Source organism: Agrococcus pavilionensis RW1 (genome assembly GCF_000400485.1).
Taxonomy (GTDB): Bacteria; Actinomycetota; Actinomycetes; order Actinomycetales; family Microbacteriaceae; genus Agrococcus; species Agrococcus pavilionensis.
This window is the reverse complement of the sequence record NZ_ASHR01000046.1, coordinates 1-48,197: the sequence shown is the minus strand read 5'-3', so window position 1 is coordinate 48,197 and position 48,197 is coordinate 1. Positions and strand designations below refer to the sequence as shown.

Sequence of the window (48,197 nt, the reverse complement as noted above, 5' to 3'; positions counted from 1 at the left end):
CCCCGCGCTCAAAGAAGCTGAGGCACGTCGGAGCGCATCCGCCCGGGTGCCCGGCGCGTAGCATCGACAGCAGCATGCAGCTGACGCCCGCGCGACGGTCCCTCGCGCTCTTCACCCTCGCGCTCGGCGGATTCGGGATCGGCACGACCGAGTTCGCGACGATGGGCATCCTCCCCCTCGCCGCGAGCGACCTCGTGCCCGCGTTCGACGCCGACCCCGAGGGCGGCATCGCGCACGCCGGGTGGCTCATCACCGCCTACGCGCTCGGCGTCGTCGTCGGCGCGCCGCTCGTGTCGGTCTGGGCGGCTCGGATGTCGCAGAAGACCCTCGTGCTGCTGCTCGCGGCCGCGTTCGCGGTCGCGAACCTCGCGAGCGGCCTCATGCCGACGTTCGAGCTCACGGTCGCCGCGCGCTTCGTCGCCGGTCTCCCCCACGGCGCGTACTTCGGCGTCGCGGCGCTGCTCGCCGCGCGCATCATGGGGCCGGGGCGGCAGGGCGCCGGCGTCGCGCTCGCCCTGTCGGGGCTCACGATCGCGAACATCATCGGCGTGCCGCTCGGCACGTGGCTCGGTCAGGCGGCCGGCTGGCGCTGGACGTACGCGGCCGTCGCCGTCATCTTCCTCGTCACGCTCGTGCTCGCCGCGATCGCGCTCCCGAGGCAGCCCGGCGACGCGACGCGGAGCGCTCGGCGCGAGATCGCGGCGTTCCAGAACCCCCGGCTGTGGCTCATGATCGCCGTCGGCTGCATCGGCTTCGGCGGATTCTTCGCCGTCTACTCGTACGCGGCCGAGATCGTCACCCGCGTCGCGGGCCTGCCGGAACCGGCGATCGCGTGGCTGCTCGCGACGGTCGGCGTGGGCATGACGATCGGCAACGCGATCGGCGGCTGGGCGAGCGACCGCAGCATCCGCCGATCGATCCTGATCGGCTTCCCGGTGCTCATCGCGTCGCTCGCGCTCTTCGGGCTGCTCGGGTGGCAGCCGGTCGCGCTCTTCGCGCTCGCGTTCATGGTCGGCGGCGCCGGCTCGGTGCTCAACCCGGCGATCCAGGCGCGCATCATGAGCATCGCGGGCGACGCCGAGCTGCTCGGGGCGGCGACGAACCACGCGGCCTTCAACGTCGGCAATGCGATCGGGGCGGCCCTCGGCGGCGCGGTCATCGCGGCCGGGCTCGGCTACCTCGCGCCCGCCTGGATCGGCGTCGCGCTCGCCGGCGCCGGCTTCCTCATCGCGATCTGGAGCCTCGCGATCGACCGCCAGCCCGACACCGCGACGCACCACGTCGTCGCGACCGTGCTCGGGCCCACCACTGCCGGCATCGAGGTCGTCGACCGCTGACGCACGGCACGCCCGGCGGGCAGTGCGAGAATCGACGGATGAGGTTCCTGTCGATCCAGTCGCACGTCGCCTACGGGCACGTCGGCAACTCCGCGGCCGTCTTCCCCCTGCAGCGCGCGGGGCACGAGGTGTGGCCGGTGCTCACCGTCAACTTCTCGAACCACACCGGCTACGGCGCGTGGGGCGGGCCGCTCATCCCCGCCGACGACGTGCGCGCCGTGGTGGCGGGCATCGAGGACCGCGGGGTGCTCGGCACGGTCGACGGCGTGCTCTCGGGCTACCTCGGCGGGGAGGCGATCGTCGAGGTCGTGCTCGACGCGGTGGCGCGCGTGAAGGCCGCGAACCCGCAGGCGACCTACACGTGCGATCCCGTGATGGGCAACGCGAAGTCGGGCTGCTTCGTCGCGCCCACGATCCCGCCGCTCATCCGGGAGCGAGCGCTGCCGGTCGCCGACATCATCACGCCCAACCAGTTCGAGCTCGGCTTCATGACCGGCACCGACCCGGACACGATCGATTCGACGCTCGAGTCGGTCGACCGCGCGCGCGACCTCGGCCCCGACACGGTGCTCGTCACGAGCGTGCTGCGCCCCGACCGCGAGCCCGACACGATCGAGATGCTCGCGGTCGACGGCGAGGGCGCGTGGATCCTCCAGACTCCGCACCTGCCGTTCAAGGCCAACGGCTCGGGCGACGTCACGAGCGCGCTCTTCACCGCGCACTACCGCGAGAGCGGCTCGGCGAAGGTCGCGCTCGAGCGCACGGCCTCGAGCGTCTTCGACCTGCTGCAGGTGACGCTCGACTCGGGCGAGCGCGAGCTGCGGATCGTGCAGGCGCAGGATGCGTTCGCGCACCCGCGCATGCAGTTCGAGGCACGCCAGGTGCGCTGAGCGCCACCCGCTCGGCAGATCACCCCGCTCGTCGAGGAGGCACGTGCCACCCCGCTCGTCGAGGAGGCCCGCAGGGCCGTGTCGAGACGACCGAGACGCGTCTCGATACGCGGCCTGCGGCCGCTACTCGACGAACGGGGGTGCGGGCGCCTATCGGCGCTCTCTCTTCTCCCGCCCTCGGCCCAGAGGGCTTCGGCGCGTCCGGCTCGGAGGCCCGAAAGGGCCTCCGAGGAGAGCGCCTATCGGCGCTCTCTCTTCTCCCGGACGCGCATGTTCACCACGATGGGGGTGCCCTCGAAGCCGTAGTCCTCGCGCAGGCGGCGCTCGATGAAGCGCCGGTACTGCGGGTCGAGGAAGCCGGTCGTGAACAGCACGAAGGTCGGCGGCCGCGTGCCAGCCTGCGTTGCGAACAGGATGCGCGGCTGCTTGCCGCCCCGCAGCGGGTGCGGATGCGCGGCGACGAGATCGGCGATGAAGGCGTTGAGCTTGCCGGTGGGGATGCGCTTGTCCCACGACTCGAGCGCCGTCTCGAGCGCCGGCACGAGCTTCTCGAGGTGGCGGCCCGTGCGGGCCGAGATGTTGACGCGCGGCGCCCACGCGACGTGCGCGAGGTCCTGCTCGATCTCGCGCTCGAGGTAGCGGCGGCGCTCGTCGTCGAGCTGGTCCCACTTGTTGAACGCGAGCACGAGCGCGCGCCCCGACTCGAGCACGAGGTCGATGATGCGCACGTCCTGCTCCGAGAGCGCCTCGGTGACGTCGAGCAGCACGACCGCGACCTCCGCCTTCTCGAGCGCGGCCTGTGTGCGCAGCGTCGCGTAGAAGTCGGCGCCCTGCTGCAGGTGCACACGGCGGCGGATGCCGGCCGTGTCGACGAAGCGCCACACGCGGCCGCCGAGCTCGATCTGCTCGTCCACCGGGTCGCGCGTCGTGCCCGCCATGTCGTTGACGACGACGCGCTCCTCGCCGGCGGCCTTGTTGAGCAGGCTCGACTTGCCGACGTTCGGGCGGCCGAGCAGCGCGACGCGACGCGGCCCGCCGAACTCCTCCTTCGCGACCGCCGAGACCTCCGGCAGCGCCTTGATCGCGAGGTCGAGCAGGTCGGCGACGCCGCGGCCGTGCAGCGCCGAGACGGGGTAGGGCTCGCCGAGCCCGAGGCTCCACAGCGACGCGGCCTCGAGGTCGCGTCGCGAGTCGTCCGACTTGTTGGCGACGAGCAGCACGGGCCGCTGCGACTGCCGCAGCATCCGCACGACGTGCTCGTCGGTCGAGGTGGGGCCGACGTTGACGTCGACGACGAACAGCACGGCGTCGGCGAGCTCGACGGCGATCTCGGCCTGCTGCGCGACCGAGCGGTCGATGCCGCGCGCGTCAGGCTCCCAGCCGCCCGTGTCGACGAGCGTGAAGCGGCGCCCGTTCCACTCCGCCTTGTACGAGACCCGGTCGCGCGTGACGCCCGGCGTGTCCTCGACGACCGCCTCGCGACGGCCGAGGATGCGGTTCACGAGCGCCGACTTGCCCACGTTCGGGCGGCCGACGATCGCGAGCACAGGCAGCGCCGGCTCGAGCCGGTAGGCGTCCTCGTCGTCCTCGCCCGCCTCGAGCAGCGCGGCGTCCTCCTCGTCGAGCTCGTAGTCGGCGAGGCCCGCGCGCAGCGCGGAGACCCGCGCCTCGTCGGTCTCGACCTCGGCCTCGAAGTCGGGCTCGAGCTCCCGCTCGTCGCCCCGCGTCTCGTCAGTCATGGCTCTCCTCGGTCACGAGGCGCACGATGGCCTCCACGGTCTCGTCGAATGTCAGGTCGGTCGAGTCGACGACCGTCACGCCCTCGGCTGCGCTCAGGAAGTCGACGACCTTGGCGTCGGATGCGTCGCGCGCGGCCAGGCGGGCACCCACCTGCCGCTCGTCACCGCCCACGTCGCCGAAGCGGCGGCGGATGCGCACGGCCTCGTCGGCGGTCAGCAGCACGCGCACGTCGGCGTCGGGCGCGACGACGGTCGTGATGTCGCGCCCCTCGGCCACGATGCCGGGCCGAGCCTCGGCGATGATCGCCCGGAACCGCACGTTGACCGCCTCGCGCGCCGGCAGCGTGCGGGCGACGCCCGACACGGCGGCCGAGATGCGCTCGCTGCGGATCGCCTCGGTCACGTCGTGGCCGGCGATCGCGACGCGCTGACCGCTCGCGTCGACGGTGAGCTCGAGCGAGTCGAGCGAGTCGAGCGCGCCGATGACGGTCGCGGGGTCGTCGGTGTCGCCGCCCCGCTCGAGGATGAGCCACGCGAGCGCGCGGTAGGCGGCGCCGGTGTCGAGGAACTGGAAGCCGAGCTCGCGCGCGACCGCGCGCGCGACCGACGACTTGCCGCTGCCCGCGGGTCCGTCGATCGCGACGACGGTCGCCGCCTGTGCGCCGGCGGTCATGCGACCACCTGCCAGCCGAGCTGCTCGAGCGCCTCGTGCAGCGGCTGCAGCGCATCGGGCAGCACGGTGATCTCGACGACGCCGAACTGCGCGCCCTCGGCGTGCTCGATGCGCACGTCCTCGAGGTTGACGTCGGCGTCGCCGATGTCGGCGAGCAGCCGCGCGAGCTGCCCCGGGCGGTCGTCGATGCGCACCTGCACGCGCGTGAAGCGCGCGTGCGTGCCGTGCTTGCCCGGCAGGCGCGCAACGCCCTCGTTGCCCGCGCGCAGCGCATCCGCCACCGTCCTCCGGCTCCCGGATGCGTCGAGCGCGTCGAGCGCGTCGACGAGGCTCGCGAGGTCGGCCTGCATCGCGCGCAGCTGCTCGACGACGGCGGGGGCGTTCGCGCCCAGGATCTGGATCCACAGCGCGGGGTCGGACGCCGCGACGCGCGTGACGTCGCGCACGCCGCCGCCCGCGAGCCGCAGCGCCTCGTCGGGCGCGTCGGCGAGCCGGGCGGCCATGAGCGACGAGACGAGCTGCGGCACGTGGCTCACGATCGCGACGGCGCGGTCGTGCTCCTCGGGCGTCGACTCGATCGGCACGGCGCCCAGGTCGAGGATGAGGTCGTCGACGAGGCTGCCGCGCTCGTAGGAGATGTCGTCGTGGCCCGCGATGACCCACGGGCGGCCGACGAAGAGGTCGCCCGAGCCGGCGAGCGCGCCCGAGCGCTCCCGGCCGGCCATCGGGTGGGAGCCGAGGTAGCGACTGACGTCGGCGCCGAGCTCGCGGAGCTCGGCGAGCGGCACGGCCTTGACCGACGCGACGTCGGTGACCACCGCATCCGGGAACGCCTCGAGCTCGGCCGCGACGACGCGCGCCGTGACGTCCGGCGGCACGGCGACGACGATGAGCTCGGGCCGGTCGCCCGGCCGCGCGAGCCGCCCGGCGCCGAAGTCGGCGGCGAGCCGCTCGGCGGTGGGGCTCGCGTCGCGCAGCTGCACCTCGACGCCACGCGCCGAGAGGCCGAGGCCGATCGAGGTGCCGAGGAGCCCGGTGCCGACGATGCGCACGGGACCGCGCAGTCGGTGGGTCACGGACGCTCCTCCAGGGATGGTGTCGGGGGCCGCGCTGGGCGGCGGTTCAGCGCTCGGACCTCGCGAGGGTGAGGATGGCGCCTCGCTCCATGCTAGTGAGTTCGCGCACGCGGCCCGACCGGAGGGTGCCGAGGTGGAGCGGCCCGAAGGAGCGCCGCACGAGCTCGACGACCGGGTGGCCGACGTGGTCGAGCATGCGCCGCACGATGCGGTTGCGGCCCGAGTGGAGGGTGAGCTCGACCATCGAGTGGCCCTGCGAAGGGCGGCCGACGAGCCGCGCGGCGTCGGCGTGGATCTCGCCGTCGTCGAGCTCGAAGCCGTCGAGCAGCCGGCGGATGACGCGCTGGTCGACCGCGCCGCGCACCTTCGCGACGTACGTCTTCTCGACCCCGAAGGAGGGGTGCGCGAGCACGTGCGCGAGCTCGCCGTCGTTCGTGAGCAGCAGCAGACCCGACGTGTCGGCGTCGAGCCGGCCGACGTTGTAGACGCGCTCCCCCACCTCGTCGGTGAACTCGCGCAGGTCGCGCCGGCCCTGCTCGTCGCGCATCGTCGAGACGACGCCCGTGGGCTTGTTGAGCATGAGGTAGCGCTTCGTGACGTCGAGCTGCACGGCGGTGCCGTCGACCGTCACCCGGGCGTCGGGGCGGATGCGCGTGCCGAGCTCGGTGACGACGCTCCCGTCGACCTCGATGCGGCCGGCGACGATCATGTCCTCGACGACGCGGCGGCTCGCGACGCCCGCGGCGGCGAGCACCTTCTGCAGGCGCTCGCCCTCGGGCTGCGTGGTGGGATCGGTCATGCGAGCACGTCCTCCTCGCCGTCGGGCAGCAGCGGGCTGATCGGGGGCAGCTCGTCGAGCGAGTTGAGGCCGAGCTGCGTCAGCAGCAGCTCGGTCGTCTCGTAGTGGATCGCGCCGGTCTCGGAGTCGGCGAACGCCTCGCGGATGAGGCCGCGGCCGAGCAGCGTGCGCACGACCGAGTCGACGTTGACGGCGCGGATCGCGGCGACGGCGCCGCGCGTGATCGGCTGCTTGTAGGCGATGACCGCGAGCGTCTCGAGCGCCGCTTGCGAGAGCCGCGTGGGCGTCTGGGTGAGCACGAAGTCGGCCGCGTCGGCGTCGTACGCCTCGCGCACGTAGATGCGCCAGCCGCCGCCGACCTCGCGCAGCTCGAAGCCGCGCTCGGGGCCGGCCGGACGATCCCCGACAGGCTCGCCGTCGTAGTCCGCGCGGAGCGCCTCGATCGCCGCCTTGACCGCCTTCACGGGCGCCTGCAGCGCGGTCGCGAGGTGCACCGCGCCCTGCGGCTCGTCGGCGACCATGAGGATCGCCTCGATGCGGCGCTCGAGCGGGACGTGCGAGCGGTCGGCTGCGCGCGCGTCGTCCACCACCGCATCCGTCTCAGGCATGGTCATAGTCTGCCCCCAGTGCGACGAGGTCCTCGTCGCGGAAGTCGTGGCCGGTCCAGCTGATCGAGAGCTCGCCGAGCGGCTCCACCTGCTCGAAGGTGATCGCCGCGTGGCGGTAGAGCTCGAGCACCGCGAGGAAGCGCGCGACGATGACGCCGCGCGTCGCCTCCCCCGCGATGAGCTCGCGGAAGGTGGTCGTGCCCGCGGTGCGGAGCGTCGCGACGATGTGCGCGGCCTGCTCGCGGATCGACACGAGCGGCGCGTGCAGGTGCCCGAGCCCGACGGTCGGGATCTCCTTCGGCGTGAGCGCGAGGAGCGCGAGCGCCGCGAAGTCGTCGGGCGAGAGCGTCCACTTGAGCTCGGGCACGCGCTGCCGGAAGCGCTCCTCGAGCCGCACCGAGCGCGCGTGGCGGCCGCTCTCGGCGGCGATGCGCTCCGCCATCCACGCCGCGGCCTGCTTGAAGGCGCGGTACTGCAGCAGCCGGGCGAAGAGCAGGTCGCGCGCCTCGAGCAGCGCGACGTCCTCGCTGTCGACGACGTCGCCCGCCGGCAGCAGCGAGGCGATCTTGAGGTCGAGCAGCGTCGCGGCGACGACGATGAACTCGCTCGCCTGCTCGAGCTCCTCGTGCGTGTCGAGCGTGCGGACGTAGGCGATGAACTCATCCGTCACGCGCGAGAGCGCGATCTCGGTGACGTCCATCGAGCGGTTGCCGATGAGCGTCAGCAGCAGGTCGAAGGGGCCGTCGAAGTTGTCGAGCGCGAGGCGGAAGCCGCGGCGCTCCTCCTCGGCGGCCGACTCCCCCGCCTCGGGCGCGACGGGCTCAGGCGATGGCGCCACGGTGGATCAGCTCGCGGGCGAGCTGTCGGTAGACCTCCGCGGCGCTGTGGTCGGGCGCGAACTGCGTCACCGGCACCCCGGCGACGGATGCGTCGGGGAACTTCACCGTGCGGCGCACGACGGTCTCGAGCACGGTCTCGCCGAACGCATCCACGACCCGCTCCATGACCTCGCGCGCGTGCAGCGTGCGGGCGTCGTACATCGTGACGAGGATGCCGTCGAGCTGCAGGGCGGGGTTGAGGCGGTCCTGCACCTTGTCGATCGTCTCCTTGAGGAGCGCGACGCCGCGGAGCGCGAAGAACTCGCTCTCGAGCGGGATGAGCACGCCGTGCGCGGCGGTGAGCGCGTTGACGGTCAGCAGGCCGAGCGAGGGCTGGCAGTCGATGAGGATGAGGTCGTAGTCGTCGGCGACCTTGCGCAGCACGCGCGCGAGGATCTGCTCGCGGGCGACCTCGTTGACGAGGTGCACCTCGGCGGCCGAGAGGTCGATGTTCGCGGGGATGACGTCGAGCCCGGGCGTGCTCGTCTGCTGGATCGCCTCGCGCGGGTCGAGCCTGGAGTTCAGCAGCAGGTCGTAGATCGTCGTCGCGTCGTGGTTGTCGACGCCGAGGCCCGCCGAGAGCGCGCCCTGCGGGTCGAAGTCGACCGCGAGCACGCGGCGGCCGTACTCGGCGACCGCGGCACCGAGGTTGATCGACGTCGTCGTCTTGCCGACGCCGCCCTTCTGGTTGCACATCGTGATGATGCGCGCCGGGCCGTGGCTCGGCAGCGGCGCCGGCACCGCGAAGTCGCGCGCGGGACGCCCGGTCGGCCCGAGCGCGGGCGCCTCCAGGCCGGTCAGGGTCTCGCTGCTCGTGCTCATGGCTTCGAGTCTAGGAACGCGGCGCGCCTCCGCCCCGCAGGCGCGGACGGCGTGTATCTCAACCTCTGGTTGAGGCTCAGCGCGCCGGATCGAAGCGGCAGCCATGCACAGACGCCCCCTCGACAGGTGCGCTTCCGCCCGACAGGGGCGGGCGTGCCGGCCCCTGTCGGGCGGAGGCGCACCGGGCGACGGATGCCGAGGGCAGCACGCGCCGCGAGTGGGACGATGCAGGCATGGACGTGGTGGTGCGGCAGGCGGCGGATGCGGAGCTCGAGGCGGTCGCGGACCTGCGGTGGCGGTGGGTGCGGGAGTCGAGCGACGAGCCGCTGCCCGAGCGGAGCGCGTACGCCGCGGAGGCGGCCGCGTGGGCTCGCGCGCACGGCGACTCGCACGTGCCGCTCGTCGCCGTCGCGGACGGCGAGGTCGTCGGCATGGCGTGGCTCGCGATCCAGTCGCGCGTGCCCTCGCCGCGCGCGCTCGAGCGCCGCTCGGGCGACCTGCAGAGCTGCTACGTCGTGCCCGAGCACCGCGGCGCGGGCCTCGGCCGCCGGCTCGCCGAGGCCGTGCTCGACGAGGCTCGGCGGCGCGGCCTCGAGCACGTGACGGTGCACTCGAGCGTCGAGGCGATCCCCGTCTACGAGCGGGCCGGCTTCCGCGCCAACCCGCGGTCGCTCTACGCCGACGGCGCGATCCCCGAGCGGTAGCCGCTCAGCGGGCGCGCGGATGCGCGGTCGTGTACATGTCGCGGAGCGTGTCGGCGGTCACGTGCGTGTAGATCTGCGTCGTCGCGACCGAGGCGTGGCCGAGCAGCTCCTGCACGACGCGCACGTCGGCACCGCCTTCGAGCAAGTGGGTCGCGAACGAGTGGCGGAACGTGTGCGGCGAGACGTGCTCGACCCCCGCCTCCTCGGCGACGCGCTGGATGATCTCCCACGCCGCCTGGCGGCTGAGCCGCCCGCCGCGCGCGCCGAGCAGCAGGGCCGGTCCCCCGCGCCCCTTCGCCGCGAGCGCGGGCCTGCCGCGCACGAGCCACGCGTCGACCGCCGCGCGCGCGAACGAGCCGACCGGCACGAGCCGCTGCTTCGCGCCCTTGCCCGTCACGCGCACGAGCCCGTGCTCGCTCTCGAGGTCGTCGACGTCGAGCCCGAGCACCTCCGAGATGCGCGCGCCGGTCGCGTAGAGGAGCTCGAGCAGCGCCCGATCGCGGAGGCCCGCGGGGTCGTCGCCGCTCGGGGTCTCGAGCAGCCGCTGCATCTGCGAGACCGAGATGCCCTTCGGCAGCCGCTGCGGCAGCTTCGGCGGCCGCTCGTCGCGCGTGACGTCCTCGCTCGCGACCCGCTCGTCGACGAGCCAGCGGTGCAGCGCCTTGACCGCCGAGAGGTGGCGGGCGACGGAGGAGGCGGCGAGCCCGCGGTCCGCGAGCGCCGCGCGGAAGGCGGCGACGTCCTCGCGCGCGATCGCCGACGCATCCGTCACCCCGCGCGCCTCGAGCACCGCGACGTAGCCGGCGAGGTCGCGCCGGTAGGCGGCGATCGTGTGCGCCGAGAGCCCTCGCTCGACCGCGAGCTGGCGCAGCAGCCGCTCGACCGCGACCGCCGGCGACGTGGTCACGGCGTCACGGCCGGTGCGCGGGGTGCCAGTCGAACGGCGCGTCGGCCGGGTGGGCGGCGATGCCCCGCGCGCGCATCGCGTGCAGCGCGAGCACGGCCGACAGCAGCGTCGCGTTGTGCAGGCGCATCGCGAGCGCCGCCTCGACGACCTCGTCGAGCGGCACCCAGCGGCGCTCCATCGCGGCCTCCTCGTGGACGCGCGCGAACGCATCCGGGAGCTCGCGCACGTCGGTCGCGAGGTAGACGCGGATGATCTCGGTCGAGCCGCCGCCGGTCGGCGAGAGGTCGAGGAGCGTGCGCCACGAGCCGGCCTCGAGGTCGGTCTCCTCGGCGAGCTCGCGCTGCGCGGCGGCGAGCGGGTCCTCGCCGTCGACGTCGAGCAGGCCGGCGGGCAGCTCCCACAGCGTGCCGCCGGCGGGGTGGCGGTACTGGTGCACGAGCATGACCTCGTCCCGCTCGTTCATGGCGACCACCGCGACGGCACCGGGGTGCACGATGACCTCGCGCACGATCCGCTCGCCGTCGAGCTCGAGCTCGTGCCGCTCGACGTCCCAGATGCGTCCGGAGAACAGCCGCTCGCTCTCGAGCACCGGCTGCCGCCCGAGCGCATCGGCGAGCATCAGGCGGTCTCGATCGGCTCGTCGGTCTCGTCGAAGAGCTTCGAGGCGCGCTGCCGGTCGAGGGCGGCCGCGACGAGGCCGCGGAAGAGCGGATGCGCGCGGTTGGGCCGGCTGCGGAGCTCCGGGTGCGCCTGCGTGGCGATGTAGAACGGGTGGCCGGGCAGCTCGACGTACTCGACGAGGTGGCCGTCGGGCGAGGTGCCGCTGAACCACAGCCCCGCCTCGGCGATCTGCTCGCGGTAGGCGTTGTTGACCTCGTAGCGGTGGCGGTGGCGCTCCTCGGCGGAGTCGGCGCCGTAGAGCTGCGCGGCGAGCGAGCCCTCGGCGAGCTTCGCCTCGTAGATGCCGAGCCGCATCGTGCCGCCGAGGTCGCCGCCGTGGATGTGCTGCTCCTGCTCGGCCATCGTCGCGATGACGGGCGCCGGGGTGTCGACGTCGAACTCGGTCGAGGAGGCGCCCTCGATGCCCGCGAGGTTCCGCGCGGCCTCGATCACCATGCACTGCAGGCCGAGGCAGATGCCGAGCGTGGGGATCTCGTTCTCGCGCGTGAACCGCAGCGCGCCGAGCTTGCCCTCGATGCCGCGGATGCCGAAGCCGCCGGGCACGACGATGCCGTCGAGCTCGCCGAGCTGGGCGGCCGCGCCCTCGGGCGTCTCGCAGTCGTCGGAGCGGATCCAGCGGAGGTTGACCTTCGTCTGGTTCGCGAAGCCGCCGGCCTTGACCGCCTCGGTCACCGACAGGTACGCATCCGGGAGGTCGATGTACTTGCCGACGAGGCCGATCGTGACCTCGTGCTTGGGGTTGTGCACGCCGTCGAGCACGGGCTGCCAGCGCGACCAGTCGATCTCGCCCGCCGTGAGGCCGAGCTGCTCGATGATGTACGCGTCGAGGCCCTGCTCGGTGAGCATGCTCGGGATGTCGTAGATCGAGGGCTTGTCGATCGCGTTGACGACCGCGCGCTCCTCGACGTCGCACATGAGCGCGATCTTCTTGCGGTTCGACTCGCTCACCGGCCGGTCGCTGCGCAGCACGAGCGCGTCGGGCTGGATGCCGATCGAGCGGAGGGTCGCGACCGAGTGCTGCGTCGGCTTCGTCTTCTGCTCGCCGGAGGCGCCGAGGAACGGCACGAGCGAGACGTGCACGAAGAAGACGTTCTGGCGACCGAGCTCGTGGCGGATCTGGCGCGCCGACTCGATGAACGGCTGCGACTCGATGTCGCCGACGGTGCCGCCGATCTCGGTGATGATGACGTCGGGCTGCGGGTCCTGCTCGGACTGCAGGCGCATGCGGCGCTTGATCTCGTCGGAGATGTGCGGGATGACCTGCACCGTGTCGCCGAGGTACTCGCCGCGGCGCTCGCGCTCGATGACGCGCGAGTAGATCTGGCCGGTCGTGACGTTCGCCGCCTGCGAGAGGTCGACGTCGAGGAAGCGCTCGTAGTGGCCGATGTCGAGGTCGGTCTCGGCGCCGTCGTCGGTGACGAAGACCTCGCCGTGCTGGAACGGGTTCATCGTGCCAGGGTCGACGTTGAGGTAGGGGTCGAGCTTCTGCATCACGACGTGCAGGCCGCGCGCGGTCAGCAGGTTGCCGAGCGACGCGGCGGTGAGTCCCTTGCCGAGCGAGGAGACGACACCGCCCGTGACGAAGATCTGCTTGGTCACCTTGGCCGACGTGTCGGTCCCGTTCGCACTGAGGTCCACGGGCTTCGAGCCTAACCCACCGCGCCCGAGTCTTCGAGCAACTCGCGGGCGTGGGCGAGCGCGGTCTCGGATGCGGTGCCCGAGAGCATGCGGGCGAGCTCGGCCAGGCGCTCCTCCCCCTCGACCGCGGCGACCTGGGAGGCCGTGATGCGGCCGTCGGTGCCCTTCTCGACCCGCACGTGGTGCTCGGCGAACGCCGCGACCTGCGCGAGGTGGGTGACGACGATCACCTGGCAGTGCTGCGCGAGCCGCGCGAGCCGCCGCCCGATCTCGGTCGCGGCGGCGCCGCCGACGCCCGCGTCGACCTCGTCGAAGACCATCGTCGGCACGCTCTCGTCGGCGAGCGCGACCTCGATCGCGAGCATGATGCGACTGAGCTCGCCGCCCGACGCGCCCCGCTGGATGGGGCGCGGCTCGGCGCCCGGGTGCGGCGCGAGCAGCATCGTCACGCGGTCGCGGCCGGTCGCGCCGAGCGCCTCGGCCTGCGCGACCTCGACGACGAGCCGCGCGTTCGGCATCGCGAGCGCCCGGAGCTCCTCCCCGACCGCGGCCTCGAGCCGCGTCGCCGCCTCGCGCCGGAGCACGCTCAGCCGGTCGGCGAGCGCGGTCGCCGCCTCGAGGTGCCGCTCCTGCTCGGCCTCGAGCCGCTCGAGCTCCGCCTCGTCGCCCTCGAGCTCGGCGAGCCGCAGCGCCGCGGCCGGCGCCGCGTCGAGCGCCTCGTCGAGCGGCCGGCCGAGCCGCCGCTCGAGCGCGGAGAGCTCGGCGCGCCGCTGCTGCACCTCGTCGAGGCTGCGCTCGGGCCGCTCGAGGTCGTCGAGCGCCGTCACGATCGAGGCCGACGCCTCCTGCAGCAGCGCATCGGCCTGCACGAGCAGCTCGAGCGCCTCCGCGAGCGCCGCGTCGTCGCCCGCGGCGCGCTCGACGAGCCGGCGCGCCTGACCGGCGAGCGTCACCGCGTCGGGCGCGTCGTCGTCGTTCGAGAGCGCCTGGTGGGCCTCGCCGAGGTCGGCGCGCAGCGACTCCGAGTGCTCGAGCCGGTGCGCGAGCGCCGCGAGCTCGTCCTGCTCGCCCGGCTGCGGGTCGAGGGCCTCGAGCTCCTCGAGCTCCTCGCGGATGCGCGCGGCCTCGGCTGCGCGGGCGTCGTGCTCGGCGCGGATGCGCTCGGCCGTCTCGCGCGTGTCGGTCCAGGCCGCGTGCGCGGCGCGGTACTCGGCGAGCAGCTCCTGCAGCGCCGCGCCGGCCGCGCGGTCGAGCGCCGCGGCCTGCGCTTCCGCCGAGCGCAGCCGCTGCTGGTCGGACTGCCCGTGCACGGCGACGAGCCGGTCGGCGAGCTCGCGCAGCAGCCCGGCGGGCACGGCTGCGCCCCCGGCCTGGGCGCGCGAGCGGGCGGTCGCCTCGGGCGTGCGCGTGAGCGCCCGGCCGAGGATGAGCTCGCCGTCGTCGACCGTGCCGCCCGCGTCCTCGACGAGACCCACCGCATCCGCGTCGTCGACGATCCACACGCCCTGCACCGCGGCGCGCTCCTCGCCCGAGCGGATGACGCCCGCGTCGGCGCGCTCGCCGCGCAGGAGCGCGAGCGCCTGCACGACCATCGTCTTGCCCGCGCCCGTCTCTCCGGTGATCGCGGTGAAGCCCGGTCCGATCGGCACGCGCGCGTCGTCGATGACGCCGAGCGAGCGGATCGTCAGCTCGTCGAGGCGCGTCACAGCCGCTTCCGCCGGAATCCCTCCACCGGCAGGTGGAACTTCGCGACGAGCCGGTCGGCGAACGGCGCCTTCGACAGCCGAGCGAGGCGCAGCGGCTTCGCGTCGCGCGTCGCCTCGACGCGCGAGCCCTGCGGCAGGTCGAACGAGCGGCGGGAGTCGCACCACAGCACCGCGGGGTGCGTCGAGTCCTCGGCGATCGTGACCGCCATGGTCGAGGTCGGCGCGACGACGAGCGGGCGCGTGAAGAGCGCGTGCGCGCCGAGCGGCACGAGCAGCAGCACCTCGGCGGTCGGCCAGACGATCGGGCCGCCGGCGGAGAAGGAGTAGGCGGTCGAGCCGGTGGGCGTCGACAGCAGCACGGCGTCGGTGCCGAACGACGAGACCGCGCGGCTGTCGATCTCGAGCAGGGTCGTGATCATGCGGCCCGAGCCCGACTTCTCGATCGCGGCCTCGTTGACCGCCCACGTCTCGTGCACGAGCTCGTCGCCGCGGAACACCCGCACGCACAGCGTCAGCCGCTGCTCGACCTCGTAGTCGCGCAGGAGCGCGCGCTCGACGACCTCGGCCGACTCGGCGACCTCCGCCTCGGCGAGGAAGCCGACGTGGCCGAGGTTGATGCCGAGCAGCGGCGCGTCGAGCTCGCGCTGCAGCTCGGCCGCGCGCAGGATCGTGCCGTCGCCGCCGAGCGTCATGATGAGCTCGACCTCGATGGGCCCGGAGCGGTCCCAGCCCTCGACGGCGGTGAGGGCGGGCTCGGCCTCGAGCAGCACGGGCCGGTCGTCGGTGAGCACGACGGGCGTCACGCTCGCAGCGAGCAGCCGCCGCGCGATCGTGACCGCGCTCTCGACCGCCTCGGCGCGGCCGGGGTGGAACGCGAGCAGGAAGCGGCGCTCCGCGACGTCTCCCGCCTCGTTCACCGCGCCTCCTTCGACAGCCGCTCGCACTCGTCCAGCCATTCTGTCGGATTCGACCCTGCGGTCGCCGAGAGGTGGGCGAGGTACTCGAGGTTGCCGCGCGCGCCGACGATCGGGCTGCCGATGAGGCCGGCGGTGCCGAGCCCCGCGTCCCACGCCGCCCACAGCACGCGCTCGATCGCCTGCGCGCGGAGCGCCGGGTCGGTGACGATGCCCTCGCGCACCCCCGTGCGGCCCACCTCGAACTGCGGCTTGATGAGCACGACGAGATCGGCGCCGGGCGCGGCGACGCCGACGAGCGGCCCGATCGCGAGCGCGAGCGAGATGAACGAGAGGTCGGCCGTGACGAGCGTCGGCGCGGGCTCGATCGAGCCGGGCTCGAGGTCGCGCACGTTGCGCCCCTCGAGCAGGGTGATGGGATGCGTCGACACGTCGAGCTGGAACTGGCCGTGCCCGACGTCGAGCGCAGTCACATGCCGCGCGCCGCGCGCGAGCAGCACCTGGGTGAAGCCGCCAGTCGACGCGCCCGCGTCGAGCGCGTCGCGACCCGACGCATCCACCCGGAACGCGTCGAGCGCGGCGATGAGCTTGTGCGCCGCGCGCGAGACCCACGCGTCGGTGCCCGAGACCGCGATCTCGGCGCCGACCGGCACCTTGTGGCTCGCCTTCACGACGCCGCGCCCGTCGACCGAGACGAGGCCGGCGGCGATGCGCTGCTGCGCCTGGCTGCGGCTGCGCGCGAGGCCGCGCTCGACGAGCGCCTGATCGAGCCGGATGGCGTCAGCCACGCGGATCAACCACGGACTGCCCCGAGCTCGGCCTGCAGCCGGTCGTGGATGCGGGCCAGCTGGTCCGCGCGCTCCTCGAGCGGCTGCTGCTCGAGCAGCTCGAGCTCGTCGAGGAGGTGCTCTTCCGTCATGACGTCGAGGCTAGCGAATCGATGACGCGGAGCTCGTCGGCGCGCGAGAGCCTGTTGGCGCTCGGGCGGTCGAGGCCGCGCCCCTGCTCGTCGGCCAGTACGTCGACGAGCATGCCCTCGAGCGGGCGGTGCTCGCCGCCCGCGGCGCGGTAGCGCGCGCTCGAGCGCTGCGCGTGCGGCTCGAGTGCGGCGGGCAGCGTGAGCGGCAGCGCCCGCGGCCCTGCCCAGTGGCCGACGTCGGCCGCCTCGAGCTGCGCGTCGGTCGCGAGCACGAGCTCGCCCGTGTGGCCCGCGATGCCGCGGGCGGTCTCGATGAGCGCGTGCAGCCGCCGCTCGGCGCCGACGGCGTTCACGACGCCGTCGATCGCGGGTGCCCGGACGACGAGGAAGGTCGCGAGGTCGCGCACGTCGATCGTCTGGGTCGCCTGGTCTCGCGCGGGCACGAGCACGGGGCCGTCGGCCGCGAGCGCGAGCCGCGCGACCCAGTGGCCGAAGCGGTCGCTGGCGTCGCCCGGGCCGCCGATGAGCCCGGGGCGCACGACGAGGAGCCGCGCGCCGAGCCGCTCGCGCAGGGCGCGCTCGATCCACGCCTTCGCGCCGCCGTAGTCCCCCTCCGACTCGGACTCGGGCACGAGCTCGTCGTCCTCGTCGGCGCCGACGGGCGCCTCGAGCCGCTGCGCCGAGACCGACGAGACGAACGTCCAGTGCGCTGCGTGATCCGCGAGCGCGTCGAGCGCGCCGCGCGCGTGGCGCGGGATGCGGGTGACGTCGACGACCTCGTCCCACTCCCCGGAGAGCGCGTCGTACGCATCCGCCGCATCTCGGTCGGCCCGCTCGAGCCGAGCGTCATCGGGGGCAGCGCCCGCTTCGCCGCGCGCGAGGCACGTGACCTCGGCGCCGCGCTCGACGTGACCCTGCGCGACCGCGCGGCCGAGCCACTGCGTGCCGCCCAGCACGAGCACCCGCCGCGGGGTCGTCTCGCTCATGGCGCCACGCTAGCGTCACGGCGTGACCACCGGAGCCGCCGACGTGCCGCCGCCCAGCACGCGAGTGCCGGCCGCGATCGCCGCAGTCGCCGGCGACGCCCCGCTCGAGCTCGTCTGGCGCAACGAGCAGGGCGGCGTGACCGCGCGCATCGAGCGGCCCGGCGGCGCGGTCTTCGCGAAGTGGAACCCGGCCGGCAGCATCGAGTCGCTGCGCGCCGAGGCCGAGCGGATGCGCTGGCTCGCCCGGGTGGGGTCGGTGCCGGTGCCGCGCGTGCTCGCCGAGCGCTCGGTCGCTGCGGGCGAGCTGCTCGTGACCGCCGCGATCCCGGCTGTCTCGATCGTCTCGCCGGCCGGGCGCCGCTCCCCGGCGGCGGCCGCGGCCGCGCTCGGCGCGGGGCTGCGAGCGCTGCACGCGATCGACGTGGCGTCGTGCCCCTTCCCGGCGCCGGACTGGACGGCGCGCGAGCCGGTCGACGAGCCGGTCGTCTGCCACGGCGACCCGTGCGCGCCGAACACGCTCATCGCGAGCGGCGCGTTCGCCGGGCTCGTCGACCTCGGGCGCGTGGGTGTGTCGGATCGCTGGGCGGACCTGGCGATCGCGTCGTGGTCGCTCGAGTGGAACGGCCTCGCGACGGCCGAGTCCGCCTTCTGGCGCGCCTACGGGCGAGCTCGCGACGAGTCGCGCATGGCGCGGTGGCGCGCGCTGTGGGAGCCGCCGCCCGCGTGAGCGGCTCGGCTCAGTCGATGCCGGCGGCGCGCGCCGCCCGCGCGGCTGCGCGCACGCCCTCGCGCCACACCTCGCCGTGCCCCGGCAGCACGATCGTCGCGTCGGTCTCCTCGAGCGCGTCGAGCGAGCGGAGCGCGAGCTCGGGCTTGACGGTCGCGGCGCCCGCGACGACCCGCGGGCCGGTGCGGGTCGTGTAGGGGTCGAGCGTCACGAGGGCGTCGCCGCTGATGACCGCACCGCGGTCGGGCAGGTGCAGCGCCACGTGCCCGTCGGTGTGGCCCGGTGTCGCGACGACGCGCGGGCTGCCCGGCAGGTCGAGCACCGCGTCGGCCTCGATCGGCACCGTGCCGCGCACGCCGTCGACGCTGAGCGCGCCGACGGAGGTCATCGCGGCGAAGATCGGCAGCGAGCCGGGATAGCGGAAGGGGTACCAGAGCCGCGAGTTCGCGGTGCGGTAGCGGTAGGGGTGCCGCGCGATGCGCGCGTCGCCCTGGTGCAGCCACAGCGGCACGCCCTCGCGCTGCAGCCCCTCCGCCATGCCGAGGTGGTCGAAGTGCGCGTGCGTGAGCACGAGCGCCCGCACGTCGGCGATCGAGCGCCCGATCGTCGCCAGGGCCGTGTCGAGGTGCGGCCGGCTGCGCGGGAAGAGTGAGTCGACGAGGATGACCGCTCCCCCGTCCTCGATCAGGTAGGCGTTCGTCGACGCGTGCTGGAGGCGGTGGATGCCCGGGGCGACGTCGCGCTCGAGCACCGCCTGACGGCGTCGGCGGACGGCGCCCGTGCGGCACCCGCTGTCGGACTCGGTCGTGGAGGGAAGCATGCCCCCATTCCAGCGCGCCGACCTGGACGGCGCACCGGGCGAACGTCCAGCCTCAGAGGGCGAGCAGCTCGTCGGCGACGCGCAGGCCCAGCACCGGGCGATCGGCGCTCCACACCGCAGCGCACGCGGCGCGGATCGTGTCGACGGGTCGATCGCCGGCGCGCGCGAGCGTGATGTCGATCCCCGAGCGCCGCACCGCTGCGCGACCGACCTCGAAGTACATCGCGCGCGTCGACGTCTCCAGCGTCTCGCGCACCGGGAGGATCGGCTGCTGGAGGTCGCGCAGGTCCTCGATCACGTGGTCTGGCCGCATCGACGGATCGGCGCCGATGAGGCTCGCGCCCCGGTCGATGCCCGTGAGCACCGCGATCGAGCGGATGCCCGCCCGCCTCGCGCCGAGGATGTCGGTGTCGAGGCGGTCGCCGATCATGACGGGCGACCGAGCGCCGAAGCGCGCCGCCGCGACGTCGAACATCGGTGTCTCGGGCTTGCCCGCGAACTCCGCGAGCCTGCCGACGGCCGTGTGCACGGCGGAGACGAGGGTGCCGTTGCCCGGCGCGATGCCGCCGGCCACGGGGATCGTCCAGTCGCCGTTCGTCGCGATCCACGGGATGCCGCCGTGCTCGGGCTTGCGCGCGAGCGCGAACGACGCCTCGGCGAGGTCGTTCCAGCCGACGGTCGGGTGGAAGCCCTGCACGACCGCCTTCGGCTGCTCTGCCGCGGTGCGCACGACGCGCCACCCGCGGGCCTCGATCTCGACCACGATGCCGGCGCCGCCGACGACGAGCACGGGGTCTCCCGGCTGCAGGTGCCGCTCGAGCAGCAGCATCGCAGCCTGCGGGCTCGTCACGACGTCGCCGGGCTCGACCGGCAGGCCGAACGAGCGCAGGTGCTCCGCCACCTCGGCGTCGGTGCGGGATGCGTTGTTCGTGAGGAACGCGGTCGGCAGACCGGTCGCGACGATGCTCTCGACGGCGTGCGGGATCGCGTGCGGGCCCTTGTAGACGACGCCGTCGAGGTCGAGGTAGAGGAAGTCGGCTCCGTCGATCGGGGTCGGCTCCGGCGCCGGCTGCGCCTTCCGGAACAGGCCCATCAGCGCGTGCCCTCGGGGCGCTCCTCGCCCTCGATGAGGTCGTCGCCGAAGAGCGCGTCACCGAAGAGCGCGTCGTCGCCCGCGACCGACATGCCGGCCTCCGACTCCACTCCCTCCGATCCGACGGCCTCGCCCTGCGGCTCGCCCTCGTCGATCGGTTCCTGAACCACCGGCGCATCGGTCTCGACGTCCGCGGCGACCTCGCTCGACGCCTCCTCCGCTGCGGACTCCTCGGCCTCGCCATCGAGCGGGACGTCGACCGAGCCGGCGGCAGGCGCCTCGTCGACGCCGTGCACCTGGTCGGCGTCCTGCACCTCGTCGGCGTCCTCGGCGATCGGCGACTCGAGCCGCTCCGTGGTGATCACGATCTCCTCGAGCTCCCCCGGTCGCAGCGCGTCCTCGAGCGCGTCGATCGCGCGATCGGCGAGCTCGAACCACTCGGCCGCCTCCTCGTCGCGGCCGAGCTCCTCGAGCACGGCTCCGAAGCTCGCGAACAGCGCGGGGCTGTACTCGAACGCCTTGTCCTTCCGGAGCTCCGGGATGCGGAGCTCCTCGAGCGCTGCCTCCTTCTGCCCGAGGTCGAGGCGCGCTCCGGACTTCACGATCGCGAGCTCGACGCGCACGGGCGTCTCGAGCGTGGATGCGTCGACCGAGCGGGCGAGCTCGAGCGCCTTCTCGGGGCGTCCGAGTCCGCGCTCGCAATCGGCCATGAGCGGCAGCTGGTCATCGCGCCCGGTGATGCGGCGGTAGGTGCGCAGCTCGCGGAGCGCGAGGGTGAAGTCGCCGAGCTGGTAGGCGGTGATCGCGAGCGTCTCCCGGACGACGCCGATGCGGCCCGCGCGCCGCGACGCCGCGAGCGCGTGCTGGTGCGCGAGCTCAGGGTCCTCGTCGATGAGCCGCGACGCCATCGCCATGTGCTTCGCGACGAGCTCGGCGTTCTCCTTCGTCAGCGTCTTGAGCTGCGCGCGAGCGCCGATGTCGAGATCCTCCGGTGCGACATCATCGGGCAGGTGCGGCGGCACGAAGCCGTCGTCGCGCACCTGCTTGAAGCTCTCGCCCGTGCCGTCGCCGCGACGCTCGAAGTCGCGGCCCGGCCGCGCGGCATCCCGCTGCGGGCCGGAGTTCCTCGAGCGCTGATCGTCGCGCCGCTGCTGGTCCTTGCGACCGAAGCGGTCGCCATCGCGCTGCGGACGGCGGTCCCCATCGCGCTGCGGACGCGAGTCCCGGTCGAAGCGGCGCTCACCGCCGCGCTGCGGCCGACGGTCACCGTCACGCTGCGGACGCGAGTCCCGGTCGAAGCGGCGCTCACCATCGCGCTGCGGCCGACGGTCACCGTCACGCTGCGGACGCGAGTCCCGGTCGAAGCGGCGCTCACCATCGCGCTGGGGACGACGGTCGCCATCACGCTGCGGACGCGAGTCGCGATCGAACCGGCGCCCACCGTCGCGCTGGGGACGACGATCCCCGTCGCGCTGCGGACGGGCGTCGCCGAACCGGCGCTCGCCATCGCGCTGCGGACGACGGTCGTTCTCCCGCTGGGGACGCGAGTCGCCCCCGGCGCGGTAACCGGTGTCGCCGGGGCGCAGCGGCTTGCGGTCTGCGTCGCGCGACTGCCCGCGGTCGCTCGAACGCGATCCGTCCCGCGCGGGCCGGCCATCGCCGTAGCGACGGTCACCGTCACGCTGGGGTCGACGGTCTCCTGCGTCGCGCCGGCGGTCGCCGTCGCGCGAGCTGCGATCTGCCTTGTCGTTCACGGCACCATTCCATCCGGGTCCAGAAACGGAAAAAGGGGCCCCAGACGAATCTGGGGCCCCTTTCCAAAAGAAGTCCGGCGGTGTCCTACTCTCCCACAGGGTCCCCCCTGCAGTACCATCGGCGCTGAGAGCCTTAGCTTCCGGGTTCGGAATGTGACCGGGCGTTTCCCTCTCGCTATGGCCGCCGAAACACTATTGATGTTTCAGTTCGCACAGCTCTTCGCATGAAGCGAAGGGCTGCAGTCCTCGACCGTACATCGAGAACCACAAAGTGGACGCGAGCAGCAAGCTCATGTATATGTTATCAAGTCATCGGCTTATTAGTACCGGTCAGCTTCATGGGTCGTTAGTCCCCACTTCCACATCCGGCCTATCAACCCAGTAGTCTGGCTGGGAGCCTCTCGCCCGAAGGCACGGAAGTCTCATCTTGAGGCCGGCTTCCCGCTTAGATGCTTTCAGCGGTTATCCATCCCGAACGTAGCTAATCAGCGGTGCTCCTGGCGGAACAACTGACACACCAGAGGTTCGTCCAACCCGGTCCTCTCGTACTAGGGTCAGATCCTCTCAAACTTCCAACGCGCGCAGCGGATAGGGACCGAACTGTCTCACGACGTTCTAAACCCAGCTCGCGTGCCGCTTTAATGGGCGAACAGCCCAACCCTTGGGACCTACTCCAGCCCCAGGATGCGACGAGCCGACATCGAGGTGCCAAACCATGCCGTCGATATGGACTCTTGGGCAAGATCAGCCTGTTATCCCCGAGGTACCTTTTATCCGTTGAGCGACAGCGCTTCCACAAGCCACTGCCGGATCACTAGTCCCGACTTTCGTCCCTGCTCCAGTTGTCACTGTCACAGTCAAGCTCCCTTGTGCACTTACACTCGACACCTGATTGCCAACCAGGTTGAGGGAACCTTTGGGCGCCTCCGTTACTTTTTGGGAGGCAACCGCCCCAGTTAAACTACCCACCAGGCACTGTCCCTGAACCGGATTACGGTTCGAAGTTAGATATCCAGAGTGACCAGAGTGGTATTTCAACATTGACTCCACCCGAACTAGCGTCCGGGCTTCACAGTCTCCCACCTATCCTACACAAGCCACACCGAACACCAATACCAAGCTGTAGTAAAGGTCACGGGGTCTTTCCGTCCTGCTGCGCGTAACGAGCATCTTTACTCGTAGTGCAATTTCGCCGAGTTCGCGGTTGAGACAGCTGGGAAGTCGTTACGCCATTCGTGCAGGTCGGAACTTACCCGACAAGGAATTTCGCTACCTTAGGATGGTTATAGTTACCACCGCCGTTTACTGGGGCTTAAATTCTGAGCTTCGCTTGCGCTAACCCTTCCTCTTAACCTTCCAGCACCGGGCAGGCGTCAGTCCGTATACATCGACTTGCGTCTTCGCACGGACCTGTGTTTTTAGTAAACAGTCGCTTCCCACTGGTCTCTGCGGCCTTCAAACGCTTTCGGCAGCTAGTGCCGTCACGCCTCAGGCCCCCCTTCTCCCGAAGTTACGGGGGCATTTTGCCGAGTTCCTTAACCACGATTCTCTCGATCTCCTTGGTATTCTCTACCTGACCACCTGAGTCGGTTTGGGGTACGGGTGACTTGAACCTCGCGTCGATGCTTTTCTAGGCAGCATAGGATCACAGACTTCCCTCTAGGGTTCGGCAAAGCTCTCAGGCTATGTGTGCGACGGATTTGCCTATCGCACGCCCTACGGCTTACCCGGACTCAACCATCGGCCCGGTTCTGCTACCTTCCTGCGTCACACCTGTTAATACGCTAGCCGCACCAGCGAAGGGTCGAGTGCTAGCCCAAGGACATCCCCCCGAAGGGTTCAGTCCAAGGATTCGGACTCTTAGCATTACTGGATTGACTTGGGCGGTTCTTCGCCAGCTCAGGATTATCAACCTGATGTCCATCGACTACGCCTGTCGGCCTCGCCTTAGGTCCCGGCTTACCCAGGGAAGATTAGCTTGACCCTGGAACCCTTGGTCTTTCGGAGGACTGGTTTCTCGCCAGTCTTTCGCTACTCATGCCTGCATTCTCACTCGTGTGGCGTCCACGGCTGGATTCCTCCGCCGCTTCACTCGCCACACGACGCTCTCCTACCAATCCGCACGCCTGGACAGCCGAAGCTGCCGAGCTGTTGCGCGAATTCCACGACTTCGGTGGTGTGCTTGAGCCCCGTTACATTGTCGGCGCAGAATCACTTGACCAGTGAGCTATTACGCACTCTTTCAAGGGTGGCTGCTTCTAAGCCAACCTCCTGGTTGTCTAAGCAACTCCACATCCTTTTCCACTTAGCACACGCTTGGGGACCTTAGTCGGTGGTCTGGGTTGTTTCCCTCTCGACGATGAAGCTTATCCCCCACCGTCTCACTGCTGCGCTCTCACTTACCGGCATTCGGAGTTTGGCTGACGTCAGTAACCTTTTGGGGCCCATCGGCCATCCAGTAGCTCTACCTCCGGCAAGAAACACGCAACGCTGCACCTAAATGCATTTCGGAGAGAACCAGCTATCACGAAGTTTGATTGGCCTTTCACCCCTATCCACAGCTCATCCCCTCAGTTTTCAACCTAAGTGGGTTCGGTCCTCCACGAGGTCTTACCCTCGCTTCAACCTGGCCATGGATAGATCACTTCGCTTCGGGTCTAGGACATGCGACTGAATCGCCCTATTCAGACTCGCTTTCGCTACGGCTACCCCACACGGGTTAACCTCGCCACATATCGCTAACTCGCAGGCTCATTCTTCAAAAGGCACGCTGTCACAGCTGCTAGGGCTGCTCCAACGGTTTGTAAGCAAACGGTTTCAGGTACTATTTCACTCCCCTCCCGGGGTACTTTTCACCTTTCCCTCACGGTACTTGTCCGCTATCGGTCATCTGGAAGTATTTAGGCTTACCAGGTGGTCCTGGCAGATTCACACGGGATTTCTCGGGCCCCGTGCTACTTGGGATGGACCTCGCGCCATCGCGCGGTTTCGGCTACGGGATTGTCACCCTCTTCGATGAACCTTTCCAAGTTCTTCGCCTACCGCGGTCTGTAACGCTTGCTGCTCGGCAGAGCAGCTGAGATGTCCCACAACCCCGATCGTGCAACGCCTGCCGGCTATCACACACGATCGGTTTAGCCTCTTCCGCGTTCGCTCGCCACTACTGACGGAATCACTGTTGTTTTCTCTTCCTGTGGGTACTGAGATGTTTCACTTCCCCACGTTCCCTCTACCCGCCCTATATATTCAGGCGGGAGTCACTGGGTCGGCACGCCGCCCAGCGGGGTTTCCCCATTCGGAGATCCTCGGATCAAAGCTCGTTTATCAGCTCCCCGAGGCTTATCGCAGATTACTACGTCCTTCATCGGCTCCAGATGCCAAGGCATCCACCGTTTGCTCTTAGAAACTTGACCACATACATGAGTATTTTGGTTAGGACACCACCGCCGAGGCGATGGCGACCAATGATCTATATAGATCATCAAGACTCGAGCCGAAGCTCGAATCTAAGATGCTCGCGTCCACTGTGTAGTTCTCAACTTACGGTCGGTACCGTCGACCTCCGCGCGCTGCGCGTCAGCCGGCCGGTCCGAGGGAAGAGACGCCGAAAGGCGCCGTCTGGTCCCTCAGGACCCAACAGCGTGCATGCGCCCGACCTCACTCGCCCCGCGGTTCCGAGCTGCCTAGGCAGCTGTACTTCGCTGGGCTCGATCCTTCGAGCGCCAATGTCAATGTTCCACCCTTGAGCTTCCACCGGTCGACGTGTGCGACCGTAGTGGCTCTGCGCCGGCTGTGCCGGCGAGATGCTCCTTAGAAAGGAGGTGATCCAGCCGCACCTTCCGGTACGGCTACCTTGTTACGACTTAGTCCTAATCACCGATCCCACCTTCGACAGCTCCCTCCAAAAGGTTAGGCCACTGGCTTCGGGTGTTACCGACTTTCATGACTTGACGGGCGGTGTGTACAAGGCCCGGGAACGTATTCACCGTAGCGTTGCTGATCTACGATTACTAGCGACTCCGACTTCATGGGGTCGAGTTGCAGACCCCAATCCGAACTGAGACCGGCTTTTTGGGATTCGCTCCACCTTGCGGTATCGCAGCCCATTGTACCGGCCATTGTAGCATGCGTGAAGCCCAAGACATAAGGGGCATGATGATTTGACCTCATCCCCACCTTCCTCCGAGTTGACCCCGGCAGTATCCCATGAGTTCCCACCATAACGTGCTGGCAACATAGGACGAGGGTTGCGCTCGTTGCGGGACTTAACCCAACATCTCACGACACGAGCTGACGACAACCATGCACCACCTGTATACCGACCTTGCGGGGCGACCATCTCTGGCCGTTTCCGGTATATGTCAAGCCTTGGTAAGGTTCTTCGCGTTGCATCGAATTAATCCGCATGCTCCGCCGCTTGTGCGGGCCCCCGTCAATTCCTTTGAGTTTTAGCCTTGCGGCCGTACTCCCCAGGCGGGGAACTTAATGCGTTAGCTACGACACGGAGACCGTGGAATGGTCCCCACATCTAGTTCCCAACGTTTACGGCATGGACTACCAGGGTATCTAAGCCTGTTTGCTCCCCATGCTTTCGCTCCTCAGCGTCAGTTACGGCCCAGAGATCTGCCTTCGCCATCGGTGTTCCTCCTGATATCTGCGCATTCCACCGCTACACCAGGAATTCCAATCTCCCCTACCGCACTCTAGTCTGCCCGTACCCACTGCAAGCCCGAGGTTGAGCCTCGGGTTTTCACAGCAGACGTGACAGACCGCCTACGAGCTCTTTACGCCCAATAATTCCGGACAACGCTTGCACCCTACGTATTACCGCGGCTGCTGGCACGTAGTTAGCCGGTGCTTTTTCTGCAGGTACCGTCACTTTCGCTTCTTCCCTGCTAAAAGAGGTTTACAACCCGAAGGCCGTCGTCCCTCACGCGGCGTTGCTGCATCAGGCTTGCGCCCATTGTGCAATATTCCCCACTGCTGCCTCCCGTAGGAGTCTGGGCCGTGTCTCAGTCCCAGTGTGGCCGGTCACCCTCTCAGGCCGGCTACCCGTCGTCGCCTTGGTGAGCCGTTACCTCACCAACAAGCTGATAGGCCGTGAGCTGATCCTTGACCGAAGTTCTTTCCACCCTCAGGAGATGCCTCCGAGGGTCGTATCCGGTATTAGACGCCGTTTCCAGCGCTTATCCCAGAGTCAAGGGCACATTGCTCACGTATTACTCACCCGTTCGCCACTAATCCGGAGGAGCAAGCTCCTCCTTCATCGTTCGACTTGCATGTGTTAAGCACGCCGCCAGCGTTCGTCCTGAGCCAGGATCAAACTCTCCGTAAAGAAATGTTGCGTACCGCTCGGGGAAAGCCGGGCGGCAGCGAGTTTGATGCTGACAAAATGGACTGTCTACTGACAATCCGTCTCATCCAAAGGAATCGTGTGCCCGAAGGCACTACGAGTAATTTTTGGCATTTGACATTGTGCACGCTGTTGAGTTCTCAAGGATCAGACGCTCTCGTGCATTCCCCGTGGGGGTCTGCGCCGAGGCAACTTCTCTATGTTAGCCACTTCCCGGTCCGTGTCAAATCGACACGCCGTGCGGAGCTTCGCTGGCGCCGGACATCGACCGGCTCGTGGCAGCCCGTTCAGGCTACACGCTCCGGAGCGACTGTCAAGTCGGCGTCGGCTGGAGCCGGCTCGCTGTTCGGCCTGGCTCGTGGCAACCCGTTCAGGTTACACGCTCCAGAGCGACTGTCAAGTCGGCGTCTGCGAGAGCCGGCTCACACTCGGCCTGGCTCGTGGCAACCCGTTCAGGTTACACGCTCCAGAGCGACTGTCAAGTCGGCATCTGCGAGAGCCGGTCTCGATCGATCCGGCTCGTGGCAACCTGTTCAGGTTACACGCTCCGGAGCGACTGTCAAATCGGCTCCTGCTGCACCGGGCTCGCATTCGGCCCGGCTCGTGGCAACCTGTCTAGGTTACACGCTCCGGAGCGACTGTCAAGTCGGTGTCTCGCTCGGTCGGCAGCTGCCGACCGTGCTCTCCGCACATTCATCGTTGAAGTGGTCTGTCACCGCACCCGCGTCTCGGCAAGCACGCGAAAGCGTGGCCGTTCTGCTGGGGGTGGTCCCTCTTGATCCGCTGGCCTGTCCGGCTCGGCGTCTTTGGGGTGACGAGTGGATACGTTACACGGCTCGGGGACGCGGGCCGCAAACTGCGTGCATCCCGGGCGTGTCGCGCCGCTCCCCCGGCGGCGTCAGGCGCCGGCGTCGACGCCCGCGAGCGTCTTCTTGCCGCGGCGGAGCACCGCGAAGCGGCCGTGCAGCAAGCGGCCCTCGAGCGTCGCCGCCGGGTCGTCGATGCGCTGGTTGTTGACCGAGACGCCGCCTTGCGCGATCGCGCGCCGCCCCTCGGAGAGGGAGTCGACGAGTCCCGTCTCCTGCAGCAGCTGCAGGACCGGCGCGTCATCCGTCGCCGTCGCCTGGCGGTCGAGCGAGCCAACCGCGGCGGCGAGGGTGCCGGCGTCGAGCGCCGCGAGATCCCCGGCACCGAAGAGCGCCTCCGATGCGGCGATCGCCTGCTCCGTCGCGGCGCGACCGTGGATGAAGGCGGTCGCCTGCAGCGCGAGCTCGCGCTGCGCCTCGCGGCGGAACGGGGCCTCGGCCGTCGCGCGCTCGAGCTCGGCGATGCGAGCCGACGGCAGGAATGTGAACGACTTCAGCAGCTGCACGACGATCGCGTCGTCCTGGTTGAGCCAGAACTGGTACATCGCGTAGGGCGTCGTCAGGTTCGGGTCGAGCCAGACGGCGTTGCCCTCGCTCTTGCCGAACTTGCGGCCGTCGGCATCGGTGATGAGCGGCGACCCGAGGGCGTGGGCGTGGACGCCCTCGGCCTTGCGGATGAGCTCGGTCCCTGCGGTGAGGTTGCCCCACTGGTCGCTGCCGCCGAGCTGCATGATGCAGCCGTAGCGGAGGAAGAGCTCGCGGAAGTCGAGTCCCTGGAGCACCTGGTAGCTGAACTCCGCGTAGGAGATGCCCTCGTCCGACTCCATGCGGGATGCGACCACGTCCTTGCGGAGCATCGTCCCGACCCGGAAGTGCTTGCCGACCTCGCGCAGGAAGTCGACGGTCGAGAGCGGCTCGGTCCAGTCGAGGTTGTTCACGAGCCGCACGGCGTTGTCGCCCTCGTCGGAGAGGAAGCGCAGCATCTGCTCGCCGAGGTACGTGACCCACTCCGCCACGGTCTCCCGCTCGTTGAGCTGCCGCTCGGCCGTCGGCTTCGGGTCGCCGATGAGGCCGGTCGAGCCGCCGACGAGGGCGAGCGGCCGGTGGCCGGCCAGCTGCAGCCGGCGCATGATGATGAGCTGCGCGAGGTTGCCGAGGTGCAGGCTCGGGGCGGTCGGGTCGAATCCGCAGTAGTACGTGATCGGGTCGCCGCCGAGCAGCGCGCGCAGCGCCTCCGGGTCGGTCGAGACGTGCACGCTCCCGCGGTACTGCAGCTCGTCCCACACGTTGGCGAAGGCGGGGTCGAGCTGGATGGGGGCGAGGTCGATCACGGTTCGAATCTACCGAACGTCAGCCGCGCGAGAGCCGGGACAAGCGCTCGTCGAGCGAGGCGAGCTGCGCGTCGACCGCGGAGCGAGCGGTGCCGCCGAGCCCCGCGCGAGCGGCGATCGCACCGTCGACCGTCAGCACCTCGCGCACGTCGGGGGTCAGGTGCTCCGACACCGAGCGGTAGTCGTCGTCGCTCGCCTCGTCGAGCTCGATCCCCCGCTGCTCGCACAGCCGCACGAGCGCGCCGGCGATCTCGTGCGCCTCGCGGAACGGCACCCTGCGCTTGACGAGCCACTCCGCCACGTCGGTCGCGAGCGCGTACCCCGCCGCCGCGCCCGAGCGCATCCGCGCCTCGTCGAACTCGAGCGTCGCGATCATCCCGGCGAAGGCCGGCAGCAGCACCTGCAGCTGGTCGACCGCGTCGAACACCGGCTCCTTGTCCTCCTGCAGGTCGCGGTTGTACGCGAGCGGCAGCGCCTTGAGCGTCGCGAGCAGGCCCGTGTGATCGCCGATGAGGCGGCCGGCCTTGCCGCGCGCGAGCTCGGCGATGTCGGGGTTCTTCTTCTGCGGCATGATCGACGACCCGGTCGAGAAGCCGTCGTGGAGCCGCGCGAAGCCGAGGTCGCGCGTCGCCCAGAGGATGACCTCCTCGGCGAGCCGCGAGATGTCGATCGCGGTCATCGCGAGCACGAACGTGAGCTCCGCGACGACGTCGCGAGCGCTCGTCGCGTCGATCGAGTTCGGGCTCGGGGCGGCGAGCCCGAGCTCGCGGGCGACGAGGGCCGGGTCGAGCCCGAGCGTCGAGCCGGCGAGCGCGCCGGCGCCGTAGGGCGACTCGCTCGCGCGGACCCGCCAGTCGGCGAGCCGCTCGAGGTCGCGCACGAGCGGCCACGCGTGGGCGAGCAAGTGGTGGGCGAGCAGCACCGGCTGCGCGTGCTGCAGGTGGGTGCGCCCGGGCATCGCCGCGTCGGGGTGCGCATCGGCCTGCATCCGCAGCGCCTCGATCACCGCGCGGATGCCGCGCTCGACCTCCTCGGTCTCCTCGAGCATCCACACCCGCACGAGCGTCGCGATCTGGTCGTTGCGCGAGCGCCCGGCGCGCAGCCGGCCGCCGAGGTCGGCGCCGGCGATCTCGATGAGGCCGCGCTCGAGCGCGCCGTGCACATCCTCGTCCGAGTCGGCGGCGACGAACGCGCCGGAGCGCACGCGCTCGCTCAGCTCGTCGAGCGCCGCGCGCATGCCGGCGAGCTCGTCGTCGGAGAGCAGCCCCGCCGCGTGCAGCGCGCTCGCGTGCGCCTGCGAGCCGCGGATGTCGAGCTGCGCGAGCCGCCAGTCGAACTGCGTCGACTTCGAGAGCCGCGCGAGCTCGGGGCTCGGTCCCGAGGCGAAGCGGCCGCCCCACAGCGAGCCCTCGTTCGTGCCGTGCTGCTGCTCGCTCATGCGTCCGCCTTCTCCAGCAGCCACGCCAGCAGCGCCTTCTGCGCGTGCAGGCGGTTCTCCGCCTCGTCCCAGATGATCGACTGCGGCCCGTCGATGACGTCCGCCGCGACCTCGAAGCCGCGGTCGGCCGGCAGGCAGTGCATGAAGACCGCATCCGGCTTCGCGAGCGCCATGAGCGCGCGGTCGACCTTGAAGCCGCCGAAGGTCGCGACTCGCTCGGCCTTCTCGTCCTCCTTGCCCATCGACACCCACGTGTCGGTCACGACGACGTCGGCGCCTGCGACCGCGGCCGCGGCGTCGTCGCCGACCGTCGCGCTGCCGCCCGTCTCGGCGGCGATGCGCTCGGCGTCGGCGACCACCGCGGGCTCGGGCGCGTAGCCGGCCGGAGCGGCGACGCGCACGTGCATGCCCGCGGTCGCGCACGCGAGGAGGTAGGACTGCGCCATGTTCGATCGCCCGTCGCCGACGAACGCGACCTCGAGCCCGGCGAGCTCGCCCTTGTGCTCCTGCATCGTGAGCAGGTCGGCGAGCAGCTGGCACGGGTGGAAGTCGTCCGAGAGCGCGTTGACGACCGGCACCGTCGTGCCGGCGGCCATCTCCTCGAGCCCGGCTTGCGCGTAGGTGCGCCAGACGATCGCGGCGACCTGCCGCTCGAGCACGCGCGCGGTGTCGGCGGCGGTCTCCTTGCCGCCGAGCTGGCTCGAGGCCGTCGAGATGATGAGCGGCGAGCCGCCGAGGTCGGAGATGCCGACGTGGAACGAGACGCGCGTGCGGGTCGACGACTTGTCGAAGATGACGGCGACCGACTGCGGTCCCTCGAGCGGGCGCTCGGCGAAGCGGTCGCGCTTCATGCGCGCGGCGCGCTCGAGCACCTCGCGCTGCTCGGCGGGGCTCAGGTCGTCGTCGCGCAGGAAGTGCCGGGTCATGCTGCTCCTCGGTCGGGGCCCTCGGTGGGGGATGCGGTGGTGGCGGATGCGGGCACGACCTCCGTGCCGGATCCCGCGGTCGTGAAGATCTCGGTCAGGATCGAGTGGGGCGCGCGGCCGTCGATGATCGCGGCCTTCGGCACGCCCGCGCGGACGGCCGCGAGGCACGCCTGCATCTTCGGGATCATGCCCGACTCGAGCGACGGCAGGAGCGCCTCGAGCTCGGCGTCGGTGATCTCGCTCACGAGCGACGAGCGGTCGGGCCAGTCGCGGTAGAGGCCCTCGACGTCGGTGAGGATGACGAGCTTCTGCGCGCCGAGCGCCGCCGCGAGCGCCGCGGCGGCCGCGTCGGCGTTGACGTTGAGCGACTCCCCCGGCCGGTCGCCATCGGGCGCGATCGACGAGACGACCGGGATGAGCCCCGCGTCGAGCAGCCGCCGCACGGGCGTGGGGTCGACGTCGACGACGTCGCCGACCTGGCCGAGGTCGACCTCCTCGCCGTCGACGACCGTGCCGCGCCGACGGCCCGTGAAGAGCCCGGCGTCCTCCCCCGACATGCTCGCGGCGAGGGGGCCGTGCGCGTTGATGAGCGACACGAGGGTGCGCGCGACCTGGCCCGTGAGCACCATGCGCACGACGTCCATCGCCTCGCGGCTCGTGACGCGGTAGCCGCCGCGGAACTCGCTCTCGATGCCGTGGATGCGGAGCGCCTCGCTGATCTGCGGTCCGCCGCCGTGCACGACGACGGGCGCGATGCCGACGTGGCGGAGGTAGACCATGTCCTCGGCGAAGGCGCGCTGGAGCTCGGCCGACACCATGGCGTTGCCGCCGTACTTCACGACCATCGTCGCGCCGCGGTAGCGCTCGAGCCACGGGAGCGACTCGATGAGCGTCGCGGCCTTCTGCGCGAGCTGCGCCTCGTCCCTAGCTGGCATACGCGGAGTTCTCGTGGACGTACTCGTGGGTGAGGTCGTTCGTGCGGATCGTCGCCGCGTGCTCGCCCGCGTGCAGGTCGATGCGGATGCGCGTCTCGCGCGGGGTGAGGTCGACCTCCTCGCGCGGGCGGTCGGGCTCGCCGGCGTGGCACACCCGCACGCCGTTGAAGGCGACGTCGACCTCGAAGGGGTCGAACGACGCATCCGTCGTGCCGATCGCCGCGAGCACGCGGCCCCAGTTCGGGTCGTTGCCGAAGATCGCGGCCTTGAAGAGGTTGGAGCGCGCGACCGAGCGGCCGACGGAGACCGCGTCGTCCTCGCTCGCGGCGCCGAGCACCTCGATCGCGATGTCGTGGCTCGCGCCCTCGGCGTCGGCCTGCAGCTGCCGCGCGAGGTCGTCGCACACCGCGGTGACGGCCGCGGTGAGCTCGGCCTCGCTGGCGCGCTGCCCCGAGGCGCCGGACGCGAGCAGCAGCACGGTGTCGTTCGTCGACATGCAGCCGTCGGAGTCGAGCCGGTCGAAGGTCACGCGCGTCGCGGCGCGGAGCGCGCGGTCGAGCATGGCGGCGTCGGCGACCGCATCGGTCGTGAGCACGACGAGCATCGTGGCGAGCCCCGGCGCGAGCATGCCCGCGCCCTTCGCCATGCCGCCGACCGTGTAGCCGCCCCGGCTGTCGATCGCCTGCTTCGGCACCGAGTCGGTCGTCATGATCGCCCGCGCCGCCGCGAGCCCGGCCGCCTCGTCGTCGCCGAGCGCGTCGACCGCGAGGTCGACGCCGCGGAGCACCGCCTGGCGGAAGGCCTCGTCGCCGACGCCGATGAGCCCCGTCGAGCACACCTGCACCTCGACGGCGCCGATGCCGAGTCGCTCGGCGACCCGCTCGGCCGTCTGGTGCGTGGTCTGGAAGCCGAAGGCGCCCGTGAAGCAGTTCGCGCCGCCGGAGTTGAGGATCACCGCGCGAGCGGTGCCGTCGGCGAGCGCCTGCTGGCTCCACAGCACCGGGTTGGCCTTCGCGCGGTTGGCGGTGAAGACACCGGCTGCCGCATCGATCGGGCCGTCGTTGACGACGAGCGCGACGTCGGCGCCCCCGCTCGACTTCACGCCCGCGGCGACGCCCGCTGCCCGGAAGCCCGCGGCCGCGGTCACGCTCACGGCGCCACCCCGTCGATCGGCAGCCCGAGCTGCTCGTCGAGGCCGAGCGCGATGTTCGCCGACTGGATCGCGGCGCCCGCGGTGCCCTTGCCGAGGTTGTCGAGCGCGGCGATCATCACGACGCGACCGGCGTCCTGGTCGAGGCCGACGCCGATGTGCACCGAGTTCGAGCCGATGACGTCGGCGGTGCGCGGGTAGTGCCCTGCGGGGAGCACGTGCACGAAGCGCTCGTCGGCGTAGGCCGAGAGCCACGCGCCGCGCAGCTCGTCGGCGCTCGCGTCGCCCACGAGCGGCGCCGTCACGGTCGCGAGGATGCCGCGCGACATCGGCACGAGCACCGGCGTGAAGGAGTGCCGCACCTCGGTCGCGCCCACCATCCGGAGGTTCTGCGCGATCTCCGGCAGGTGGCGGTGCGTGCCGCCGACGCCGTAGGGCGTCGCGCTGCCCGTGAGCTCGCTCGCGAGCAGGTGGGTCTTCGCGCCACGGCCCGCGCCGGAGGAGCCGACGGCGAGCGCGGACGTGAGCCCCGTCGGGTCGATGAGCCCGGCCGCGATGCCGGGTGCGGCCGCGAGCGTCACGGCGGTCGCGTTGCAGCCCGGCACGGCGATGCGGCGGGCGGCGCGCAGCTCGCGCCGCTGGCGGCCGCCGTCGGCGAGCATGAGCTCGGGCATGCCGTACGGCCAGGTGCCGGCGTGCTCGGTGCCGTAGTAGCGCGTCCACTCGGCCGCGTCGAGCAGCCGGTGGTCGGCGCCGGCGTCGACGACGAGCGTCTCGTCGGGGAGCTCGGCGGCGATCCCGGCGGAGTGCCCGTGCGGCAGCGCGAGGAAGACGACGTCGTGGCCGGCGAGCACCTCGCGGGTGGTCTCCTGGGAGGTCAGCGTGGCGAGGGAGCGCAGGTTCGGGTGCACGGACACGAGGGGCTGCCCGGCGTTGGCGTGCGCGGTGACGGTGCGCACCTCCAGCTCGGGGTGCTGCGCGAGCAGCCGCAGCAGCTCGCCGCCCGCGTATCCGCTCGCGCCTGCGACGGCGACGGAGAGGCTCATGCTCTCAGGCTATCGGCCCCTCGGATGCCGCTACGCCCGGAAGGCGACCTCGACGGCGGCCTCGACCTCGATCTCGCCGGCCGAGAGCGCGACGGGCGCGCTGCCGTCGGCGCTCGCGAGCATCGCTGCCTCGGCGCCGCCGCGCGCCTTGCCGAAGGGTCGCGCCGGCGCGGGGTCCGGCTCCCGGATGGCCGTGATCGCGGGCTCGTCGAGCGCCGCGGCGCGCGCGTAGTCGGCGGCTCGAGCGCGGGCGTCCTCGACCGCGAGCTCGCGCGCGCGGCTCGAGAGCCGTCGCTCGGTCTCCTCGGCGAGCGACCACGTCACGCCGCCGACCTCGTGCTCGGGCGCGCTGCCCAGCTCGCCGATCCAGGCGCCGAGCGCGTCGACGTCGACGAACGTCGCGGTGAGGGCGGCGGATGCGGTGAAGACGAGGCGCTGCGGCAGCCCCTCGCCGACCCACTCGCGGTGGTGCGAGACCCACGCGCGGTCAGCGTGCCACGACTCGATCGCGCCCGCGGCGGCGAGCGCTCGCGCTCGCTCGACCGCGGCCGCGTGCGCCGTCGTCACCGCGGTCATCGCCGCGTCGGGCGCGTCGGCCTGCCAGCGGGAGTGCACCGTCACGGTCGCGCGCTCGGCGGCGGCGCGCAGCGCGGCCTCGCCGCGCACCAGGATCTCGACCACGACCGGATGCTACTCCCGCAGCCGCGCGCCGTGCCGCTCGGTCGCGACGCGGAGGCCCGCGAGCTTCGCCTCGCTCGCCTCGGCCGCCGTGAGCGTGCGATCGGGCGCACGGAAGCGGAGCGCGAACGTGAGCGACTTCTCGCAGTCGCCGAGGCCGGTGCCGCGGTAGTCGTCGACGAGCGCGATGTGCTCGAGCAGCGCTCCCGCGCCGTCGCGGACGGCGTGCTGCACGTCGCCTGCCGGCACCGCGACGGGCACGACGACCGAGAGGTCTTGCGTCGCGGCGGGCACCGGTGCGATCACCCGGGTGTCGAGCCGCACGCGCGCGCGCTCGATGAGCGCGTCGAGGTCGAGCTCGGCGACCGCGACGCCGCGCGGCAGGTCGGCGTCGGCCGCGACCTGCGGCAGCAGCTCGCCTGCGACGCCCACGACCGTCTCGCCGAGCAGCAGCTCGGCGGTGCGGCCGGGGTGCAGCCACGACCGCTCGGCCTGCCGAAGCTCGAGCTCGAGCCCGACGGTGCGAGCGATGCGCTCGGCCGCCTCGATCGCGTCGGCGAGGCCGAAGCGCTCGGCGGCGCGACCGGGCTGCTTGCGCACCCGCTCCCCCACGAGCAGCACCGCGGCGTGCAGCGGCTGCTCGGGCAGGCGGTCGAGATCGGCGAGCACGTCGTCGGCGGGCCGCGACTCGGCGCCCGGCAGCTCGTCGGTGCCCTGCCCGTCGACGGCGCGGAAGACACGGCCGAGCTCGAAGAGCGCGAGGTCGGTGAGCCCACGGCCGAGGTTGCGGTGCGCGGTGTCGACGAGGCCCGGCACGAGCGCGGTGCGCAGGCACGGGCGCTCGCCGTCGAGCGGGTTCTCGAGCCGCACGGGCGCGTGCCCGGTCAGCCGCGCCTGGCGCTCGGTGACGAACGGCGCGACGAGCACCTCGGTGTGGCCGCTCGCGGCGAGCGCGTCGGCGACCTTGCGGCGCAGCCGCTGCGCGCGCGAGTAGCCGCGCCCCGGCGGCGCGACCGGCAGCACCGAGGGGATGCGGTCGAAGCCGACGACGCGGGCGATCTCCTCGACGAGGCCCTCGCGATCGGTCAGGTCGCGACGCCACGTCGGCGGGGTGACCGTCCACGCGACCGGGCCCTCGTCGATCGTCGCGCCCACGCTCTCGAGCGCGGCGCGCGCCTCGTCGTCGGCGTAGTCGCCGCCGAGCAGCGCGCTCCAGTAGCCGACCGGGATCGAGATCGGCTGCATCGCGGCGACCTCGCCGACCTCGGTGCCGAGCTCGTCGAGCGTGCCGCCCGCGAGCTCGACGAGCAGCTGGGCGACGCGCGCCGCCGCGGCGTCGGCGACGGCTGGGTCGACGCCCCGCTCGTAGCGCTTCGACGCCTCCGAGAAGAGCTTGTGCCGGCGGGCGGTGCGGCTGATCGAGACGGGGTCGAACGTCGCGGCCTCGATGAGCACGTCGGTCGTCGACGCATCCATCTCGGTCTCCGCGCCGCCCATGACGCCCGCGAGGCCGATCGCGCCGCGGTCGTCGGTGATGAGGAGGTCCTCGGGGTCGAGCTTCCGCTCGACGTCGTCGAGGGTGACGAGCGTCTCCCCCGGCTCAGCGCGGCGCACGACGATGCCGCCGCGCAGCTTCGCGAGGTCGTAGCCATGGATCGGCTGGCCGAGCTCGAGCATGACGTAGTTCGTGATGTCGACGGGCAGCGAGATCGAGCGGATGCCCGCGAGCCGCAGCCGCGAGGCGAGCCACGCGGGGCTCGGGCGCGACGGGTCGATGCCGCGCACGACCCGCACGACGAAGCGCGAGCAGCCGGCGCGGCCGCGGATGGGCGCGTCGTCGTCGAGCGAGACGGAGAAGCCGGATGCCTTCGGCCCGGCGTCGCGGGCGCGCGCGGTCTCGGCGGGGTCGGTGAACGCCTGGCCGGTCGCGGCGGCGACCTCGCGCGCGATGCCGCGCAGCGAGAGCGCGTAGCCGCGGTCGGGCGTGACGTTGATCTCGACCGCCTGGTCGTCCAGGCCGAGGATCGCCAGCGCATCCGCCCCGACCTCGCCCTCGATGCCGAGCTGATCGAGGCGCATGATGCCGTCGTGGTCGTCGCCGAGCCCGAGCTCGCGCTCGGAGGCGATCATGCCGTCGGAGACGTGGCCGTAGGTCTTGCGCGCGGCGATCTCGAAGCCGCCCGGCAGCGCCGAGCCCGGCAGGGTCACGACGACCCGGTCGCCCTCGACGAAGTTGAGCGCGCCGCAGACGATGCCGCGCACGCCGCCGTTCGCCTCGCCGACGTCGACCTGGCACCAGCGGATGGTCTTGCCGTTCTTCTGCGGCTCCTCCTCGATCGAGAGCACGCGGCCGACGACGATCGGGCCGCGCAGCTCGCCGCCGTGCACCGCCTCCTCCTCGAAGCCGACGCGCACGAGCGTCGCGTGCAGCCACTCGGCAGCGCCCTCGGCGGGCAGCTCGACGTGCTCCGCGAGCCATGACAGCGGAATCCGCATCAGATCACCATCCCGAACTGCTCGGTGAAGCGCACGTCGCCCTCGATCATGTCGCGCATGTCGTCGAGCTGGTACCGGAACTGGAGGGTGCGCTCGACGCCCATGCCGAACGCGAAGCCCGAGTAGACCTCCGGGTCGACGCCCGTCGCGCGCAGCACGTTGGGGTTGACCATGCCGCAGCCGCCCCACTCGACCCAGCGCGGTCCGCCGCGCATGCCGGGGTGCCAGACGTCCATCTCGGCGCTCGGCTCGGTGAAGGGGAAGTAGTTGGGGCGCAGGCGGATCTTCGCCTCCTCGCCGAACATGATGCGGGCGAGGTGCTCGAGCGTGCCGCGGAGGTGGGCCATCGTGAGGCCCTTGTCGATCGCGAGCCCCTCCATCTGCGTGAAGACCGGCAGGTGGGTCGCGTCGATGTCGTCGGTGCGGTAGACCCGGCCCGGCGCGACGATGTAGATCGGCAGCTCGCGCGTCAGCATCGAGCGCGCCTGCACGGGGCTCGTCTGCGTGCGCAGCACGAGGTGCCGCTCGGCGGGCGCGACGTAGAAGGTGTCGGACTCGCTGCGCGCGGGGTGGTCGGGGTCGACGTTGAGGGCGTCGAAGTTGTACCACTCGTGCTCGAGCTCGGGGCCCTCCGCGACCTCCCAGCCCATGCCGACGAAGACATCCGTCATCTCGTCCGCGAGCATCGAGAGCGGGTGCCGGCCGCCCGGCGCGCGCAGGCGCGGGAGCGCGGTGACGTCGACGCGCTCGGCCTCGAGCTGCGCGGCCTCCTCGGCCGCGGCGAGCTCGCCCTGGCGCGCGGCGATCGCCTCGGCGACGCGCGCGCGGCCCGCGCCGATCGTCTGCCCCGCGGCCTTGCGCTCCTCGGGCGCGATGTCGCGGAGGGATGCGTTGAGGCCGGCGAGCTCGGAGCCCTGCCCGTTGTGGGCGGACTTCGCGGCCTGCAGCTCGGCGGTCGTCGAGGCGGCGTCGATCGCCGCGAGCGCGGCCTCCACGGCCGCGTCGACGCGCGCGCTCAGTTCAGGGGATGCGTCGGGTTGGGGCACCGGACGATCCTACCGGCGCGCTCGGGGCGCGCCGGGCCGCGCTCTAGCCCTGCCCGCCCATGCCCGCTCCGGGAAGCCGCGTGATCTCGGCCTGCGGATCCTTGACCTCGCGCATCGCCTGCGTCGAGAGCGGGATCGCCTCGGTCTTCGAGCCGTCGAGGTTGGGACCGCCGCGGCGCGGCTGCGCCATCCGTCGCGCGAGCACGCGGACGAGCCACGAGAGCGTGATGTTGATCGCGAGGAAGATCGCGAGCATGACGAAGAACATCGAGAGCGCGTACGGGCCGCCCTGGCGGTCGTAGAAGTCGACGAGCTGCCGGCCGATGCGGATGATCTCGGGCGAGCCGACGATGTAGCCGAGCGAGGTGTCCTTCAGCAGCACGATCAGCTGCGCGAGGATGATCGGCAGCATGATGCGGAAGGCCTGCGGCAGCTCGATCTCGAGCGTCGTGCGCAGCGGCGTGAGGCCGATCGCCAGGCCGCTCTCGCGCTGCCCCTTCGGGAGCGACTTCATGCCGGCGCGGAGCGCCTCGCCGATGATCGCCCCGTTGTAGACGACGAGCGCCCACACGACGGCCCAGTAGGCGCCGGTCGAGAAGACGATGAGGATGAAGAGCATCATCAGCAGCACGGGCATGCCGCGGAAGAACTCGAGCACGATCGTGACCGGCACCCGCACCCACTTCGAGGGCGCGCTGCGCAGGATCGAGAAGACGACACCCAGGATGAGCGCGCCGACCGCGGCGATCGCGGCGATCGTGAGGGTCGTGCGGAGGCCGACCATGAGGCCGCGCGCACCGAACCACAGGTCGGGCGACTGGAAGATGTCCCAGCGGTCCTGGTAGAAGGCGCCGCCGAGCCAGAGCTGGTAGGCGGCGAGCGCCAGTGCCGCGACCGCGACTACGGCGAAGACGATCGAGAGGATGCGCGAGCGCCGGATGGCGTTCGGCCCCGGGGCGTCGAAGAGGACGGAGCCGCTCATCGCTGCACGCTCCACTTGCGCTCGAGGTGGTCGACCAGCTGGCCGAGCGGCACCGTGAGGATCAGGTAGCTGAGGGCGATGCCGAGGAAGATCTGCAGCGCCTGGTCGCCGTACGTGTTCGAGAGGCGGTGCGCGACCGAGACGAGCACGAAGACGAAGAAGCCCATCGCGACGGACGAGTTCTTGATGAGGGCGATCACGACGTTGATGAGCGGCGGCAGCACGCTGCGGAACGCTTGCGGCAGCACGACGAGGCCCATCGTCTGGCTGAAGGTGAGGCCGATCGAGCGCGAGGCCTCGGCCTGGCCGATCGGCACCGAGTTGATGCCCGAGCGCACCGCTTCGGCGAAGAACGCGCTCGTGTAGTACGTCAGCGCGATGATCGCGCCGAGCTGGAAGTCGAGGATGATGCCGAGCTTCGGGAGCACGAAGGCCGTGAAGAAGAACACGAGCGTGAGCGGCGTGTTCCGCGCGACCTCCGTCCACACCGTCGCGACCACGCGCAGCGCCGCGACGGGCGAGACGCGCATGCCGGCGAGCAGGATGCCGATCGGCAGCCCGAACAGCGTGGTGGCGCCGGTGAGCAGCAGGGTCATCCACATGCCCTGCAGCCACAGCGGCCAGTTCTCGAGTAGTGCTTGCATCAGTCCCTCATCCGATCGCCGGGTGCGGGAGGAGGACCTCCCGCACCCGGCGCCGTGGATCGATCAGTAGCGGTCGACTGCCGGGAACTCGGGCGTGGGCAGGACTGCACCAGCCGTCTGCTCCCACAGCGAGTCCATCGTGCCGTCGGCCTGGGCCTCCTCGAGGACGTCGTTGATCCAGTCGCGGAACGCGTCGTCGCCCTTGGTGAGGCCGATGCCGTAGGGCTCGGACGTGAAGGTCTCGCCCTCGTTCACGAGCTCGAACTCGCCCGCGTTCTGGTCGACGAAGCCCGCGAGGATGACGTTGTCCGTCGTCACCGCGACGACCTGGCCGTTGCGGAGCGGGTCGAGGCAGTTCGAGTAGGTGTCGGTCGCCTGCAGGTTGGCGCCGTACTCGTCGACGATGCGGGCCGCGGGCGTCGAGCCCTCGACCGAGCAGACCGACAGGCCCGCGACGTCGTCGGGGCCCGTGATGCCCTCGGGGTTGCCCGCCTGCACCATGAGCGCCTGGCCGGCCTCGTAGTACGGCCCGGCGAAGTCGACCTTCTCCTTGCGAGCGTCGTTGATCGTGTAGGTCGCGACGACGAGGTCGACGGTGCCGTTCTCGATGAACGTCTCGCGGTTGGCGGAGACCGTCTCCTCCCACCGGATGTCCTCGAACGCGATGCCGAGCTCGGCTGCGATGAGCGAGCCGACCGCGACGTCGAAGCCCTCGGGAGCACCGTCGGGGCCGACGAGGCCGAACAGCGGCTGGTCGAACTTCGTGCCGATCGTGATCGTGCCGGCCTCGGCGAACTCGGCCATGGTCGTGCCCGCCTCGAACTCGGGCGACTCCGCGACCTCGAGGCCGTAGGGGTGGTCGCTCGAGGTGGCCGAGCCCGTGTCGGTCGGCTCCTCCGGCGCCTCGGACGAGGTCGTGCCGGCGGGGCCGCCGCACGCGGTGAGCGCGAGGACCGCGAACGCGGCCACGCCGAGCGTGAGCTTGCTGCGCATGGTGCTTCTCCTTCTTCGGGTTCTGGGACTTGCGGGTCAGTGCGTGAGGATCTTCGAGAGGAAGTCCTTCGCGCGCGCCGACTGGGGGTTCGAGAAGAACGACTCGGGCGTCGAGTCCTCGACGACCTTCCCGTCGGCCATGAACAGCACGCGATCGGCGGCCTTGCGGGCGAAGCCCATCTCGTGCGTGACCGTGATCATCGTCATGCCGCCGTGGGCGAGCTCGACCATGACGTCGAGCACCTCGTTGATCATCTCGGGGTCGAGCGCGCTCGTGGGCTCGTCGAAGAGCATGAGCTTGGGCTCCATCGCGAGCGATCGGGCGATCGCGACGCGCTGCTGCTGGCCGCCGGAGAGCTGGGCGGGCATCTTGTGCGCCTGGTTGGCGATGCCGACGCGCTCGAGCAGGTGCATCGCGCGCTCCTCGGCGTCCTTGCGCTTCAGGCCGCGCACCTTGATGGGGCCGAGCGTGACGTTCTCGAGGATCGACTTGTGCGAGAAGAGGTTGAACGACTGGAACACCATGCCGACGTCGGCGCGCAGCTGCGCGAGCGCCTTGCCCTCGGAGGGCAGCGGCACGCCGTCGATGCGGATCTCGCCGGAGTCGATCGTCTCGAGCCGGTTGATCGCGCGGCAGAAGGTCGACTTGCCGGAGCCCGAGGGGCCGATGACGACGACGACCTGGCCCTTCGGGATGGAGACGTCGATGTCGTTCAGGACGTGGAGGTCGCCGTAGTACTTGTTGACGTGGTCGAGCTCGACGAGGGGCTGCATGCGCTCATCAAAGCACGGCGCGCGACGTCGATCCGTCCGGCGGCGCCGGATCGCAATGGAATGGTTACACGCTGCGCTGGGCGAAGGCGCTCTGGTAGAGGCACACCGAGGCCGCGGTCGCGAGGTTGAGCGACTCCGCGCGGCCGTAGATCGGCAGCCGGGCGGCGCGATCGGCGAGCGCGAGCGTCGCCTCGTCGAGGCCGCGCGCCTCGTTGCCGAACAGCCACGCGGTCGGGCCCGTCAGCATCCCCTCGCCCTGGAGCGCGACGAGGTCGTCGCCCGAGACGTCGGCGGCGAGCACGGTCAGTCCCGCGGCCTGCGCGGCGGCGACGGCATCCTCGGTCGATGCGCCGACCGAGACGTCGAGGTGGAAGAGGGAGCCGGTCGTCGAGCGCACGACCTTGGGCGAGAAGGGGTCGACGGAGTTCGCGGTGACGACGACGGCGGATGCGCCTGCCGCGTCGGCGGCGCGGAGGATCGTGCCGAGGTTGCCGGGGTCGCGCACCTCGTGGAGGATCGCGACGAGCGGGTGCTCCCCGGCCGCGGCTCGCTCGATCGCGGCCTCGAGCGAGACGGGCGACTGCTTCGCGACCGCGACGATGCCCTGCGGCCGCACGGTGTCGGTCATCGCCTTGAGGGCGCGGTCGGAGACCGCGGTGAGCTGCCGCGCGTCGACGCGATCCAGCAGCTCGGCGTGGCGCTCGCGCGCCGCATCGGTCGCGAAGACCTCGACGAGCGACGCCGGCGCGAAGCGCAGCGCCTCGTCGAGCGCCGCCGGTCCCTCCAACAGGAACAGCCCGGTCTCGGACCGGGCTGTTCGCTGCTGGAGCTTGGCAGCCGCTCGCACGCGAGGCGCGCGGGGGCTGTCGAGCACGTCAGGCCGCGTTCTGCGGAGCCGACGTGTCGGCGGGCAGGGCGGCCTTGGCCGACTCGACGAGCGCGGCGAAGGTCGCCGGCTCGTTGACCGCGAGCTCGGCGAGCATGCGGCGGTCGACCTCGATGCCCGCGAGGCCGAGGCCCTGGATGAGGCGGTTGTACGTCAGTCCGTTCGCGCGCGACGCGGCGTTGATGCGCTGGATCCACAGGCGGCGGAAGTCGCCCTTCTTCGCCTTGCGGTCGCGGAACGCGTAGACGTGCGAGTGGAGCAGCTGCTCCTTCGCCTTGCGGTACAGCCGCGAGCGCTGCCCGCGGTAGCCCTCGGCCTGCTCGAGGATGACGCGGCGCTTCTTGGCGGCGTTGACGGCCCTCTTGACACGTGCCATGAGTGGTTCTCTCTCTTCGTCTCTACTTCGTCGCGCGCGTCAGCGGGCGAGCAGCTTCTTGATGGTCTTGGCGTCGGCGGGCGCGAGCACCTTGTCCTTGTTGAGGCGGCGCGTCTGGACCGACGACTTGACCTCGAGGTTGTGGCGCATGCCGGCCTGCTGCTTGCGGATCTTGCCGGTCCCCGTCACCTTGAAGCGCTTCTTGGCACCGGAGTGCGTCTTCTGCTTGGGCATTCTTCTCTCCTACTCGGATGCTGGCTTGTCCGCGGGCTTGCCTGCGGGCTTGGCCTTGGGTGCCGCGGGCTTGGCCGCCGAGGGCGCCGCGGGCTTGGCCCCGGGCTTCGGGGCCGCGGGCGTCGCAGCGGGCTTGGGCGCTGCGGCTGCAGCGGGGGTACCTGCCGCGGGTGCGGCAGCGGGCTTCGGCATCGACGCCGGGCGCGGCGCGTTCGCCGGCGTGGGCGCGATGGTGCGGGGCGCCTGGCGGGGCCGCGAGTCGCTCGAGCGCTCGGAGCTGCGCTCCGACGACGGGCGCGACGGGCGGTCGCTCGAGGGCCGGTCGCTCGACGGGCGCGAGGAGCGGTCGGGGCGCGAGGAGCGGTCCGACTCGGTGCGCGGCACGCGCATCGGCTCGCCGCTCGGCGGCGCGGGCGTGCGCGCCGGCGCGGGGCGCGGCGCGGGGCGCGAGGCCTCGAGCTCGGCCTGGCGGGCGGCCTTGCGCTCCGACTCCTGGCGACGCTTCTCCTGCGCGGCCTTGCGCTGCTCGGAGCGCGCGGCGTTCTGCTCGGTCTTCGCGTCGGCCTTCGAGCGCAGCGGGCCCACGACCATCGTCATGTTGCGGCCGTCGAGCGTCGGCGACGACTCGACGACGCCGTACTCGCGGATGTCCTCAGCGAAGCGCTGCAGCAGCTTGGCGCCCATCTCCGGGCGCGACTGCTCGCGACCGCGGAAGAGGATCATGGCCTTGACCTTGTCGCCGCCCTCGAGGAACCCCTGCGCACGCTTGCGCTTCGTCTCGTAGTCGTGCTCGTCGATCTTGAGGCGGAAGCGGACCTCCTTGAGGACCGTGTTCGCCTGGTTGCGACGAGCATCCTTCGCCTTCTGCGCCTGCTCGTACTTGAACTTGCCGTAGTCCATGATCTTGACCACGGGCGGCCGCGCTGCGGGAGCGACCTCGACGAGGTCGAGCTCTGCCTCGCGGGCGAGGCGAAGGGCATCCTCGACCCTCACGACGCCGACCTGCTCGCCGGCGGGGCCGACCAGTCGGACTTCTGGGACGCGGATGCGCTCGTTGATGCGGGGATCGCTGATCGCGGGCTCCTTCTCGTTGCTGCTGTGTGCTGGTGCACGGCGAACGAGGAGCCGACTACGCGCGATGTGCCGCGTGGCTCAGCACGAGCCGCTGCGCATCGAGTGACGCGCGCCGCCGTGCCGCTGACCCGTTAGCCTTGAACGGCTGCGGGTGGGATTGCTCCTCTTTCACCTCCGGGCGAGAGCCCGAAACCTGCAGAACTCTACCAGAGACCAGCCTTCAGGAGAAGAGCGCGATGACCGACGCGATCGAGCACGACCACGACGACGACAGCCTCGCCGAGGTGCGCGACATCGCCGACGTCCCGGCGGTGGAGCTCATCAACACCGTCGCCATCCACCTGCTGAGCGCCGCGGCGGTCAAGGTCGGCCTCGCCGACGACCCCGAGCAGCAGATCGACCTCGACGAGGCGCGGAAGCTCATCAACGCGCTCGCGGGCCTCGTCACGGCCGCCGCGCCGGAGGTCGGGAGCGTGCACGCCGCGCCGCTGCGCGACGGGCTGCGCTCGGTGCAGCTCGCGTTCCGCGAGGCGAGCGCGATCCCCGACGCGCCCGGCAAGGGCCCCGGCGAGAAGTACACCGGCTCGGTCGTCTAGCGACTCGCCTCAGCGCCGCTCGGCTCGGGTGACGGCCGCGAGCGGCGGCGCCGAGAGCGGCAGCCGCGAGGCTCCGCCGTCCCAGCGGTGCACGCGCAGCGCGAGGCTCTCGACGCGCGCGCGCAGCACCTCGGCCTCGCCGAGCGCGCGCGCCGCGCGACCCACCTGCTCGGCGGCATCCGGCGAGCCGTCGACGAGCGCGTGCACCTCGAGATCGGCGCCCGCGAGCCGGCAGAGCGGGTCCCCGGTCGCGAGCACGACGCCCTGCACCGCAGGCTGCGCGAAGAGCGCGTCGAGGACGGCCTCGTGCACGTGCGGGTCCTCCGCGCCCCACGACCACGGCGCATCCGCGAGCATCGCCTCGAGCATCGTGCGGCCGAGCACGAACTCGCTCGCCGAGCCCGGGTCGAGCACGATGCGGGCCGGCCCGTCGAGCGCGGCCGCCGCCGCTCGCTGCACGCTCGAGGGCACCGGCCGCGCGGCCGCGTTCCACGCCTGCATCGCCTGCACGTGCGAGAACATCGGCAGGATCGGCGCGCCGTCCGGGCCCTGCACCGTCACGATCGAGAGCTCCTGCGTCTTGTCGATCGTGCGACCGCGCTCGTCGACGCCGGTCTCCCCCGCCGCCGCGAGCAGCGGCACGAGCACCCGCTCGCCGCGCAGCGCCTCGACGACCGCGCCGCGGCCCGCGCCGCGCTCGGCGAGCGCGCGCACCGCCTCGAGGTAGCCGACCGGAGCCGAGCCGTCGTCGCCCGCGTACGTCGAGTCGTGGTGGTGGAACGAGCGCCCCGCCCAGGGCCGGCCGGCCGAGTCGGCGTCGCGGCCGGGCGTCGGGCCCGGCATCGCCTACTGCCCCGCGACGTCGAGCGCTGCGGCGAGCGTGAACGCGCCGGCGTAGAGCGCCTTGCCGACGATCGCGCCCTCGACGCCGTGCGGCACGAGCTCGCGCAGCGCCGCGATGTCGTCGAGGCTCGCGACGCCGCCCGAGGCGACGATCGGCTTCTGCGTGCGCTCGCCGACCTGCCGCAGCAGCTCGAGGTTCGGCCCCTTGAGCGTGCCGTCCTTCGTGACGTCGGTCACGACGTAGCGGCTGCAGCCGGCGGCCTCGAGCCGGTCGAGCACGTGCCACAGGTCGCCGCCGTCCTCGGTCCAGCCGCGCGCGGCGAGCGTCGTGCCGCGCACGTCGAGCCCGACGGCGATCTGGTCGCCGTACTCGGCGATGACGGATGCGGTCCACTCGGGGTTCTCGAGCGCCGCCGTGCCGAGGTTGATGCGCTTGACGCCGGTCGCGAGAGCGGCCTCGAGCGAGGCCTCGTCGCGGATGCCGCCCGAGAGCTCGACGTTGACGCGGCCCTTCGCGGCCTTGATGACCTTGCGGATCACGGCGCGGTTGTCGCCGCGACCGAACGCCGCGTCGAGGTCGACGAGGTGCAGCCACTCCGCACCCTGCCGGATCCAGTCCTCCGCGGCGTCGACGGGGCTCCCGAACGAGGTCTCGGTGCCCGCCTTGCCCTGCGTGAGCCGCACCGCCTTGCCGCCGGCGACATCGATCGCGGGCAGCAGCTGCAGCTTGGGCGACTGGTTGAAGTCGGTCATGGGATGCGTTGCCTTCCGGACGGTGGCCACGGCGCGGTCGCGCGCGCGGCCGGGATGGGTCAGAGCCCGCGGACCCAGTTCTCGAGCAGGCGCACGCCCGCCTCGCCCGACTTCTCGGGGTGGAACTGCGTCGCCGCGAGCGGGCCGTTCTCGACGGCGGCGATGAACCGCTCGCCGTGCTCGGCCCACGTGACGGCGGGCTGGCGCATGCGCGGGTCGGGGTCGAGGCCCCACTCGGTCACGCCGTAGGAGTGGACGAAGTAGAAGCGCTCGTCGGCGAGGCCCGCGAAGAGCTGCGAGTGCTCCGGCGCCTCGACCTGCGCCCAGCCCATGTGCGGCAGCACGTCCGCCTGCAGGCGGCGCACCGTACCGGGCCACTCGTCGAGCCCGCGCGTGTCGCCGCCGCCCTCCTCGCCCGAGGAGAACAGCACCTGCATGCCGACGCAGATGCCGAGCACGGGCCGGCTGCCCGCGAGCCGCCGGCCGATGAGCTCGCCGCCGTGGATCGCCTGGATGCCCTCCATGCACGCGGCCATCGAGCCGACGCCGGGCACGACGAGGCCGTCGGCCTCCATGATCGCGGTGCGGTCGGCCGTCAGGCGCACGTCGGCGCCGGCCGCCTCGAGCGCCTTCGCGGCCGAGTGGACGTTGCCGAGCCCGTAGTCGAGCAGCGCGACGCGCTTGCGCTGGGCGGTCACAGGGCACCCTTCGTCGACGGCACACCGGTCACGCGCGGGTCAGGCTCGACCGCGACGCGCATCGCGCGCGCGAAGGCCTTGAACTCCGCCTCGGCGATGTGGTGCGGGTCACGGCCCGCGAGCACCTCGACGTGCGCGGTGAGGCGAGCGTTGAGCGCGATGGCCTCGAACGCGTGGCGCACGAGCGATCCCGTGAAGTGGCCGCCGATGCGGTGCAGCTCGAAGCCCGCGGGCTCGCCGGAGTGCACGAGGAACGGCCGGCCCGAGAGGTCGACGACCGCGCGGGCGAGCGCCTCGTCGAGCGGCACGGTCGCGTCGCCGTAGCGGCGCACGCCCCGCTTGTCGCCGAGCGCCTCGCCGAGCGCGAGGCCGAGCGCGATCGCGGTGTCCTCGACCGTGTGGTGCGCG

The 48,197-nt window shown here is 71.5% G+C and carries 44 protein-coding genes and 3 rRNA genes; 5 read left to right on the top strand and 42 right to left on the bottom strand.

What is annotated here, in order from left to right:
- Nucleotides 1-74: 74 nt before the first annotated feature.
- Together L332_RS28905 and pdxY are read left to right on the top strand one after the other, a co-directional pair.
- A complete protein-coding gene (locus tag L332_RS28905; protein ID WP_021011850.1) occupies nt 75-1,337 on the top strand; it encodes an MFS transporter in 1,263 nt (420 codons plus the stop codon).
- A 38-nt stretch (nt 1,338-1,375) separates the two neighbouring features.
- Nucleotides 1,376-2,227, top strand: coding sequence for a pyridoxal kinase PdxY (gene pdxY / locus L332_RS28900; protein WP_021011849.1), 852 nt, complete (start codon nt 1,376-1,378; stop codon nt 2,225-2,227).
- 239 nt (nt 2,228-2,466) lie between these two features.
- On the opposite strand, the gene der is transcribed toward pdxY, so the two are convergent.
- From der to L332_RS28865, 7 genes are read right to left on the bottom strand one after another with little or no spacing between them, the layout of a single operon-like run.
- Complete coding sequence (gene der / locus L332_RS28895; RefSeq protein ID WP_021011848.1) at nt 2,467-3,966, bottom strand: ribosome biogenesis GTPase Der; 1,500 nt, start codon at nt 3,964-3,966, stop codon at nt 2,467-2,469.
- Complete coding sequence (gene cmk / locus L332_RS28890; RefSeq protein WP_021011847.1) at nt 3,959-4,639, bottom strand: (d)CMP kinase; 681 nt, start codon at nt 4,637-4,639, stop codon at nt 3,959-3,961. Before cmk ends, der begins: the two co-directional genes overlap by 8 nt.
- On the bottom strand, nt 4,636-5,715 hold the full coding sequence (locus L332_RS28885; protein WP_021011846.1) for a prephenate dehydrogenase: 1,080 nt from the start codon (nt 5,713-5,715) through the stop codon (nt 4,636-4,638). Before L332_RS28885 ends, cmk begins: the two co-directional genes overlap by 4 nt.
- A 46-nt stretch (nt 5,716-5,761) precedes the next feature.
- Complete coding sequence (locus tag L332_RS28880; RefSeq protein WP_021011845.1) at nt 5,762-6,514, bottom strand: pseudouridine synthase; 753 nt, start codon at nt 6,512-6,514, stop codon at nt 5,762-5,764.
- On the bottom strand, nt 6,511-7,128 hold the full coding sequence (gene scpB, locus L332_RS28875; RefSeq protein WP_031224456.1) for an SMC-Scp complex subunit ScpB: 618 nt from the start codon (nt 7,126-7,128) through the stop codon (nt 6,511-6,513). Before scpB ends, L332_RS28880 begins: the two co-directional genes overlap by 4 nt.
- Nucleotides 7,115-7,960, bottom strand: coding sequence for a segregation and condensation protein A (locus L332_RS28870; protein WP_021011843.1), 846 nt, complete (start codon nt 7,958-7,960; stop codon nt 7,115-7,117). Before L332_RS28870 ends, scpB begins: the two co-directional genes overlap by 14 nt.
- The gene (locus tag L332_RS28865) at nt 7,944-8,822 is read right to left on the bottom strand and encodes a ParA family protein (RefSeq protein WP_021011842.1); all 879 of its coding nucleotides are present in this window, start codon (nt 8,820-8,822) and stop codon (nt 7,944-7,946) included. Before L332_RS28865 ends, L332_RS28870 begins: the two co-directional genes overlap by 17 nt.
- 233 nt (nt 8,823-9,055) lie before the next feature.
- On the opposite strand from L332_RS28865, the gene L332_RS28860 reads away from it, so the two are divergent.
- Nucleotides 9,056-9,526 carry a GNAT family N-acetyltransferase gene (locus tag L332_RS28860; protein ID WP_021011841.1) on the top strand — a complete coding sequence of 157 codons (471 nt, stop codon included), beginning with the start codon at nt 9,056-9,058 and terminating at the stop codon, nt 9,524-9,526.
- Nucleotides 9,527-9,530: 4 nt separating this feature from the next.
- Here the strand turns inward: L332_RS28860 and xerD are convergent, their stop codons facing one another.
- Genes xerD through L332_RS28825 form a run of 8 tightly spaced genes read right to left on the bottom strand, consistent with a single transcriptional unit; the run spans nt 9,531 to nt 17,277 of the window.
- Complete coding sequence (gene xerD, locus L332_RS28855; protein ID WP_021011840.1) at nt 9,531-10,433, bottom strand: site-specific tyrosine recombinase XerD; 903 nt, start codon at nt 10,431-10,433, stop codon at nt 9,531-9,533.
- A 4-nt stretch (nt 10,434-10,437) separates the two neighbouring features.
- A complete protein-coding gene (locus L332_RS28850) occupies nt 10,438-11,052 on the bottom strand; it encodes an NUDIX domain-containing protein (protein ID WP_021011839.1) in 615 nt (204 codons plus the stop codon).
- Complete coding sequence (locus L332_RS28845; protein WP_021011838.1) at nt 11,052-12,752, bottom strand: CTP synthase; 1,701 nt, start codon at nt 12,750-12,752, stop codon at nt 11,052-11,054. Before L332_RS28845 ends, L332_RS28850 begins: the two co-directional genes overlap by 1 nt.
- 11 nt (nt 12,753-12,763) lie before the next feature.
- Nucleotides 12,764-14,458, bottom strand: a complete 1,695-nt coding sequence (recN, locus tag L332_RS28840) for a DNA repair protein RecN (RefSeq protein WP_021011837.1) — start codon at nt 14,456-14,458, stop codon at nt 12,764-12,766.
- Nucleotides 14,455-15,375: an NAD kinase gene (locus tag L332_RS28835; RefSeq protein WP_021011836.1), complete on the bottom strand. Its 921-nt coding sequence runs from the start codon at nt 15,373-15,375 to the stop codon at nt 14,455-14,457. The genes recN and L332_RS28835 overlap by 4 nt, the downstream gene beginning before the upstream one ends.
- Nucleotides 15,372-16,160: a TlyA family RNA methyltransferase gene (locus L332_RS28830; protein WP_021011835.1), complete on the bottom strand. Its 789-nt coding sequence runs from the start codon at nt 16,158-16,160 to the stop codon at nt 15,372-15,374. Before L332_RS28830 ends, L332_RS28835 begins: the two co-directional genes overlap by 4 nt.
- 5 nt (nt 16,161-16,165) lie before the next feature.
- Nucleotides 16,166-16,291: a hypothetical protein gene (locus L332_RS30910; RefSeq protein WP_021011834.1), complete on the bottom strand. Its 126-nt coding sequence runs from the start codon at nt 16,289-16,291 to the stop codon at nt 16,166-16,168.
- Entirely contained in the window at nt 16,288-17,277 is a 990-nt protein-coding gene (locus L332_RS28825; RefSeq protein WP_021011833.1) for an NAD-dependent epimerase/dehydratase family protein, read from the bottom strand. The genes L332_RS30910 and L332_RS28825 overlap by 4 nt, the downstream gene beginning before the upstream one ends.
- Nucleotides 17,278-17,299: 22 nt before the next feature.
- On the opposite strand from L332_RS28825, the gene L332_RS28820 reads away from it, so the two are divergent.
- On the top strand, nt 17,300-18,004 hold the full coding sequence (locus tag L332_RS28820; protein ID WP_021011832.1) for a phosphotransferase: 705 nt from the start codon (nt 17,300-17,302) through the stop codon (nt 18,002-18,004).
- Between the two features lie 10 nt (nt 18,005-18,014).
- Here L332_RS28820 and L332_RS28815 read toward each other — a convergent pair whose 3' ends face one another.
- From L332_RS28815 to infC, 23 genes are all read right to left on the bottom strand, one after another.
- Nucleotides 18,015-18,824, bottom strand: coding sequence for an MBL fold metallo-hydrolase (locus tag L332_RS28815; RefSeq protein WP_021011831.1), 810 nt, complete (start codon nt 18,822-18,824; stop codon nt 18,015-18,017).
- A gap of 52 nt (nt 18,825-18,876) precedes the next feature.
- The gene (locus tag L332_RS28810) at nt 18,877-19,917 is read right to left on the bottom strand and encodes an HAD-IIA family hydrolase (RefSeq protein WP_021011830.1); all 1,041 of its coding nucleotides are present in this window, start codon (nt 19,915-19,917) and stop codon (nt 18,877-18,879) included.
- On the bottom strand, nt 19,917-20,957 hold the full coding sequence (locus L332_RS30830) for a tetratricopeptide repeat protein (protein ID WP_144061119.1): 1,041 nt from the start codon (nt 20,955-20,957) through the stop codon (nt 19,917-19,919). The genes L332_RS28810 and L332_RS30830 overlap by 1 nt, the downstream gene beginning before the upstream one ends.
- Before the next feature lie 786 nt (nt 20,958-21,743).
- Nucleotides 21,744-21,860, bottom strand: a 5S ribosomal RNA gene (rrf, locus tag L332_RS28800).
- 111 nt (nt 21,861-21,971) lie between these two features.
- Nucleotides 21,972-25,084 (bottom strand): 23S ribosomal RNA (locus L332_RS28795).
- Between the two features lie 401 nt (nt 25,085-25,485).
- Nucleotides 25,486-27,006: ribosomal RNA gene (locus tag L332_RS28790) — 16S ribosomal RNA — on the bottom strand.
- Together the 16S, 23S and 5S rRNA genes form the textbook arrangement of a ribosomal RNA operon.
- A 916-nt stretch (nt 27,007-27,922) precedes the next feature.
- Nucleotides 27,923-29,230, bottom strand: coding sequence for a tyrosine--tRNA ligase (gene tyrS, locus L332_RS28785; protein ID WP_041204209.1), 1,308 nt, complete (start codon nt 29,228-29,230; stop codon nt 27,923-27,925).
- Between the two features lie 10 nt (nt 29,231-29,240).
- Complete coding sequence (argH, locus tag L332_RS28780; RefSeq protein WP_021011827.1) at nt 29,241-30,659, bottom strand: argininosuccinate lyase; 1,419 nt, start codon at nt 30,657-30,659, stop codon at nt 29,241-29,243.
- Entirely contained in the window at nt 30,656-31,585 is a 930-nt protein-coding gene (gene argF, locus L332_RS28775; RefSeq protein ID WP_021011826.1) for an ornithine carbamoyltransferase, read from the bottom strand. Before argF ends, argH begins: the two co-directional genes overlap by 4 nt.
- The gene (gene argB, locus L332_RS28770) at nt 31,582-32,520 is read right to left on the bottom strand and encodes an acetylglutamate kinase (RefSeq protein WP_021011825.1); all 939 of its coding nucleotides are present in this window, start codon (nt 32,518-32,520) and stop codon (nt 31,582-31,584) included. Before argB ends, argF begins: the two co-directional genes overlap by 4 nt.
- Complete coding sequence (argJ, locus tag L332_RS28765; protein WP_021011824.1) at nt 32,510-33,673, bottom strand: bifunctional glutamate N-acetyltransferase/amino-acid acetyltransferase ArgJ; 1,164 nt, start codon at nt 33,671-33,673, stop codon at nt 32,510-32,512. The genes argB and argJ overlap by 11 nt, the downstream gene beginning before the upstream one ends.
- The gene (gene argC / locus L332_RS28760; RefSeq protein WP_021011823.1) at nt 33,670-34,716 is read right to left on the bottom strand and encodes an N-acetyl-gamma-glutamyl-phosphate reductase; all 1,047 of its coding nucleotides are present in this window, start codon (nt 34,714-34,716) and stop codon (nt 33,670-33,672) included. The genes argJ and argC overlap by 4 nt, the downstream gene beginning before the upstream one ends.
- 30 nt (nt 34,717-34,746) lie before the next feature.
- Entirely contained in the window at nt 34,747-35,397 is a 651-nt protein-coding gene (locus L332_RS29675) for an SIMPL domain-containing protein (RefSeq protein ID WP_021011822.1), read from the bottom strand.
- Between the two features lie 9 nt (nt 35,398-35,406).
- Nucleotides 35,407-37,890, bottom strand: a complete 2,484-nt coding sequence (pheT, locus tag L332_RS28755; RefSeq protein ID WP_021011821.1) for a phenylalanine--tRNA ligase subunit beta — start codon at nt 37,888-37,890, stop codon at nt 35,407-35,409.
- Nucleotides 37,890-38,936: a phenylalanine--tRNA ligase subunit alpha gene (pheS, locus tag L332_RS28750; RefSeq protein WP_021011820.1), complete on the bottom strand. Its 1,047-nt coding sequence runs from the start codon at nt 38,934-38,936 to the stop codon at nt 37,890-37,892. Before pheS ends, pheT begins: the two co-directional genes overlap by 1 nt.
- A 43-nt stretch (nt 38,937-38,979) precedes the next feature.
- The gene (locus tag L332_RS28745; RefSeq protein WP_021011819.1) at nt 38,980-39,918 is read right to left on the bottom strand and encodes an amino acid ABC transporter permease; all 939 of its coding nucleotides are present in this window, start codon (nt 39,916-39,918) and stop codon (nt 38,980-38,982) included.
- Nucleotides 39,915-40,562: an amino acid ABC transporter permease gene (locus L332_RS28740; RefSeq protein WP_021011818.1), complete on the bottom strand. Its 648-nt coding sequence runs from the start codon at nt 40,560-40,562 to the stop codon at nt 39,915-39,917. Before L332_RS28740 ends, L332_RS28745 begins: the two co-directional genes overlap by 4 nt.
- A 63-nt stretch (nt 40,563-40,625) precedes the next feature.
- Nucleotides 40,626-41,555, bottom strand: a complete 930-nt coding sequence (locus L332_RS28735; RefSeq protein WP_021011817.1) for a glutamate ABC transporter substrate-binding protein — start codon at nt 41,553-41,555, stop codon at nt 40,626-40,628.
- 36 nt (nt 41,556-41,591) lie between these two features.
- Nucleotides 41,592-42,329, bottom strand: a complete 738-nt coding sequence (locus tag L332_RS28730; RefSeq protein WP_021011816.1) for an amino acid ABC transporter ATP-binding protein — start codon at nt 42,327-42,329, stop codon at nt 41,592-41,594.
- Between the two features lie 64 nt (nt 42,330-42,393).
- The gene (locus L332_RS28725) at nt 42,394-43,203 is read right to left on the bottom strand and encodes a TrmH family RNA methyltransferase (protein ID WP_021011815.1); all 810 of its coding nucleotides are present in this window, start codon (nt 43,201-43,203) and stop codon (nt 42,394-42,396) included.
- Nucleotide 43,204: 1 nt separating this feature from the next.
- Nucleotides 43,205-43,591, bottom strand: coding sequence for a 50S ribosomal protein L20 (rplT, locus tag L332_RS28720; RefSeq protein WP_021011814.1), 387 nt, complete (start codon nt 43,589-43,591; stop codon nt 43,205-43,207).
- Nucleotides 43,592-43,630: 39 nt separating this feature from the next.
- A complete protein-coding gene (gene rpmI / locus L332_RS28715; RefSeq protein ID WP_021011813.1) occupies nt 43,631-43,825 on the bottom strand; it encodes a 50S ribosomal protein L35 in 195 nt (64 codons plus the stop codon).
- A gap of 9 nt (nt 43,826-43,834) precedes the next feature.
- Entirely contained in the window at nt 43,835-44,851 is a 1,017-nt protein-coding gene (infC, locus tag L332_RS28710) for a translation initiation factor IF-3 (RefSeq protein ID WP_235045104.1), read from the bottom strand.
- Nucleotides 44,852-45,135: 284 nt separating this feature from the next.
- Between infC and L332_RS28705 the strand changes: the two genes are divergently transcribed.
- Nucleotides 45,136-45,495, top strand: coding sequence for a DUF1844 domain-containing protein (locus L332_RS28705; protein WP_021011811.1), 360 nt, complete (start codon nt 45,136-45,138; stop codon nt 45,493-45,495).
- Nucleotides 45,496-45,504: 9 nt separating this feature from the next.
- Here the strand turns inward: L332_RS28705 and L332_RS28700 are convergent, their stop codons facing one another.
- From L332_RS28700 to L332_RS0115875, 4 genes are all read right to left on the bottom strand, one after another.
- Nucleotides 45,505-46,338, bottom strand: coding sequence for an SseB family protein (locus tag L332_RS28700; protein WP_021065148.1), 834 nt, complete (start codon nt 46,336-46,338; stop codon nt 45,505-45,507).
- Nucleotides 46,339-46,341: 3 nt separating this feature from the next.
- On the bottom strand, nt 46,342-47,091 hold the full coding sequence (gene priA, locus L332_RS28695) for a bifunctional 1-(5-phosphoribosyl)-5-((5-phosphoribosylamino)methylideneamino)imidazole-4-carboxamide isomerase/phosphoribosylanthranilate isomerase PriA (protein WP_021011810.1): 750 nt from the start codon (nt 47,089-47,091) through the stop codon (nt 46,342-46,344).
- Nucleotides 47,092-47,150: 59 nt separating this feature from the next.
- On the bottom strand, nt 47,151-47,789 hold the full coding sequence (hisH, locus tag L332_RS28690) for an imidazole glycerol phosphate synthase subunit HisH (protein WP_021011809.1): 639 nt from the start codon (nt 47,787-47,789) through the stop codon (nt 47,151-47,153).
- A partial coding sequence (locus L332_RS0115875; protein ID WP_031224443.1) for an imidazoleglycerol-phosphate dehydratase occupies nt 47,786-48,197 on the bottom strand: 412 nt, incomplete at its 5' end. The genes hisH and L332_RS0115875, both read right to left, overlap by 4 nt.

Coding starts and splice junctions, on each gene's coding strand:
- L332_RS28905 (WP_021011850.1), top strand. CDS start 75: ATGCAGCTGACGCCCGCGCGACGGTCCCTCGCGCTCTTCACCCTCGCG.
- pdxY (WP_021011849.1), top strand. CDS start 1,376: ATGAGGTTCCTGTCGATCCAGTCGCACGTCGCCTACGGGCACGTCGGC.
- der (WP_021011848.1), bottom strand. CDS start 3,966: ATGACTGACGAGACGCGGGGCGACGAGCGGGAGCTCGAGCCCGACTTC.
- cmk (WP_021011847.1), bottom strand. CDS start 4,639: ATGACCGCCGGCGCACAGGCGGCGACCGTCGTCGCGATCGACGGACCC.
- L332_RS28880 (WP_021011845.1), bottom strand. CDS start 6,514: ATGACCGATCCCACCACGCAGCCCGAGGGCGAGCGCCTGCAGAAGGTG.
- scpB (WP_031224456.1), bottom strand. CDS start 7,128: ATGACCATGCCTGAGACGGATGCGGTGGTGGACGACGCGCGCGCAGCC.
- L332_RS28865 (WP_021011842.1), bottom strand. CDS start 8,822: ATGAGCACGAGCAGCGAGACCCTGACCGGCCTGGAGGCGCCCGCGCTC.
- L332_RS28860 (WP_021011841.1), top strand. CDS start 9,056: ATGGACGTGGTGGTGCGGCAGGCGGCGGATGCGGAGCTCGAGGCGGTC.
- L332_RS28850 (WP_021011839.1), bottom strand. CDS start 11,052: ATGCTCGCCGATGCGCTCGGGCGGCAGCCGGTGCTCGAGAGCGAGCGG.
- L332_RS30910 (WP_021011834.1), bottom strand. CDS start 16,291: ATGACGGAAGAGCACCTCCTCGACGAGCTCGAGCTGCTCGAGCAGCAG.
- L332_RS28825 (WP_021011833.1), bottom strand. CDS start 17,277: ATGAGCGAGACGACCCCGCGGCGGGTGCTCGTGCTGGGCGGCACGCAG.
- L332_RS28815 (WP_021011831.1), bottom strand. CDS start 18,824: ATGCTTCCCTCCACGACCGAGTCCGACAGCGGGTGCCGCACGGGCGCC.
- L332_RS28810 (WP_021011830.1), bottom strand. CDS start 19,917: ATGGGCCTGTTCCGGAAGGCGCAGCCGGCGCCGGAGCCGACCCCGATC.
- argH (WP_021011827.1), bottom strand. CDS start 30,659: ATGAGCGAGCAGCAGCACGGCACGAACGAGGGCTCGCTGTGGGGCGGC.
- argF (WP_021011826.1), bottom strand. CDS start 31,585: ATGACCCGGCACTTCCTGCGCGACGACGACCTGAGCCCCGCCGAGCAG.
- argB (WP_021011825.1), bottom strand. CDS start 32,520: ATGCCAGCTAGGGACGAGGCGCAGCTCGCGCAGAAGGCCGCGACGCTC.
- argC (WP_021011823.1), bottom strand. CDS start 34,716: ATGAGCCTCTCCGTCGCCGTCGCAGGCGCGAGCGGATACGCGGGCGGC.
- pheT (WP_021011821.1), bottom strand. CDS start 37,890: ATGCGGATTCCGCTGTCATGGCTCGCGGAGCACGTCGAGCTGCCCGCC.
- L332_RS28745 (WP_021011819.1), bottom strand. CDS start 39,918: ATGAGCGGCTCCGTCCTCTTCGACGCCCCGGGGCCGAACGCCATCCGG.
- L332_RS28740 (WP_021011818.1), bottom strand. CDS start 40,562: ATGCAAGCACTACTCGAGAACTGGCCGCTGTGGCTGCAGGGCATGTGG.
- L332_RS28735 (WP_021011817.1), bottom strand. CDS start 41,555: ATGCGCAGCAAGCTCACGCTCGGCGTGGCCGCGTTCGCGGTCCTCGCG.
- L332_RS28730 (WP_021011816.1), bottom strand. CDS start 42,329: ATGCAGCCCCTCGTCGAGCTCGACCACGTCAACAAGTACTACGGCGAC.
- rplT (WP_021011814.1), bottom strand. CDS start 43,591: ATGGCACGTGTCAAGAGGGCCGTCAACGCCGCCAAGAAGCGCCGCGTC.
- rpmI (WP_021011813.1), bottom strand. CDS start 43,825: ATGCCCAAGCAGAAGACGCACTCCGGTGCCAAGAAGCGCTTCAAGGTG.
- L332_RS28705 (WP_021011811.1), top strand. CDS start 45,136: ATGACCGACGCGATCGAGCACGACCACGACGACGACAGCCTCGCCGAG.
- L332_RS28700 (WP_021065148.1), bottom strand. CDS start 46,338: ATGCCGGGCCCGACGCCCGGCCGCGACGCCGACTCGGCCGGCCGGCCC.
- priA (WP_021011810.1), bottom strand. CDS start 47,091: ATGACCGACTTCAACCAGTCGCCCAAGCTGCAGCTGCTGCCCGCGATC.